Origin of the sequence: Streptomyces sp. RG80 (assembly GCF_040446465.1) — a bacterium.
GTDB lineage: Bacteria > Actinomycetota > Actinomycetes > Streptomycetales > Streptomycetaceae > Streptomyces.
Window position 1 is genome coordinate 676639 of sequence record NZ_JBEAAJ010000004.1, and the last position, 55921, is coordinate 732559.

53 protein-coding genes (1 of these 53 cut by a window edge) are annotated in these 55921 nt (G+C 70.9%); 29 read left to right on the forward strand and 24 right to left on the reverse strand.

What is annotated here, in order from left to right; genetic code table 11:
* Both ABKA17_RS17225 and ABKA17_RS17230 read right to left on the reverse strand, forming a co-directional pair.
* On the reverse strand, nucleotides 1-96 hold the start of the coding sequence (locus tag ABKA17_RS17225; protein ID WP_353692922.1) for a threonine/serine exporter family protein. It extends 1569 nt beyond the left edge of the window; the window shows 96 of its 1665 coding nt (coding positions 1-96); its start codon is at nucleotides 94-96; its stop codon lies beyond the left edge, outside the window.
* Between the two features lie 110 nt (nucleotides 97-206).
* A complete protein-coding gene (locus ABKA17_RS17230) occupies nucleotides 207-698 on the reverse strand; it encodes an inorganic diphosphatase (RefSeq protein ID WP_046260371.1) in 492 nt (163 codons plus the stop codon).
* A gap of 211 nt (nucleotides 699-909) precedes the next feature.
* Between ABKA17_RS17230 and dacB the strand changes: the two genes are divergently transcribed.
* From dacB to folE, 6 genes are all read left to right on the forward strand, one after another.
* A complete protein-coding gene (gene dacB, locus ABKA17_RS17235) occupies nucleotides 910-2355 on the forward strand; it encodes a D-alanyl-D-alanine carboxypeptidase/D-alanyl-D-alanine endopeptidase (RefSeq protein ID WP_353692923.1) in 1446 nt (481 codons plus the stop codon).
* Between the two features lie 131 nt (nucleotides 2356-2486).
* On the forward strand, nucleotides 2487-3611 hold the full coding sequence (locus ABKA17_RS17240; protein ID WP_353692924.1) for an Rv3626c family coenzyme F420 biosynthesis-associated protein: 1125 nt from the start codon (nucleotides 2487-2489) through the stop codon (nucleotides 3609-3611).
* A 214-nt stretch (nucleotides 3612-3825) separates the two neighbouring features.
* The gene (tilS, locus tag ABKA17_RS17245; protein ID WP_353692925.1) at nucleotides 3826-4851 is read left to right on the forward strand and encodes a tRNA lysidine(34) synthetase TilS; all 1026 of its coding nucleotides are present in this window, start codon (nucleotides 3826-3828) and stop codon (nucleotides 4849-4851) included.
* 71 nt (nucleotides 4852-4922) lie between these two features.
* Nucleotides 4923-5483 (forward strand): hypoxanthine phosphoribosyltransferase, encoded by a 561-nt coding sequence (hpt, locus tag ABKA17_RS17250; protein ID WP_353693021.1) that lies wholly within the window; start codon nucleotides 4923-4925, stop codon nucleotides 5481-5483.
* A 195-nt stretch (nucleotides 5484-5678) separates the two neighbouring features.
* Nucleotides 5679-7718: an ATP-dependent zinc metalloprotease FtsH gene (gene ftsH / locus ABKA17_RS17255; RefSeq protein ID WP_353692926.1), complete on the forward strand. Its 2040-nt coding sequence runs from the start codon at nucleotides 5679-5681 to the stop codon at nucleotides 7716-7718.
* 119 nt (nucleotides 7719-7837) lie between these two features.
* Nucleotides 7838-8443, forward strand: coding sequence for a GTP cyclohydrolase I FolE (folE, locus tag ABKA17_RS17260; RefSeq protein ID WP_353692927.1), 606 nt, complete (start codon nucleotides 7838-7840; stop codon nucleotides 8441-8443).
* Between the two features lie 30 nt (nucleotides 8444-8473).
* Here the strand turns inward: folE and ABKA17_RS17265 are convergent, their stop codons facing one another.
* The 6 genes from ABKA17_RS17265 to ABKA17_RS17290 all read right to left on the reverse strand — a co-directional run bounded on the left by ABKA17_RS17265 (nucleotide 8474) and on the right by ABKA17_RS17290 (nucleotide 13799).
* On the reverse strand, nucleotides 8474-8959 hold the full coding sequence (locus ABKA17_RS17265) for a DUF3180 domain-containing protein (RefSeq protein WP_353692928.1): 486 nt from the start codon (nucleotides 8957-8959) through the stop codon (nucleotides 8474-8476).
* Nucleotides 8960-9016: 57 nt separating this feature from the next.
* Nucleotides 9017-9628: a 2-amino-4-hydroxy-6-hydroxymethyldihydropteridine diphosphokinase gene (gene folK, locus ABKA17_RS17270; protein WP_353692929.1), complete on the reverse strand. Its 612-nt coding sequence runs from the start codon at nucleotides 9626-9628 to the stop codon at nucleotides 9017-9019.
* A complete protein-coding gene (gene folB / locus ABKA17_RS17275) occupies nucleotides 9625-9984 on the reverse strand; it encodes a dihydroneopterin aldolase (RefSeq protein WP_353692930.1) in 360 nt (119 codons plus the stop codon). Before folB ends, folK begins: the two co-directional genes overlap by 4 nt.
* Before the next feature lie 284 nt (nucleotides 9985-10268).
* Entirely contained in the window at nucleotides 10269-10772 is a 504-nt protein-coding gene (locus ABKA17_RS17280) for a nuclear transport factor 2 family protein (RefSeq protein WP_353692931.1), read from the reverse strand.
* Complete coding sequence (folP, locus tag ABKA17_RS17285; protein WP_353692932.1) at nucleotides 10769-11764, reverse strand: dihydropteroate synthase; 996 nt, start codon at nucleotides 11762-11764, stop codon at nucleotides 10769-10771. The genes ABKA17_RS17280 and folP overlap by 4 nt, the downstream gene beginning before the upstream one ends.
* A gap of 223 nt (nucleotides 11765-11987) precedes the next feature.
* Complete coding sequence (locus ABKA17_RS17290; protein WP_353692933.1) at nucleotides 11988-13799, reverse strand: phosphatidylglycerol lysyltransferase domain-containing protein; 1812 nt, start codon at nucleotides 13797-13799, stop codon at nucleotides 11988-11990.
* 233 nt (nucleotides 13800-14032) lie between these two features.
* Between ABKA17_RS17290 and ABKA17_RS17295 the strand changes: the two genes are divergently transcribed.
* Together ABKA17_RS17295 and ABKA17_RS17300 are read left to right on the forward strand one after the other, a co-directional pair.
* Complete coding sequence (locus ABKA17_RS17295) at nucleotides 14033-15160, forward strand: alpha/beta hydrolase (RefSeq protein WP_353692934.1); 1128 nt, start codon at nucleotides 14033-14035, stop codon at nucleotides 15158-15160.
* Between the two features lie 182 nt (nucleotides 15161-15342).
* On the forward strand, nucleotides 15343-16836 hold the full coding sequence (locus tag ABKA17_RS17300; RefSeq protein WP_353692935.1) for a hypothetical protein: 1494 nt from the start codon (nucleotides 15343-15345) through the stop codon (nucleotides 16834-16836).
* A gap of 139 nt (nucleotides 16837-16975) precedes the next feature.
* Here ABKA17_RS17300 and ABKA17_RS17305 read toward each other — a convergent pair whose 3' ends face one another.
* Nucleotides 16976-18310: a PH domain-containing protein gene (locus tag ABKA17_RS17305; protein ID WP_353692936.1), complete on the reverse strand. Its 1335-nt coding sequence runs from the start codon at nucleotides 18308-18310 to the stop codon at nucleotides 16976-16978.
* Complete coding sequence (locus ABKA17_RS17310; RefSeq protein WP_353692937.1) at nucleotides 18307-18810, reverse strand: PH domain-containing protein; 504 nt, start codon at nucleotides 18808-18810, stop codon at nucleotides 18307-18309. The genes ABKA17_RS17305 and ABKA17_RS17310 overlap by 4 nt, the downstream gene beginning before the upstream one ends.
* 31 nt (nucleotides 18811-18841) lie before the next feature.
* Here ABKA17_RS17310 and ABKA17_RS17315 point away from each other — a divergent pair, with 31 nt between their 5' ends.
* Complete coding sequence (locus ABKA17_RS17315) at nucleotides 18842-19993, forward strand: NADH-quinone oxidoreductase subunit D (RefSeq protein ID WP_353692938.1); 1152 nt, start codon at nucleotides 18842-18844, stop codon at nucleotides 19991-19993.
* On the opposite strand, the gene ABKA17_RS17320 is transcribed toward ABKA17_RS17315, so the two are convergent.
* Nucleotides 19958-21052, reverse strand: a complete 1095-nt coding sequence (locus tag ABKA17_RS17320; RefSeq protein ID WP_353692939.1) for an SAM-dependent methyltransferase — start codon at nucleotides 21050-21052, stop codon at nucleotides 19958-19960. The two genes, ABKA17_RS17315 and ABKA17_RS17320, sit on opposite strands and share 36 nt — an antisense overlap.
* Nucleotides 21053-21170: 118 nt before the next feature.
* Between ABKA17_RS17320 and ABKA17_RS17325 the strand changes: the two genes are divergently transcribed.
* The 3 genes from ABKA17_RS17325 to ABKA17_RS17335 all read left to right on the forward strand — a co-directional run bounded on the left by ABKA17_RS17325 (nucleotide 21171) and on the right by ABKA17_RS17335 (nucleotide 23835).
* Complete coding sequence (locus ABKA17_RS17325; RefSeq protein ID WP_353692940.1) at nucleotides 21171-22373, forward strand: sensor histidine kinase; 1203 nt, start codon at nucleotides 21171-21173, stop codon at nucleotides 22371-22373.
* A gap of 87 nt (nucleotides 22374-22460) precedes the next feature.
* A complete protein-coding gene (locus ABKA17_RS17330) occupies nucleotides 22461-23132 on the forward strand; it encodes a response regulator transcription factor (RefSeq protein WP_353692941.1) in 672 nt (223 codons plus the stop codon).
* Between the two features lie 70 nt (nucleotides 23133-23202).
* The gene (locus tag ABKA17_RS17335; RefSeq protein ID WP_353692942.1) at nucleotides 23203-23835 is read left to right on the forward strand and encodes an AAA family ATPase; all 633 of its coding nucleotides are present in this window, start codon (nucleotides 23203-23205) and stop codon (nucleotides 23833-23835) included.
* Between the two features lie 33 nt (nucleotides 23836-23868).
* Here the strand turns inward: ABKA17_RS17335 and ABKA17_RS17340 are convergent, their stop codons facing one another.
* Nucleotides 23869-24972 carry a DUF5937 family protein gene (locus ABKA17_RS17340; protein WP_353692943.1) on the reverse strand — a complete coding sequence of 368 codons (1104 nt, stop codon included), beginning with the start codon at nucleotides 24970-24972 and terminating at the stop codon, nucleotides 23869-23871.
* 183 nt (nucleotides 24973-25155) lie between these two features.
* Here ABKA17_RS17340 and ABKA17_RS17345 point away from each other — a divergent pair, with 183 nt between their 5' ends.
* Nucleotides 25156-25359, forward strand: coding sequence for a hypothetical protein (locus ABKA17_RS17345; RefSeq protein ID WP_353692944.1), 204 nt, complete (start codon nucleotides 25156-25158; stop codon nucleotides 25357-25359).
* A 29-nt stretch (nucleotides 25360-25388) separates the two neighbouring features.
* On the opposite strand, the gene ABKA17_RS17350 is transcribed toward ABKA17_RS17345, so the two are convergent.
* Entirely contained in the window at nucleotides 25389-26552 is a 1164-nt protein-coding gene (locus tag ABKA17_RS17350) for a threonine aldolase family protein (protein WP_353692945.1), read from the reverse strand.
* A gap of 173 nt (nucleotides 26553-26725) precedes the next feature.
* Here ABKA17_RS17350 and ABKA17_RS17355 point away from each other — a divergent pair, with 173 nt between their 5' ends.
* The 10 genes from ABKA17_RS17355 to ABKA17_RS17400 all read left to right on the forward strand — a co-directional run bounded on the left by ABKA17_RS17355 (nucleotide 26726) and on the right by ABKA17_RS17400 (nucleotide 35137).
* The gene (locus ABKA17_RS17355; RefSeq protein ID WP_353692946.1) at nucleotides 26726-27664 is read left to right on the forward strand and encodes a Rossmann-like and DUF2520 domain-containing protein; all 939 of its coding nucleotides are present in this window, start codon (nucleotides 26726-26728) and stop codon (nucleotides 27662-27664) included.
* Nucleotides 27661-28662, forward strand: a complete 1002-nt coding sequence (gene panC / locus ABKA17_RS17360; RefSeq protein WP_353692947.1) for a pantoate--beta-alanine ligase — start codon at nucleotides 27661-27663, stop codon at nucleotides 28660-28662. Before ABKA17_RS17355 ends, panC begins: the two co-directional genes overlap by 4 nt.
* A complete protein-coding gene (locus ABKA17_RS17365; protein ID WP_353692948.1) occupies nucleotides 28659-30374 on the forward strand; it encodes an L-aspartate oxidase in 1716 nt (571 codons plus the stop codon). The genes panC and ABKA17_RS17365 overlap by 4 nt, the downstream gene beginning before the upstream one ends.
* A 5-nt stretch (nucleotides 30375-30379) precedes the next feature.
* Nucleotides 30380-31357, forward strand: coding sequence for a carboxylating nicotinate-nucleotide diphosphorylase (nadC, locus tag ABKA17_RS17370; RefSeq protein ID WP_353692949.1), 978 nt, complete (start codon nucleotides 30380-30382; stop codon nucleotides 31355-31357).
* 5 nt (nucleotides 31358-31362) lie between these two features.
* Entirely contained in the window at nucleotides 31363-32160 is a 798-nt protein-coding gene (locus ABKA17_RS17375) for a type III pantothenate kinase (protein WP_353692950.1), read from the forward strand.
* Nucleotides 32161-32534: 374 nt separating this feature from the next.
* On the forward strand, nucleotides 32535-33206 hold the full coding sequence (locus tag ABKA17_RS17380) for a serine/threonine-protein kinase (RefSeq protein WP_353693022.1): 672 nt from the start codon (nucleotides 32535-32537) through the stop codon (nucleotides 33204-33206).
* 55 nt (nucleotides 33207-33261) lie between these two features.
* On the forward strand, nucleotides 33262-33441 hold the full coding sequence (locus ABKA17_RS17385) for a hypothetical protein (RefSeq protein ID WP_353692951.1): 180 nt from the start codon (nucleotides 33262-33264) through the stop codon (nucleotides 33439-33441).
* Between the two features lie 145 nt (nucleotides 33442-33586).
* Nucleotides 33587-34018 carry a BlaI/MecI/CopY family transcriptional regulator gene (locus ABKA17_RS17390; protein ID WP_502994258.1) on the forward strand — a complete coding sequence of 144 codons (432 nt, stop codon included), beginning with the start codon at nucleotides 33587-33589 and terminating at the stop codon, nucleotides 34016-34018.
* Between the two features lie 9 nt (nucleotides 34019-34027).
* Nucleotides 34028-34576: an amino-acid N-acetyltransferase gene (locus ABKA17_RS17395; RefSeq protein WP_353692953.1), complete on the forward strand. Its 549-nt coding sequence runs from the start codon at nucleotides 34028-34030 to the stop codon at nucleotides 34574-34576.
* A 225-nt stretch (nucleotides 34577-34801) separates the two neighbouring features.
* Nucleotides 34802-35137, forward strand: a complete 336-nt coding sequence (locus ABKA17_RS17400; protein WP_171147385.1) for an Lsr2 dimerization domain-containing protein — start codon at nucleotides 34802-34804, stop codon at nucleotides 35135-35137.
* 9 nt (nucleotides 35138-35146) lie between these two features.
* On the opposite strand, the gene ABKA17_RS17405 is transcribed toward ABKA17_RS17400, so the two are convergent.
* Nucleotides 35147-35836 carry an SCO3374 family protein gene (locus tag ABKA17_RS17405; protein WP_353692954.1) on the reverse strand — a complete coding sequence of 230 codons (690 nt, stop codon included), beginning with the start codon at nucleotides 35834-35836 and terminating at the stop codon, nucleotides 35147-35149.
* Nucleotides 35837-36266: 430 nt separating this feature from the next.
* Here ABKA17_RS17405 and ABKA17_RS17410 point away from each other — a divergent pair, with 430 nt between their 5' ends.
* Nucleotides 36267-38792: an ATP-dependent Clp protease ATP-binding subunit gene (locus ABKA17_RS17410; protein ID WP_353692955.1), complete on the forward strand. Its 2526-nt coding sequence runs from the start codon at nucleotides 36267-36269 to the stop codon at nucleotides 38790-38792.
* A 69-nt stretch (nucleotides 38793-38861) separates the two neighbouring features.
* Here ABKA17_RS17410 and ABKA17_RS17415 read toward each other — a convergent pair whose 3' ends face one another.
* Entirely contained in the window at nucleotides 38862-41891 is a 3030-nt protein-coding gene (locus ABKA17_RS17415; RefSeq protein ID WP_353692956.1) for an NACHT domain-containing protein, read from the reverse strand.
* Between the two features lie 60 nt (nucleotides 41892-41951).
* Nucleotides 41952-42548: an HAD family acid phosphatase gene (locus ABKA17_RS17420; RefSeq protein WP_353692957.1), complete on the reverse strand. Its 597-nt coding sequence runs from the start codon at nucleotides 42546-42548 to the stop codon at nucleotides 41952-41954.
* Between the two features lie 450 nt (nucleotides 42549-42998).
* Between ABKA17_RS17420 and ABKA17_RS17425 the strand changes: the two genes are divergently transcribed.
* Nucleotides 42999-43553 (forward strand): M23 family metallopeptidase, encoded by a 555-nt coding sequence (locus ABKA17_RS17425; RefSeq protein WP_353692958.1) that lies wholly within the window; start codon nucleotides 42999-43001, stop codon nucleotides 43551-43553.
* Here ABKA17_RS17425 and ABKA17_RS17430 read toward each other — a convergent pair.
* Nucleotides 43550-44149 carry a TetR/AcrR family transcriptional regulator gene (locus tag ABKA17_RS17430; RefSeq protein ID WP_353692959.1) on the reverse strand — a complete coding sequence of 200 codons (600 nt, stop codon included), beginning with the start codon at nucleotides 44147-44149 and terminating at the stop codon, nucleotides 43550-43552. The two genes, ABKA17_RS17425 and ABKA17_RS17430, sit on opposite strands and share 4 nt — an antisense overlap.
* A gap of 120 nt (nucleotides 44150-44269) precedes the next feature.
* On the opposite strand from ABKA17_RS17430, the gene ABKA17_RS17435 reads away from it, so the two are divergent.
* From ABKA17_RS17435 to ABKA17_RS17445, 3 genes are all read left to right on the forward strand, one after another.
* Nucleotides 44270-45856: an MDR family MFS transporter gene (locus ABKA17_RS17435; protein ID WP_353692960.1), complete on the forward strand. Its 1587-nt coding sequence runs from the start codon at nucleotides 44270-44272 to the stop codon at nucleotides 45854-45856.
* Nucleotides 45857-45959: 103 nt separating this feature from the next.
* Entirely contained in the window at nucleotides 45960-46379 is a 420-nt protein-coding gene (locus ABKA17_RS17440; protein ID WP_353692961.1) for a helix-turn-helix transcriptional regulator, read from the forward strand.
* 55 nt (nucleotides 46380-46434) lie between these two features.
* A complete protein-coding gene (locus ABKA17_RS17445) occupies nucleotides 46435-46866 on the forward strand; it encodes a VOC family protein (RefSeq protein ID WP_353692962.1) in 432 nt (143 codons plus the stop codon).
* A 318-nt stretch (nucleotides 46867-47184) separates the two neighbouring features.
* Here the strand turns inward: ABKA17_RS17445 and cseC are convergent, their stop codons facing one another.
* The 5 genes from cseC to ABKA17_RS17470 form a co-directional block, all read right to left on the reverse strand.
* The gene (cseC, locus tag ABKA17_RS17450; protein WP_353692963.1) at nucleotides 47185-48528 is read right to left on the reverse strand and encodes a two-component system sensor histidine kinase CseC; all 1344 of its coding nucleotides are present in this window, start codon (nucleotides 48526-48528) and stop codon (nucleotides 47185-47187) included.
* Nucleotides 48529-48539: 11 nt separating this feature from the next.
* Nucleotides 48540-49244 carry a two-component system response regulator CseB gene (cseB, locus tag ABKA17_RS17455; RefSeq protein WP_353692964.1) on the reverse strand — a complete coding sequence of 235 codons (705 nt, stop codon included), beginning with the start codon at nucleotides 49242-49244 and terminating at the stop codon, nucleotides 48540-48542.
* A gap of 151 nt (nucleotides 49245-49395) precedes the next feature.
* The gene (locus tag ABKA17_RS17460; RefSeq protein ID WP_502994259.1) at nucleotides 49396-50124 is read right to left on the reverse strand and encodes a hypothetical protein; all 729 of its coding nucleotides are present in this window, start codon (nucleotides 50122-50124) and stop codon (nucleotides 49396-49398) included.
* The gene (locus tag ABKA17_RS17465) at nucleotides 50109-50651 is read right to left on the reverse strand and encodes a SigE family RNA polymerase sigma factor (protein ID WP_353692965.1); all 543 of its coding nucleotides are present in this window, start codon (nucleotides 50649-50651) and stop codon (nucleotides 50109-50111) included. The genes ABKA17_RS17460 and ABKA17_RS17465 overlap by 16 nt, the downstream gene beginning before the upstream one ends.
* Before the next feature lie 236 nt (nucleotides 50652-50887).
* Nucleotides 50888-51835: an HhH-GPD family protein gene (locus ABKA17_RS17470; protein ID WP_353692966.1), complete on the reverse strand. Its 948-nt coding sequence runs from the start codon at nucleotides 51833-51835 to the stop codon at nucleotides 50888-50890.
* Between the two features lie 418 nt (nucleotides 51836-52253).
* Here ABKA17_RS17470 and ABKA17_RS17475 point away from each other — a divergent pair, with 418 nt between their 5' ends.
* On the forward strand, nucleotides 52254-53096 hold the full coding sequence (locus ABKA17_RS17475; RefSeq protein WP_353692967.1) for a hypothetical protein: 843 nt from the start codon (nucleotides 52254-52256) through the stop codon (nucleotides 53094-53096).
* A 58-nt stretch (nucleotides 53097-53154) separates the two neighbouring features.
* Here the strand turns inward: ABKA17_RS17475 and disA are convergent, their stop codons facing one another.
* A complete protein-coding gene (gene disA, locus ABKA17_RS17480; RefSeq protein WP_353692968.1) occupies nucleotides 53155-54279 on the reverse strand; it encodes a DNA integrity scanning diadenylate cyclase DisA in 1125 nt (374 codons plus the stop codon).
* A gap of 81 nt (nucleotides 54280-54360) precedes the next feature.
* Complete coding sequence (gene radA, locus ABKA17_RS17485; RefSeq protein WP_353692969.1) at nucleotides 54361-55770, reverse strand: DNA repair protein RadA; 1410 nt, start codon at nucleotides 55768-55770, stop codon at nucleotides 54361-54363.
* Nucleotides 55771-55921: the final 151 nt, after the last annotated feature.

A 55921-nucleotide genomic window follows, 5' to 3' on the forward strand; every position in this document is an offset into this window, starting at 1 on the left:
GAGCCCCTGCGGGATCGCGAACTCGGACGTGATCTCCGGGTCGTAGACACTCCTCGCCTCGTCCGACTGCGGCTTGCGGTCCTCCGCTTCCGTCACTCCCAGCTCCCGTGTACGCACCTCCGGTTCGCACCAGTATGCGCACAGACACACCACGGGCCGCACGCGTGTGCGTGCGGCCCGTGGGAAGTCAGCGGACGACCGGAGGCTCAGTGGCCGCCGGACTCCTTGAAGCGCTTGTACGAACGCTCGATCTCGACCTCGGCGTCGACACGGCCGACCCAGTTGGCGCCCTCGACGGACTTGCCGGGCTCCAGGTCCTTGTAGACCTCGAAGAAGTGCTGGATCTCCAGGCGGTCGAACTCCGAAACGTGGTGGATGTCACGCAGGTGCTCCTGGCGCGGGTCCGTCGCCGGGACGCACAGCAGCTTGTCGTCGCCGCCGGCCTCGTCCGTCATACGGAACATGCCGATCGCGCGGCACTTGATGAGGCAGCCTGGGAAGGTCGGCTCGTCAAGAATGACCAGCGCGTCCAGCGGGTCGCCGTCCTCGCCGAGGGTGTTCTCGACGAATCCGTAGTCGGTCGGGTAGGCGGTCGAAGTGAAGAGTCGACGGTCCAGGCGGATCCGACCGGTCTCGTGGTCCACCTCGTACTTGTTCCGCGAACCCTTCGGAATCTCGATCGTGACGTCGAACTCCACCGGTGGCTCCTCCATGATCAACACATAGTTCTGGTGGTTAAGTGTCCCTCACGCAGGTGTGTGATCGCGAAAGGGGCTGGTGGTCGTGCCTGAACTGAGGCCTTGGCGGGCCGCGAGACCGCATGTGACGCGGGTCGCGAACGCCGTACGCCCCCGTCTGGCACGGGCCGCGACGGCCGCGAGGCCGCGGGTCACGCGACTCGGCCGAACCATGTCGGCGCAGGTCACAGGCCCGAGGACCTGGCAGTTCACGGCCGGTGCCGCCACTGCCGGACTGGCACTGACCGCCGTCGTGGTGACCGCCGCCGGCCCCTGGGACTCCTCCGGCCAGCGTACGGCCGAGCGGGACCGGGCAGCCGCCCTGGACCACACGGGTGGCGCAGATCACGGTCGCGATTCCGGTACGACGGAGGCGGGGCCCAAGCCCGCTCCCAGCGCCGCCTCCGTCCTCATCGGCCTCGGCGGCGCCGGCAACACCGTGAAGTCGGCGCCGACCGGACCGGCCCTCGCCGACGTCCTGGGCCCGCTCCTGAAGGACACCGCGCTCGGCAGCAGCCGCACCGCCGCGGTCGTCGACGTGGCGACCGGCAAGCGCCTGTACGGCAGCGGTGTCGGCGTGGCCCAGACACCCGCCTCCACCACCAAGATCGCCACCGCGGTCGCCGCTCTCTCCGCGATGGGCGCCGACCACCGCCTCACCACCCGCGCGGCCCTGGAACCCGACACCAACGAACTCGTCCTCGTCGGCGGCGGCGACCCCACGCTGACGGCCCGCAAGGACGCCGACGGCTCCGCGAGCCTGCGCGACCTGGCCGCCGAGACGGCCAGGACCCTGAAGAAGGACGGCGTACGGCAGGTCACCCTCTCCTACGACAAGACCCTGTACGCCGGCTCCGAGCTGCACCCGATCGGCGTGGACGAGAACCTCGCCCCGGTCAGCGCCCTCATGGTCGACGAGGGGCGCACCAACGACACCACCAGCGGCACCGCGATCCGCGTGGAGAACCCGGCCGAGGACGCGGCCCGCAAGTTCGCCGGCTTCCTGGAGGACCAGGGGATCAGAACGACGTCCCCGGGGCCGTCCAAGGCCACCGCCCGCGCGAAGACCCTCGCCGAGGTGACCTCCCCGCCGCTGTCCGCCCTGGTCGAGCGCATGCTGACCAACAGCGACAACGACCTCGCGGAGGCCCTGGCCCGCCAGACCGCCGTGGCGACGAAGGTACGCCCCGACTTCGCGGGCGGCGGCACGGCGATCCGGGCGCAGCTGAAGAAGCTCCAACTCCCCGTATCCGGCGTCTCCTTCAAGGACGGCAGCGGCCTCAACCGCGAGGACAAGCTGACCGCGAACCTGCTCACGGCCCTGCTGGTGAAGGCGGGCGACCCGGACCACCCCGAACTCCGTCCCGTCCTCACCGGCCTCCCGGTCGCCGGCTTCACCGGCACCCTGACCACCCGCTACGCCGACGGCGCGGCCGGCATCGTACGAGCGAAGACCGGCACGCTGAGCGGCGTGAACACCCTGGCGGGAACCGTGGTCGACCAGGACGGCAGGCTGCTGGCCTTCGCGTTCCTCGCGTCGAACACGCCGGGCAAGGACGCGGCACAGACGGCCCTGGACCGGACGGCCACGGCGCTGGCGGCGTGCGGCTGCCGTTGACCGGGGGCGCCGACACCGCCGTAGCGGCACCACTGCGAGCACAGCGGCCTCGGGCGACCCCACAGCGCACGGCAGCCGCAACCGGCCTCAGTGGCCTGCCCCAAGCGGGGACGCTCACGTACGGTTGACGCATGACGAGCATCGGTGGTGCCGAGATGGTCGACTGGAATCTCGCGGTGGCGACCGCGACCCGGCTCGTGAGGCCGGGCCCGGAAGTGAGCCGCGACGAGGCCAGGGCCGTCGTCGCCGAGCTCCGCCGGCACGCCAAGGCCTCGGAGGAACACGTCCGCGGCTTCACCCGAATGGGGACCGAGGACACCCACGACACCCCGGTCCTCGTCGTCGACCGCGCCGGCTGGGTCAGGGCGAACGTCGCGGGCTTCCGGGAGCTCCTCAAGCCGCTGCTCGAGAAGATGCAGGAACGGCGTGGCGCCACTCCCGGCGGCGCGGTCCTCGGCGCCGTGGGCGGCAAGGTGACCGGCGTCGAACTCGGGATGCTGCTGTCCTTCCTGGCCTCCCGCGTCCTCGGCCAGTACGAGACCTTCGCCCCGGCCACCCGCGACCTGCCCGCCGGTGCGAGCGGCGGCGGCCGGCTGCTCCTCGTCGCGCCGAACATCGTGCACGTGGAGCGCGAACTCGACGTACAGCCCCACGACTTCCGCCTGTGGGTGACCCTGCACGAGGAGACGCACCGCACGCAGTTCACCGCCGTGCCCTGGCTGCGGGACCACCTGGAGGGCGAAATCCAGTCGTTCCTGGGGGAGACCGAGGTCGACCCCATGACCGTCCTGGAACGCATCCGGGAAGCCGCCCAGTCCCTCGCCGGCGGGCGTCCCGAGGGCGAGGAGGACGACGGCGGGCGCTCGCTCGTCGAGATCGTGCAGACGCCCGCCCAGCGGGAGATCCTCGGCCGCCTCACCGCCGTGATGTCCCTCCTGGAGGGCCACGCCGACTTCGTGATGGACGGAGTGGGTCCGGAAGTCGTACCGACCGTCCAGGAGATCCGCGAGAAGTTCCAGCAGCGACGGGCCAAGGGCGCCTCCCGGCTGGACATGGCCCTGCGCAAGCTGCTCGGTCTGGACGCCAAACTCAGGCAGTACCGCGACGGCGAACGCTTCGTACGGGCCGTCGTCAACGAGGTCGGCATGGACGGCTTCAACCGCGTGTGGACCTCCCCCAACACCCTCCCGACGAAGGCGGAGATCGCCAAACCGGCGGACTGGGTCGCGCGGGTGCACCGCAAGGCCGAGTCGTGAAGTCCGGGCACCGAGTCGTGAGCCCCGCGGAAAGGTCGTGAAAGAAAACCGGCCGTCGGCAGGCGAACGCCCCTTCAATCACCCGTCCGAGGGACCGTGAGCCCTGGGTAGGCGTGCAATGCTCGGGGAACGGCCCGGTTCTGTCACCATCTACACACTCTGAGTGACCGAACTTCGGGCTCACCCCCCGAAAACTTCATGAAGGGAACCGGACATGGGTCCCCATCCTGCGGTCGCGGCGATACGCCTGGCGGTCCGCCGCGTCCTCCACGACATCCTCAACGACCATCAGACCTCCTCCGAGCAGACCCCGCACGAGCGGCCGCCGTCTCCGCTCGTGCTCGTCGCGTGCTCCGGCGGGGCCGACTCCATGGCCCTCGCCTCCGCCCTCGCCTTCGAGGCCCCCAAGCTCGGCATCCGCGCGGGCGGCGTCACCGTCGACCACGGCCTGCAGCCCGGCTCCGACCTGCGCGCCGACGAAGTCGCCCTGCGCCTGCGCGAACTCGGCCTCGATCCCGTCGAGTCCGTCGCCGTCACCGTCGGCCGCGAAGGCGGCCCCGAGGCAGCCGCCCGCGACGCCCGCTACGCCGCCCTCGACGCCGCCGCCCTCCGCCACGGCGCCACCGCGGTCCTGCTCGGCCACACCCGCGACGACCAGGCCGAGACCGTCCTGCTCGGCCTCGCCCGCGGCTCCGGCACCCGCTCCCTGTCCGGAATGGCCGCGGTCTCGGGGGCCGACGGCCGTTACCGCCGCCCCTTCCTCCAACTCGACCGGCAGACCGCCCGCAAGGCCTGCATGGTCCAGTCGCTGCCGGTCTGGGACGACCCGCACAACGCCGACCCGGCGTACACCCGCTCCCGGCTGCGCCACGAGGGCCTGCCCGCCCTGGAGAAGGCCCTCGGAAAAGGCGTCGTCGAGGCACTCGCCCGTACGGCCCAGCTCTCCCGCGACGACGCCGACGCCCTCGACGCCTGGGCCGGCCAGGCCGCGACCGCCGTCCGCGACGCGGCCGGCCTCCTGGAGTGCGCCAAGCTCTACGCCCTGCCGCCCGCCGTGCGCCGCCGCGTCCTGCGCCGCGCCGCCATCGAGGCCGGCGCCCCCGCGGGCTCGCTGTTCGCCCGGCACATCGAGGAAGTCGACCGGCTGATCACCGGCTGGCGCGGCCAGGGAGCCATCAATCTCCCCGGCAAGGTCGTCGCCCAGCGTCAGGGTGGCAGACTGGTGATTCGGCAAGGCTGAATCCTTACGCCCCTGATCGGGGTCGGGACGCCCCTCGACGGGGTGGACAGCCGGTGGGACGACCGAAAGTGATGCGGGTGGACGCGAAAGACATGGGCACCGACCTCAAAGAGGTGCTCATCACCAAGGAAGAGATCGACGCCAAGCTCGCCGAGCTGGCCGCGAAGATCGACGCGGAGTACGCGGGCAAGGACCTGCTCATCGTCGGCGTCCTCAAGGGCGCGGTGATGGTCATGGCCGACCTCGCGCGGGCGCTGTCCACCCCCGTCACCATGGACTGGATGGCCGTGTCGTCGTACGGCGCGGGCACCCAGTCCTCCGGTGTCGTCCGGATCCTCAAGGACCTCGACACCGACATCAAGGGCAGGCACGTCCTGATCGTCGAGGACATCATCGACTCCGGCCTGACCCTGTCCTGGCTGCTGTCGAACCTCGGCTCGCGCGAGCCGGAGTCGCTCAAGGTGTGCACCCTGCTGCGCAAGCCGGACGCCGCCAAGGTCGCCATCGACGTCGAGTGGGTCGGCTTCGACATCCCCAACGAGTTCGTCGTGGGCTACGGCCTCGACTACGCCGAGAAGTACCGCAACCTCCCGTTCGTCGGTACGCTCGCGCCCCACGTCTACGGCGGCTGACCCGAAGGGCCCAGCCCCGTAGGAAGATCGGGAACCCCGGCGGGCACCGCGCCGTTGGAGCATGCAGACGGGTTCGTCAGCCGTCCGGGCGGCCGCCCTGTGCGGCTTCGGGCGACAAAGCTGGGGTACCGTCAGAAGAACTGTCTTATCAAACTCACTATGGCAGGAGGGACGGGGCGACATCGCTCCGTATGGATGGACGTGAAGCGATACTTCCGTGGGCCGGTCATGTGGATCGTGCTGGCCGTCCTTGCCGTGGTCGTGTTGATGCAGGTCGTCGGCTCGTCCGGCGGCTACAAGACGGTGGACACCGGCCAGGTCGTCCAGGCGATCAATGAGAACAAGGTCGAACAGGCAAAGCTGACCACCGGCGACGAGCAGACCATCAAGGTCCAGCTCAAGGACGGTGAAAAGGTCGAGGGCAGCTCGAAGATCCAGGCGAGCTACATCGGCGACCAGGGCGTCGACATCGCCAACACCCTGCAGGGCAAGTTCCAGCAGAAGCAGATCCCGGACGGGTACACCGTCTCGCCGACGAAGCAGAACGCCTTCGTCGGGATCCTGCTCTCCCTGCTCCCCTTCGTCCTCATCGTGGTCGTTTTCCTGTTCCTGATGAACCAGATGCAGGGCGGCGGCTCCCGAGTCATGAACTTCGGGAAGTCCAAGGCCAAGCTCATCACCAAGGACACCCCCAAGACGACGTTCGCCGACGTCGCGGGATCCGACGAGGCCGTCGAGGAACTCCACGAGATCAAGGAGTTCCTCCAGGAGCCGGCGAAGTTCCAGGCCGTCGGCGCCAAGATCCCCAAGGGCGTACTGCTGTACGGCCCTCCCGGCACCGGCAAGACCCTGCTCGCGCGTGCCGTCGCGGGCGAGGCCGGCGTGCCGTTCTACTCGATCTCCGGTTCCGACTTCGTCGAGATGTTCGTCGGTGTCGGTGCCTCCCGAGTCCGTGATCTCTTCGAGCAGGCCAAGGCGAACGCCCCGGCGATCGTCTTCGTCGACGAGATCGACGCGGTCGGCCGCCATCGCGGCGCCGGCCTCGGCGGTGGTCACGACGAGCGCGAGCAGACCCTGAACCAGCTGCTCGTCGAGATGGACGGCTTCGACGTGAAGGGCGGCGTCATCCTGATCGCCGCCACGAACCGGCCCGACATCCTCGACCCGGCCCTTCTGCGCCCCGGCCGCTTCGACCGCCAGATCGCGGTCGACCGTCCGGACATGCAGGGCCGTCTGGAGATCCTCAAGGTTCACCAGAAGGGCAAGCCGGTCGCACCGGACGTCGACCTGTCGGCAGTCGCCCGCCGTACGCCGGGCTTCACCGGCGCGGACCTGTCGAACGTGCTGAACGAAGCGGCGCTCCTCACGGCGCGCAGCGACAAGAAGCTGATCGACAACCACATGCTCGACGAGGCCATCGACCGCGTCGTGGCGGGCCCGCAGAAGCGGACCCGGATCATGTCGGACAAGGAAAAGAAGATCACCGCGTACCACGAGGGCGGACACGCCCTGGTCGCGGCGGCCTCCCCCAACTCCGACCCCGTCCACAAGATCACCATCCTGAGCCGCGGCCGTGCGCTGGGCTACACGATGGTGCTCCCGGACGAGGACAAGTACTCGACCACGCGCAACGAGATGCTCGACCAGCTCGCCTACATGCTGGGCGGTCGCGCGGCCGAGGAACTGGTCTTCCACGACCCGACCACGGGCGCCGCGAACGACATCGAGAAGGCCACGGCGACGGCCCGCGCGATGGTCACGCAGTACGGCATGACCGAGCGCCTCGGTGCCATCAAGTTCGGTGGCGACAACACCGAGCCGTTCCTGGGCCGTGAGATGTCGCACCCGCGTGACTACTCGGAAGAGGTCGCCGCGCTGGTCGACGAAGAAGTCAAGAAGCTGATCGAGAACGCGCACAACGAGGCCTGGGAGATCCTGGTCGAGAACCGCGACGTCCTCGACCAGCTGGTGCTCCAGCTGCTGGAGAAGGAGACGCTGAACAAGGAGCAGATCGCCGAGATCTTCGCTCCCATCGTCAAGCGTCCCCCGCGGCCGGCCTGGACCGGCTCCTCCCGCCGCACGCCGTCCACCCGTCCGCCGGTGCTCTCCCCCAAGGAGCTCGCACTGACGAACGGCGCCAACGGTGCCACCCCGGCGATCTCCACCGCCAAGTCCACGGCGGCGGACTCCGCCCCGGTGGCCGAGCCGGTCACCGAGGACCGCCCGGAGAGCTGACACCCCGGCCCCGGTGACCCCACCAGGCCCGGAATGGATGCCGCGCCCCCCAGGATCTAGCCTGGGGGGCGCGGCGCTTTTCGGCCGCCGCGGCAGGGACACCCAGGAACGAGGCAGAAATGACCGACCCCGTGACGCTGGACGGCGAGGGCACGATCGGCGAGTTCGACGAGAAGCGCGCCGAGAACGCCGTACGCGAGCTGCTCATAGCAGTCGGGGAGGACCCTGACCGAGAGGGGCTCCGGGAGACGCCGGGGCGGGTGGCCCGGGCGTACAAGGAGATCTTCGCGGGGTTGTGGCAGAAGCCCGAGGATGTGCTGACCACGACGTTCGACCTGGGTCACGACGAGATGGTGCTGGTCAAGGACATCGAGGTGTACTCGACCTGTGAGCACCATCTGGTGCCGTTCCGGGGCGTCGCTCACGTGGGTTACATCCCGGCCACCACCGGCAAGATCACCGGTCTGTCCAAGCTGGCGCGGCTCGTGGACGTCTACGCCCGCCGGCCGCAGGTGCAGGAACGACTCACCACGCAGATAGCGGACTCCCTGATGGAGATCCTGGAGCCGCGCGGTGTGATCGTGGTCGTCGAGTGCGAGCACATGTGCATGTCGATGCGCGGTATCCGCAAGCCCGGCGCGAAGACCCTGACGTCCGCGGTCCGGGGGCAGTTGCGGGACGCGGCCACGCGCAACGAGGCGATGAGCCTCATCATGGCGCGCTGACGCGCACGGTGCCGTGGGGCTCGGCCGGCGTCACGCTGCCGACGCCGCCCCCGTGTTGCGGTCGTCGTCCTCGGGGAGCTTGCAGACGCGCTCCAGGAAGATGGCGGCCACTATGACCGCGATGCCCGCCAGCACCGAGAAGCCCGCGTAGATGGCCTGGTCGCGGCGGGCGGGGATGTCGAGGGACTCCAGGAGGAAGACGCCCGTGCCGCCGTACATGCCGGCGACGAGGGCGGCGACCAGGGCGCTGGCCTGGCCGAAGACGACCGCGCGGGCCGCCATCAGGGGGTCGACGCCCTTGGCGTCGGGGCGGCGCTCACGCTGGGCCTTGAGCCGGGAGCGGATCGAGAGCGCCGTGGCCACGAGGACCACGGCGATCAGGGCCAGGACGATGGGGGCGGCCAGGGGGACGCTGGGCAGGGTCCCGATCGAGTTCCACAGACGGGCGCCCGCCCAGGACAGGACGGCGGCGACGACGAATACGCCGGCCAGCAGCCTGATGCGCAGCTCTCTCACGGTGCCCCTTCAGCTCCCCCGGATACCCACGGACAGTGGTTGCTTTGACCTTAACGACTATTCGGGCAGCCGGAGTTCCAGGTCGGCGCGGGGTTCCACGCCGATTCGGGTGACGGCGGTCAGCAGGCCGGAGACCGAACCGCGGCCGGGAAGCTGTGCCTGGGGCTCGACGTCGTGCCAGGGCGCCAGGACGAAGGCGCGTTCGTGGGCGCGCGGGTGGGGGAGGGTGAGCGTCGGGTCGTCGGAGACGACGTCGGCGTACGCCACGATGTCGACGTCGAGCGTGCGCGCGCCCCAGCGCTCGTCCCGGACGCGGTGGAAGGCCTCCTCGACCGCGTGCGCCCGCTCCAGGAGCGAGGACGGCGGGAGGGTGGTCTTCACCAGGACGACCGCGTTGAAGTACGACGGCTGGCTGCCGGGCTCGACGCCCCAGGGCTCCGTCTCGTACACGGGGGAGACGGCCTTCACCCGGACGCCCGGGGTGTCCTCCAGGGCGTCGATGGCGCCCTGGAGGGTCTCCAGGCGGTTGCCGAGGTTGGAGCCGAGGGCGATCACGGCCCGTTTCGGGTTGTGGAGGGTGGTGTCGGCGGCGTCGACCTGCTGCACGACGGAGGCGGGCACCGGCTGTACGGTCGGGTCGCTCTGCCCCTCGGTGAACGAGGTAGTCATACTCGGCTCCGGGTGATGGTGATCGTCACGTCGTCGAAAGGGACCGTGATCGGTGCGTCCGGTTTGTGGACGCAGACCTCCACCTCCTGGACCCCTTCGTGCTTCAGACAGGCCTGCGCGATGCGCTCGGCGAGCGTTTCGATGAGGTTCACGGGCTCGCCCTCGACGACGGCCACGACCTCCTCCGCCACGATGCCGTAGTGCGCGGTCTTGGACAGGTCGTCGTCGGCGGCGGCCGGCCGGGTGTCCAGTCCCAGGACGAGGTCCACGATGAAGGTCTGGCCCTCCTCGCGTTCCTTGGGGAACACACCGTGGTGCCCGCGGGCCTTGAGGCCGCGCAGCGCGACACGATCCACGCGAATCACTCCTGCAATCGTCGGTAACGGCCGGTTCGTACCGGGTGCGGGCGGCACACCGGCCTCGAACGAATCTACCTGCGGGCACTGACAGGGCCGGGCCGCGGGGGCGGGGGCCATGGCCGGGGCCAGGAGGTTTCATCGTGTGTTTCCCCTGGGGAACCCGGTGGCTCACGGGTTGGTAGCCGCCCCTACCCCGAGGTCCGTGATTCCAACCACTTCTTGGTCCTTGTGGGGGCCGGCGGTGTGCCGGGGACGGGTGACCTGTGGGTGCGCCTACCCCGTCAGGACGGTGTGTCGTCCGGTTCGGCCTCGTCGTTTTCGGCCATGACGGGAGAGGCGTGGTGGGACCAGAGCTTCCAGCCGGCCGGGGTGCGGCGAAACACGTTGGTGGCGACGACCAGCTGGCCGACGAGCGGGCCGAGCTCCTCGCCGCCCTCGGGGGCGGGGCCGCCGCTGAGGATGTTCTCGGTGCAGGTCACGAGGGCGGTGTCGCCGGTGACGGAGACGTGCACGTCGGTGAGGAAGAACTGGATGTAGTCGGTGTTCGCCATGATCAGCGCGTACGACCTGAGGACCTCGCCGCGCCCGGTCAGCACCGGCCAGCCGGGGTGCACGCAGGAGATCACGCCGGTGTCCGCGGGGTCGTGGTACTCCTCGTCGACGCCCAGGTCGGCCGGGGTGAGCCAGAGCGAGGAGAGCTCTTCGAAGTCGCCGCGCTCCATCGCCTCGTAGTAGGTGGTGTTGGCGGCTTCCACCTGCTCGACGTCGGTGTGGGGGGCGCTCACCGGGCGCCTTCGGGGGAGCCGGCGGGGGGCGTGTGCGTGGGGGTGTGTGCCGGGGGCTCGGTGGTCGCGCCGGGCGCGTCGCTGGTCGTGTGCGCCCCGCTCGGCTGGTTCGGGCTCGGCGCGTGGTCCGGTCCGCGCGCTCCTTCCACGGCGCGCGCGACCCGTACCGCGTCGGCCGTCGCGCGTACCTCGTGCACGCGCACCGCCCAGGCGCCGGCCTGTGCGGCGAGGGCGGAGACGGCGGCTGTCGCGGCGTCGCGCTCGCGGGCGGGGGGCGGGGTGGCCTCCGGGCCGGCGAGGACGCGGCCGAGGAAGCGTTTGCGGGAGGCGGCGACGAGGAGCGGGTGGCCCAGGGCGAGCAGACGGTCGAGGTGGGCGAGGAGGACGAGGTCGTGCTCGGCGTCCTTGGAGAAGCCGAGACCGGGGTCGACGACGACGCGGTCGGGTGCGATGCCGCCGGCGAGGACGGCCTCCACGCGCGCGTGGAGTTCGTCGACGACCTCCGCGACGACGTCGGCGTAGACGCCCTTGACGTTGCCCCCCGCCAGGAAGCCGCGCCAGTGCATGACGACGAAGGGGGCGCCGGAGTCGGCGACGACCGGGATCATCGCGGGGTCGGCGAGGCCGCCGCTGACGTCGTTGACGAGGGCGGCGCCGGCGGCGAGGGCCTGCTCGGCGACCGTGGCGCGCATGGTGTCGACGGAGATGGTGACGCCCTCGGAGGCGAGGCCGCGGACGACCGGGATGACGCGCCTGAGCTCCTCGTCCTCGTCCACGCGGCTGGCGCCGGGGCGGGTGGACTCGCCGCCGACGTCGACGAGGTCGGCGCCCTCCTCGACCAGGGCGAGGCCGTGCTTGACGGCGGCCGTCGTGTCGAACCATCGGCCGCCGTCGGAGAAGGAGTCGGGGGTGACGTTGACGACTCCCATGACCGCGCAGCGGTCCCATTCGGGAAGGCCGGCGACGCGCCCGCGTCCGCTCTGCTTGCTCATACGTTCAGCCTAGGCCCAGGGAAGGGGCGGGCGACCGCTCGGTCCCGTGCGCGGGGCCGGGTCAGGGCGGGGCCTGGCGATCGGGCGCCGGCGTCGGCTCGGCCCCCGGAACGCCGCGGCCCGAGTGGAATCCCCTCGGGCTGGAGGAGGGGAGGAGGTTTCCACTCGGGCCTGTCCCATGGTCCGCGCCGGTGCGGGCTCGGCCCTCGGCGCGGGGCCGGTGTCATGCCGCGCGGACGTCTCTCTCCGGGAGGGCATGGGCACACGCGCGTGCGGCGGTCCGGCGGCGGCGCAGGAAACGGGGCAGAGGGAGGGCGAGGTTGACGAAGCCCTCGGCCTGCATGGCGGCGAAGCCGATCCGGGGCAGGTCGCCGGAGGCGCGGTAGACGACGAAGCGGGGCTCCCAGCGGGGCTGGAACTTGGCGTTGAACTTGTACAGGGACTCGATCTGGAACCAGCGGGAGAGGAAGACCAGCAGCCCGCGCCAGGCGCGCAGGACCGGGCCCGCGCCGATCTTCTCGCCGCGCGCCAGGGCGGCGCGGAACATGGCGAAGTTCAGCGACACGCGCGCGATGCCGAGCTTCGGTGCCGCCTGGAGGGAGGCCACGATGAGCAGTTCGTTCATGCCGGGGTCGGCCGAGCGGTCGCGGCGCATCAAATCCAGGGAGACACCGTCGGTGCCCCACGGGACGAAGTGCAGGATCGCCTTCAGGTCGCCGTACTCGCCCGGTACCTCGTCGGCCTTGTGGGCGGTCGCGATCAGGCAGTCGCCGTCGGCGAGGTCGCCGATGCGGCCGAGCGCCATGGAGAAGCCGCGTTCGGTGTCGGTGCCGCGCCAGTCCTCGGCGGCGCGGCGGATGCGCTCCAGTTCTGTCTCACCGAGGTCACGGACGCGTCGTACGCGCGTCTCGTAACCGGCGCGTTCGATGCGCTTGACCATCTGGCGCACGTTGCGCATCGCGCGCCCGGCGAGGGAGAAATCCGCGACGTCCACCACCGCCTCGTCGCCCAGTTCGAGGGCGTCCAGGCCGGTCTCGCGGGTCCACACCTCGCCGCCGGTCTCCGAGCAGCCCATGACGGCGGGCGTCCAGGAGTGGGCCTGGGCCTCGTCCATGAAGCGCTCGATGGCGCCCGGCCAGGCCTCGACGTCGCCGATGGGATCGCCGCTGGCGAGCATCACGCCGGAGACGACGCGGTAGGTCACCGCGGCCTTGCCGCTGGGGGAGAACACGACGGCTTTGTCGCGGCGGAGCGCGAAGTGGCCGAGGGAGTCGCGGCCGCCGTGCTTGTCCAGCAGGGCCCTGAGGCGAACCTCGTCGTCCGCTGTGAGGTGCGCGGCGGGGTGTTCGGGGCGGAAGGCCAGGTAGATCGTCGTGATGGCCGTGAGCAGGCCCAGGGCGCCGAGGGAGAAGGCGACCGTCCAGGAGGTGTTGCCCTGGTAGTCCACCGGGCCCTCGAAGCCGAAGAGGCCGTACAGGACGTGCGTGATGCGGTCGGCCAGGCTCGGGTCGCCGACCAGCGTCTTCGGGTGGACGCTGACGATGATCAGACCGAGGAAGAGGGAACCGGCGCCCATGAGGACGAAGTTGGCGAGGGCGCGCCAGCGGCTGCGCGGGTCCGGCAGGGCCGCGAACTGGTCGCGGTGGACCAGCAGCGGCGCGAGCAGGGCCAGCGAGATGAGCACGCCCAGCGGGGAGTGGCGGTAGGTCAACTGTGCGACCGCGCCGACCGGCAGCAGGACCACGGCGGCCCGCCAGGCCCGGCGCTTGCGGCGCCTGAGGCCGTGGGCGAGCAGGAGCAGCAGCACGCCCGCGCTCAGCGAGAGCGCCGCGGCGAACGGGCCGAGCGCCCCGGGCAGCACCTCGGCCAGGGTGTGCATACGGCTGTGCCGGAAGCGCGGAAAGACGCCCGCGGCGATGTCCAGCAGGCCCACGACCGCGCAGGCTCTGGCGACGAGGACGGGGACGGCCTCGGGGCGCGGGCCACGCAGCGCGTGCCGTGCCCACCGCGGTCGGTTCGGAACCCCGCCCGACATTTCCTCATCTGTCCTGACAGACATCGCATCCCGTTGTTCTGCGAGAGACCTTGGATCCGGGCCCGTATCGGGCGTCCGGCGACATTGCGCCCTCTAGGACGGTGTCTTCGGGGGAGAGGTTCACTCCTCTTCCCAAAGCCGGTTCAAAGGCCGGGAAAAGGGCCGGACAAGCCCTCGCGAAGATCCGCGGGAGGTCAGCCGGCACGGGGAGAAAGCGCAGGCGGAAACCAACCATGGGTCTCACGGGCAACAACGTGCTGGTGCTGGCGGTCGGGTCGGCGGTGCTGCTGTTCGGCGGCACGGTGTGGCTGTGGCCACGGTTGTCCCGGCGCACCTGGCGGGCCGTCGGCGGACGCGTGGGGCTGTTGCTCGCGACCCAGCTGACGCTGTTCGTGGCGGTCGGGCTCGCCGCCAACCAGGCCTTCGGGTTCTACGCCAGCTGGGCCGACCTGTTCGGGCAGGAGGACGAGCCGGGGGTGGTCGTCGACCACACGGCGAACGGCGGCTCGGGCGGCCCGCTCCAGGTGACGGACGTCCGGCGGGTCAGGGAGGCGGGCAGCGCGCGGCCGCAGAGCGGCGGGCAGATCCAGAAGGTCGCCATAGTCGGCCGTACGACGCACCTCGCCACGTCCGCCTTCGTCTACCTGCCGCCGGAGTACTTCCAGAAGCGGTACCGCGCGCGGACGTTTCCCGCGGCCGTCGTCCTCACCGGATATCCGGGCACCGCGCAGGCGCTGGTCGACAAACTCCACTACCCGGGTACGGCGCTGGACCTCGCCAAGGACGGCCGTATGCAGCCGATGATCCTGGTGATGCTGCGGCCCACCGTGGCACCGCCGCGGGACACGGAGTGCGTCGACGTTCCGGGCGGGCCCCAGGCGGAGTCGTTCTTCGCCAAGGATCTGCCCGACGCCGTACTCGCGCACTACAGGGTGGGGAAGAAGCCGGGCAGCTGGGGAATCATCGGCGATTCCACGGGCGGTTACTGCGCGCTGAAGCTCGCCATGCACCACCCCGAGGTGTACGCCGCGGGCGCGGGTCTGTCGCCGTACTACAACGCGCCGCTCGACCCCACCACCGGCGATCTCTTCCACGGTGACAAGGAGCTGCGCAATCGCGCGAACCTGTTCTGGTGTCTCAAGCACCGGCCCGCGCCCGACACCTCACTGCTCGTCAGCAGCAGCAAGATCGGCGAGGCGAACTACAAGGACACGCTGAGGTTCATAGACCGGGTCAAGGCGACGAATCTGACGCGCGTCTCGTCGATCATCCTCGAAAGCGGTGGGCACAACTTCAACACCTGGCGGCGGGAGATTCCGGCGACGCTTCAGTGGATCAGCGGGCGATTGAGCGACCGTTGAGAAGACCGTCGAGAAGCGGCTGCCGAGAACGGCGCGCGACGGAAAACGATCTTGCAAAGCGCGGCCCTCTTGTCGAATTGGGTGGCGGGTCTGATTCCTGATGTCGTGTGAAGGCTGCGGGATGGCTGTGTTTTTACGGGCCGGGGCACCACGATTCGCCTACGCGCGGTAAGTTTCTGGCCATGCCACGTGGACGTCATCGCCATTCCCCGCCCTTGCACAGGCTGCTGCCCCCGTCGGCGATCGCAGGCGTCTCCGTCGTCTGCGCCTTCGGCCCCTGGGCGTTCTCGCAGCCGGCCGTGCTGCGCGTCGTCGCCGCGGCGGCCGCCGCGACGGCGGTCGTCGGTGCGGCCGTCATGCGCCGCTGGGACACGCTCGCGGGCAAGCAGGTCGCCGACCTCATACGCGCGCGTGCGAGCGACGAGTGGCGGTTCGAGGAACGGGTCGCCGAGCTGGAGACCGACCTTGAGGAGTCGCGCGAACTGCGCGCCAAGCTGGAGCAGCGGCTGCGCGCGAAGCGCACCGAACTGGCGGGCCTGCGCAACGAGCACGCGGCCCTGCTGCGCCGGTACGCCACGGCGGAGACCGAGCGGGCGAGCGCCCTGGAGGGCCGCCGACTGCTCGAGATAGAGACCACGGCACCGGCGCGCGCGTTGCCGCCCGTGCCGGCCGACGTCGCGGAGGAGGCCGGGGCTGTGGCTGCCTCGGCCGAGGACGAAGCGGCGGAGAACGCGGAAAGCGCCGAGCGCGTGGAGTCTGTGGCGAGCGCGGAGACTTCGGGGGCGTCGGGGACCGAGGCGGTCGCCGAGAGCGCCGAGGCCGCCGACGACGAGCCGGAGACGCCCGCGATCTTCTCGCCGGAGGGCTCGAAGCTGTTCCTGCGGGCCAAGGCGGCGCTGTCGCGGTTCGACGGCGCGGAGGGCGGTGCGAAGGACGACGCGCCCGAGGCTGACGACGCGCCCGAGGCTTCGGTCGAGGACGACTCGGTCGAGAGTGATTCCTCCACTGGCGAGGCTCCCGAGGACGAGGCTCCCGGGGACGAGGGTCCTGAGGGCTCGTCGAAGGGCGGCTCGGTCAGGAACGGTTCGTCCAAGGGCGACGGTTCCCCCAAGGGCGACGGCTTCCCGGGCGGTGGCGGCGGTCTGAAGGGGGACGTTCCCGCGAAGGACGTTCCCGCGCAGGCCGGTCCCGTCGCCGCCGACGTGATCGCCTCCCGCGACTCCGGTGACCGGGTGGAGGCCACGCAGGAGGACGAGGCACAGGGGCAGCCCGTGGCGGTCGACGGGCATGAGCGCGCGGCCGCCGTCACCCCGCAGACCCAGCCGGTCCGGTCGGACCAGTCCGCCCAGTCCTCCGGGCACTTCGTCGCCCCGACCGCGGTGGCCGTGGTGCCGGCCGCGCCCGTGCGGCGCGTGGCTGTCGAGGGCGGCTTCGACTTCTTCGGCACGCAGAAGGCGTCCGCCGCGCTGGAGGCGGTGCAGAACGAGGACCTCGCCGACGTGGTCGGCCAGGAGGCGCTCGCTCTTCACAAGGCCGAGTCCGAGGCGGAGTTCAAGCCGGCGGACGAGCAGTCCCGGGGCATCGGCCAGGTCATCGACCTGACGGCGCACGACGAGACCGAGCAGATCGATGTGCAGGGACTGCGGAGCCCGGGGCTGCGGAGCGCGGTTTCCTGAACGAGGCGTTGACGTGAAACCGCGCGGACTCCTGAGGGGCCGCGCGGTTTTCCGTTGTCGGTGCGTCGGTGCGTCGGTGCGTCGGTGCGTCGGTGCGTCGGTGAGTTCCGGGGAGGGCGCCGGAGGGGGAGACGTCCGGTCAGGCCATCCACCGGTCCGGTCGGGCGTCGCGCCGTCCGGTCCGTGATCTCTCCGCCTGTGCCCGCAGCAGCTCCGCGGCCTCCTCGGCGTCCCGCAGACGGGCTGTGACGGTCTTGTTGGCCCCGGTGTCCACATGGACGTCGGCGAGCCGCCAGACGCGCTTCCAGGGCCCCTGGGAGAGCCGCACGCTCTGGACCTTGGCGTGCGGGACGAGCGCGAGGCTGCGGCGCAGCAGGCCTTCCCGGGTCGCGAACACCGCGTCGGTGACCGCGAGTCCGTACCCCCGCCACCACACGGGTACGCAGCGTCGGGCGCGGCGCGGGGGCCGGGACAGCGCCGACAGCGGCGGCACCGTCACCCCGGGCAGTACGCGCGCGATGATCGCCTCGGCGACCGCGCGCGGTGCGACCGGCACCAGCACGGAGTTGGACGACCCGGCCACGTCCAGCTCGACCCGCACCCAGCCGCGCCGCCGCCACAGCAGCGGCTCCACGATCCGCACGGTCTGCACCCGCCCCGGCGGCACCGTCTCGTGGGTACGGTCCAGGAGCCCGTGATCGATCCGCAGCCCGTCGGGCGACTCGCCCACGGTCCAGTCGTACTCGCCGACGAACCGCCCCACACTGCTCGCGCCGGCCGCGCCGAGCAGCGGTACGCCGGTCGCGAGGACCGTCCACAGGCTGTGGGTGGCGAACCACAGCAGCGGCGGTACGACGAGGGCGGCGGCCAGCGCCCCCCAGGTGGCGCCGGTCAGCACGAGGGCGATCGCGAGGTCGCGCGGGGGCGTGCGCAATAGCTCGCGCGCCGGAGCCTCGCCGACTTCGTGCGCCGTCTCGGGCGCGAACCCGGCGGCGCGCGCGAGGAGTTCCGCGCGCAGCGCACGCGCCTCGCGCTCCCCCAGGAAGGCCAGCTCGTCCTTCTTGTCGGTGCCTATGACGTCGAGTTTCAGCTTCGCGACGCCCGCCACGCGCGCGAGGAGCGGCTGGGTGACGTCGATCGCCTGGATGCGTTCCAGCCGAATGTGCGCGGTGCGCCGGAACAGCAGGCCGGTACGGATGCGCAGTTCGGAATCGGTGACCGCGAAGTGCGTGGCCCACCAGGTGAGGAAGCCGTAGAGGGCGGCGGCCGGGACCAGCACGGCGAGCGCGATCAGCAGGGTCGTGGTGGTCAGCCGGGTCAGCTGCCGCTGTGCCTGGTCGGGGTCGTGCACCGCCCACCCGATGAGCACGGCGACGGGCGCCCACGCCCGCCTGAGCGGTGTCACGGGATGCAGCCGCCGCTCGGTCACGGGCGGCTTGGGCCGTACGTCGTCGTGGACTCCCGGCGCCGTCACAGGCCCGCCGATCGGGCCTCGCCGAGCTCGGTCAGCCGGTCGCGCAGCCGTTCCGCCTCGGCCGGGTCCAGCCCCGGGATGGTGGCGTCGGTCGCCGCCGCGGCGGTGTGCAACTGCACGCTGGACAGCCCGAAGTGCCGTTCCACGGGCCCGGAGGTGACCTCGACCAGCTGCATCCGCCCGTACGGCACGACGGTCTCCTCGCGCCACAGCACGCCCCGGCTGATCAGCAGGTCGTCGGCGCGCTCGGCGTACCGCCAGGAGGCCCAGTTGCGGCCCAGCATCACCCAGCCCCACGCCATGACGGCGAGCGGCGGCAGCGCGAACGCGGCCCAGACGGGGCCGGCGAACAGGTACAGCAGCACCCCGACCGCCACGGCCAGCAGTCCCAGCCACACCACCAGCAACAGCCGTCGCATTCGCAGCAGCCCCGGAGGCAGGCCGATCCACACCGGCTCGCCCCCCGTCGTCTCCGTGTCCTGCTCGTTCCCCGTCTCCATACGGCCAGCGTACGTAGGAGAGACTGTGTCCATGACTCCCACGACGGAGACCACGGTCGGTATCGGCGGCGCCGCGGAGAGCACCGACATGGTGCTCAACATCGGGCCCCAGCACCCGTCGACGCACGGTGTGCTGCGCCTCAGGCTCGTCCTGGACGGCGAGCGGATCCAGCACGCGGAGCCGGTGATCGGCTATATGCACCGGGGCGCGGAGAAGCTCTTCGAAGCGCGTGACTACCGCCAGATCGTCATGCTCGCCAACCGCCACGACTGGCTGTCGGCCTTCTCCAACGAGCTGGGCGTGGTCCTCGCCGTGGAGCGCATGCTCGGCATGGAGGTCCCCACGCGCGCGGTGTGGACGCGCACGCTGCTCGCGGAGCTCAACCGGGTGCTCAACCACCTGATGTTCCTGGGCTCGTACCCCCTGGAACTCGGCGGCATCACCCCGGTCTTCTACGCGTTCCGGGAGCGTGAGGTGCTCCAGAACGTCATGGAGGAGGTCTCCGGCGGACGTATGCACTACATGTTCAACCGCGTCGGCGGCCTCAAGGAGGACCTGCCGGCCGGCTGGGCCTCACGCGCGCGTGCCGCTGTCGCCGCCGTGCGCTCGCGGATGGACGTCTACGACGACCTGGTGCTCGGCAACGAGATCTTCCGGGGGCGCACGCGGGGCGTGGGCGTTCTCGCGCCGGAGGCCGTGCACGCGTACGGCGTGAGCGGGCCCATCGCGCGCGCCTCCGGTGTCGACTTCGACCTGCGCCGCGACGAGCCCTACCTCGCCTACGGGGAGCTCCAGGGCACCCTGAAGGTCGCGACCCGCGTGGACGGCGACTGCCTCGCCCGCTTCGAGGTCCTCCTGGAGCAGACCCACAACGCCCTCGACCTCGCCGACGCCTGCCTCGACCGGCTCGCCGAGCTGGAGCCGGGCCCGATCAACCAGCGGCTCCCCAAGGTCCTGAAGGCGCCCGAGGGACACACCTACGCGTGGACCGAGAACCCGCTCGGCATCAACGGCTACTACCTCGTCAGCAAGGGCGAGAAGACCCCGTACCGGCTCAAGCTCCGCTCGGCCTCGTACAACAACATCCAGGCGCTGGTGGAACTGCTCCCGGGCACGCTGGTCGCGGACATGGTGGCGATCCTCGGGTCACTGTTCTTCGTGGTCGGGGACATCGACAAGTAGCTCCCCGAGGGGTGACTCCGGTGCGTCCGGGATGCCGACCGGCTGGAACAGCCAGCCGAAGTCGCCGAGGCCGCCGGGGGCGGTGAGTTCGGCCGCCTCGCCGGCGCTCGCCAGGGCGCGTACATAGGCCGCGGGGTGCGTGGACGCCAGTGCGAGCGGGGGGCGTGCGCCTGTGAGGCCCAGGGCGTGCAGGGCGGCGCGCTGTTTGAGCACGCGCCCCTCGCGCCGGGTGCGCGCGGTCTCGGTGTGCGCTCGGGGAGCGTTTTCGGCGTGCGAGGCATGCGCGGCGCACGCGTCCAGTGCGACGTGCGCCGTGATGTCGCACGAGCCGTCCGGCACGGGCGTCGTCTCGCGCCCCGCGCGAAAACCGGTGAGCGTCCCGAACAGAGGGCGCGTGTCCACGGTGTGCGCGTAGTCGACCGCGACCGCGAGCCCCCGCCCGACCGTCGCGAGCGCGCCGGCCCATGCCTCGTCCCGGGGCAGCCCCACCTCCGCCCGCAACCCCTCCTCGGCCGGCAGCGGCCACCACCGCGCGAGCCAGTTCGCCTCGGCGCCCGAGAACGGCTCCCCGAGCCGCTCGGTCCCGTCCTCCCGTACGAGCACCCGCCGGGCCACGCCTGTGGAGTCCGTCTCGGCGACCTCGACCGGCACGTTGTCCAGCCACTCGTTGGCGAAGAGGAGCCCGGTGATGCCGTGCGGGGGTTCGGCCGACCACTCGATCCGGTGGTCGAGGCCGGGCGGGCGGGCGGCGAGCTCGACGGCGTACGCGCGCGTGCGGGCGGCCAGGTCGGCGGGGAGCGCGGCGAGTACGCCGGTGACCAGTTCGCCCCGGCCGGCGGCCATGTCGACGAAGTCGAGCCTCTCGGGCCGGCCGAGGGCCTCGTCGACCCGGCTCAGCAGTCGGGCCACGGCCTCGGCGAACAACGGTGACGCGTGCACCGAGGTGCGGAAGTGACCGGCCGGTCCCTCGGGCCTGCGGTAGAAGCCCTCAGGGCCGTACAGGGCGGTCTCCGTGGCCGCCCGCCAGCCACGCCACACGCCCGCCGTCTCGTCCGTCACGGCGCCAGACTAGGCGTACAGAGGAACGGAGCCTCCACCTTGGGGAGTACGCGGGCCGGGCATGGATCGGTCCTCCGGTTGACCCCTGCACGCTTCACGCTTCCCTACGCTGGGTTACGTGCAGCGCCTCTATGACTTCCTCCGCAGGCACCCGACATGGGTCGACGGCTTCTGGGCCGTCTTCCTGTTCGGGATCTCGGTGGTGACCGAAGTCGCCGAGAAGGCGGACCGGGGCACCGACGCGCCGATGGCGGTCCTCCCGGTGATCGTCCTGCTGTGCCTGGTGATCGCGCTGCGCCGGCGCATGCCGGAGAAGATGCTGGTCCTGGCCATCGGGGTCGGGGTGGCGCAGCTCGTGCTGGACGTGGCGACGCTGCCCGCCGACTTCGCGCTGCTGGTCGTCGTCTACACGGTGGCCGCGACCGGCGCCCGCTGGTCCTCCCGCCTCGCGCTCGTGGTGAGCCTGGGCGCGGCGTGCGTGGCGCAGTTGCGGTGGTGGAACGAGAACGCGAGCGCCCTGAACAACGTCGGGGTCGTCGTCTTCCAGACGGTGCCGTTCGCGCTGGCCTGGGTGCTCGGCGACTCGATGCGCACCCGCCGCGCGTACTTCGCGCAGCTCGAGGAGCGCGCGAGCCGGCTCGAGAAGGAGCGCGAGGCGCAGGCGAAGGTCGCGGTGGCCGCCGAACGCGCCCGTATCGCGCGCGAGCTCCACGACGTGGTCGCGCACAACGTCTCGGTGATGGTGGTGCAGGCCGACGGCGCCGCCTACGTCCTCGACACCGCGCCCGACCAGGCGAAGAAGGCCCTGGAGACGATCTCCTCAACCGGCCGCCAGGCCCTCGCCGAGATGCGCCGCCTGCTGGGCGTGCTGCGCACCGGCGAGCACCAGGAGGTCGGCGAGTACGTCCCGCAGCCCGACGTCGATCAGATCGACGACCTCGTCGAGCAGTGCCGCACCTCCGGCCTGCCCGTCGACTTCAAGGTCGAGGGCACCCCGCGCCCGCTGCCCAGCGGTGTCGAGCTCACGGCGTACCGCATCGTGCAGGAGGCGCTCACCAACACCCGCAAGCACGGTGGGCCGAACGCGGGCGCCAGCGTGCGCCTGGTGTACTTCGACGACGGGCTCGGCCTGCTCGTCGAGGACGACGGCAAGGGCGCCCCGCACGAGCTGTACGAGGAGGGCGGCACCGACGGACAGGGCCACGGCCTGATCGGCATGCGCGAGCGGGTCGGCATGGTCGGCGGCACCCTGGACGCGGGGCCCCGTCCCGGCGGAGGGTTCCGTATCAGTGCGCTGCTCCCGCTCAAACCCGCGCATTGACGCCGACGCACGCCCCTCGTTGACACCTGTAACACCCCCCCCCGCCGAAGCAAGCCGAAGCAACCAGAAGAGACGGAAGAGGCCCCGATGACGATCCGCGTGATGCTCGTCGACGACCAGGTGCTGCTGCGCACCGGATTCCGGATGGTGCTCGCCGCCCAGCCGGACATGGAGGTCGTCGCCGAGGCGGGCGACGGCGTCGAGGCCCTCCAGGTGCTGCGCGCGACCGCCGTGGACGTGGTCCTGATGGATGTGCGCATGCCGAAGCTGGACGGGGTGGAGACGACCCGCCGCATCTGCCAGGAGGCCAACCCGCCGAAGGTGCTGATCCTGACCACCTTCGACCTCGACGAGTACGCCTTCTCCGGGCTCAAGGCGGGCGCGTCCGGCTTCATGCTCAAGGACGTGCCGCCCGGCGAACTCCTCACCGCCATCCGCTCGGTGCACAGCGGCGACGCGGTGGTGGCCCCCTCGACCACGCGCCGCCTCCTCGACCGGTTCGCGCCGATGCTGCCGAGCGCCGGCAAGGAACCCCAGCACAAGGAGCTGGAGCGGCTGACCGACCGCGAGCGCGAGGTCATGATGCTGGTCGCCCAGGGCCTGTCCAACGGCGAGATCGCCGCCCGGCTCGTCCTGTCCGAGGCGACCGTGAAGACGCACGTGGGCCGCATCCTGACCAAGCTCGGCCTCCGGGACCGGGTGCAGGTGGTGGTCCTGGCGTACGAGACGGGTCTGGTGCGGGCGGGCGGGCACGGCTGAGGACGGGGCGTACCTCCCCGCGCGCCGCGAGCGTGACGTCCGCGTAACCGGCGCCCACTAGGGTCTGCGCATGCTCCTCTGGATCAACGGCCCCTTCGGCGGCGGCAAGACACAGACGGCATACGAGATCCAGCGGCGCCTGCCCGGCAGCGTCGTCTGCGACCCCGAGCACGCCGGCTTCGGCCTGCGCCGCATGCTGCCGCCCGAACTGCGTGGTGACTTCCAGGACTTGAGATCCTGGCGGGAGGGCGTCGTCGAGGTCCTCGACCTCGCCCTCACCAAGCACGACGGCGTGGTCGTCGTCCCCATGACGGTCACCGACTCCGGCTACTTCGCCGAGACCGTGGGCCGGCTGCGCGAACTCGGCCACGACGTACGCCACTTCACGCTCCTGGCCCAGCGCGAGACCGTCCTCAAGAGACTGCGGGAGCGGGGTTTTGGGCACCTCCTTCAGTACGTCGGCGGGAAGAACGCCGGTCTGGGACGCGAGACCTGGGCCGTGCGGCAGCTCGACCACTGTCTGGAGCGGCTGAGCGAGCCGGAGTTCGCCGAGCATCTGTGGACGGACCACTCGACGGTGCCGAAGACGGCCGACCGCATCGCCGTCCTGGCCGGCCTGACGCTCAGGCCGAACCGGGAGGGCGCCCTGCGCACGCGGCTGCGGCAGGTACGGATCGGGGTACGGCACATCCGGTTCGACTGAGCCGGGTGCTCAGCGTTCGACTGAGCCGCGTGCTCAGCGCAGGATGCCTTCCAGGAAGTCGCTGCCCAGCCGGGCCACCACCGCGATGTCCAGCTGATGCTGCACATACCGGCCGCGGCGACGCGTGGTGACCAGGCCCGCCTTCTTCAGCACGCTCAGGTGCCGGGATATCTCGGGGGCCGTCATGCCGTGCGCCTGCGCCAGCTCGCTCGTGGTCCAGGCGCTGCGGGCCAGGTGGCGGCAGATCCGCATCCGCACCGGATGGGACAGGGCCGTCATCCGCAGGGCGAGCTGCTCCACGGAGGGCGGAGCCGCGAGCTCGGGGGAGCCGACCGGATAGTGCAGCACCGGCTGCCAGCCGGGCCGGTACAGCACGGCCAGGTGCGGCCGGCCGAGGCTGGTGGGCACCAGCAGGAGCGCGCCGTCCCCGGTGCTCGTACGGCCCACGCTCAGCTTGTCGACGGTGATCTCCGCGGCGGCCTCGTCGAGCGTGACCGCAGGGGACGCGGCGGCCAGCATCTCGCCCAGGCCCTTGCGGCGCAGCAGCTCGGTCTTGTGCCGGGCGTCGGCGGCGAGCTGATGGCGCAGCCGGGACCAGGCCTCCGCGAAGAACGCCTCGTCGCAGTCCTCCAGGAACTGGCGCAGCCAGGCCCGGATCTTGGGCGGATCGGTGAGCAGCAGCTCGGTGAACCGCTCCTGGCGCGGTCCCCGCGCGGCGGCCAGTTCCAGGGCGCGCCGCCCCTGATCGGCGTCGACGAGCCAACCGCCCCCGACGCCGTAACAGGTCGCACAGCTGAACTCCAGTGCCGCGTTGACGAACTGCTCGTCCGTCAGCTTGTCCAGCAGGTCGAGTTCCTCGGTGAGTGTGGCTCCCGGCAGGGTGGTGCCGCCCGGGATGCCCGCGTACGGCAGGAACAGGTCCGCGAACGTCGTCGTCCACAGGAAGTCCGCGTCGCACATCCGGTCGGCCAGATGCGGGTCGAGGCCGGCCGTCACGCCCGTCACCCAGCCCTGAAGTCCCGGATGGTGTCCCGGCTCGGCCAGTGCGTGCAGCGCCATGCCGAGCTCGGCCAGGGGGGACGGCACGACGGCGACCCTCTCCGGCCGCAGCCCCGCGATGTCGATGCGCACGCTCATGACCTCATGGTGCACCCCGCCACTGACAACGCCGTCCTCGATTGACGGCGGCCGTCAATCGACGCGACTTCGCCCGCGAACCGGCGCAACCTGGGAGAACCGGGCAGCCGCGGAGCCCGACCCATCGACCGGCGATCCGTCGACCAGCGTCCCGTCGATCAACGTCCGAGAAGGCGACACGCCATGAGCCTCACCCAGCAGTACCTCCTGGACACCTACCGCGCCCAGCACCTCGGCGAGCCCGTCCCACCCGCGCCCGGCACCCACGACTGGCAGGTCGTACGCGAACTGCGCGACCGGCGACGGTTCCGCGCGGTCCTGGCGGGACGGCCGGTACACGGGCGGATACGGCGGCTGCTGGGCCGCCGGCCGCGCCCCTCCCACTGAGCCCTCGCGGCAGCCGCACCCACCGAGCCCTACGGCAGCCGGCTCACGAAATCCGCCACCGCCGCCTTCACGTCGTCGGCCGTCCACTCCAGGCCGGTCGCGCCGACGGTGACCTCGGTGAGGCCCAGGCCCGGCCCGCCGCGCTCCCAGTAGCCGGTGAACAGATACGTCCCCGTCTCCTCCGCCTGCCGCACCGCCGCCTCCATCAGCACCTCGGCGTCGTACGGCAGCCAGACCTGGAACTGGTGGGTGTGCGGCACCTCGGGGTGCACGCGCGCCCACGGCAGGCCGGCCGAGGCGAAGCCCTCGCGCAGCGCGGCGGCCACCACGCGCGCGTGCCGGACGTACTCCGGCAGCCTGGGCAGCTCCCGCTCCAGGCCGGCGAGCGCCGACAGCGCCATGGGGAACTGCTGGAAAGCCATGCCTCCGTAGCGGTGGCGCCAGGTCTTCGCCTCGTCCACCAGGGTCTTCGGGCCGGCCAGCGCCGCGCCGGCGAGGCCGTCGAGGGACTTGTAGAACGACACGTAGACGCTGTCCGCCAGGCCCGCGATCTCCGCCAGGGAGCGGTCGAAGTGGACGGTCGTCTCCCACAGGCGCGCGCCGTCGAAGTGCACCACCGCGTCGCGCTCGCGCGCCGCCTCCACGGTCTCGGTGAGCTCCTCCCAGGTCGGCAGGACGAATCCGGCGTCCCTGAGGGGCAGCTCGAGCATCAGCGTGCCGTAGGGCTCGTCGAAGTCGCGCACCTCGTCGGCGGTGAGCGGCCGCTGCTCGGCGGTCAGGCGAACCGGGCGCAATCCGCTGACCTGGGTGAGGGCCTGCCGCTCGTGGACCTCCGGGTGGGCCAGGGCGTGCAGGGCGACAGTCGGGTTGCCGGTACGGGCCGCCCAGCAGCGCAGGGCGACCTGCTGGGCCATCGTGCCGGTGGGGAAGAACGCGGCGGCCTCCTTGCCCAGCAGGGTCGCGACGTGCTCCTCCAGGGCCGCCACGACACCGTTGCCATAGATGTCCGCGGACTCCTCCACGTCGTACACGTCGGGCGCGGCCTGTGCCAGCGACGCGAGCCGTTCCCGGATCGTGCCGCTGAGCCCGCCGCGCCACAGGACGCGCCGAGCCGTCCGCGCGGCGTTCCGGCGCCGCTCCCGCAGCCGTTCTTCCGCCGACTGCTCTTCAACCTGCTCCGCAGCATCACTCATGCCCTGGATCATCCCGCGAGCCCCTCCCCGGAGGCACCCGCATTCCCGTTCACGTACGGCCCGTCGTAACCCACAGCCTGTGGACAACCGAACGCCCCTCGAACCAATCGCGTTAACATGACGAGAAATCGTCCGGTACCCGGAGCGGACTGGAACGGGAAGGCCGCCGTCGCGTGAGTACAAGCCAACTGCCAGACCCCAAGGACCGCCCCGCGCGGCTCACCGTCGGTGTCGTCGGCGCCGGACGGGTGGGCCCCGCGCTGGCCGCTTCCCTCCAGCTCGCCGGGCACCGCCCGGTCGCCGTCTCCGGGGTCTCCGACGCCTCCCGCAGGCGGGCCGCGCAGATGCTCCCCGACGTGCCGCTCGTACCGCCCGCCGAGGTGCTCCGGCACGCCGACCTGGTGCTGCTGACCGTCCCGGACGACACCCTGCCCGGCCTCGTGGAAGGCCTCGTCGAGACGGGGGCCGTACGCCCGGGACAGCTGCTGGTGCACACCTCCGGGCGGTACGGCGCGAAGGTCCTCGACCCCGCCCTGCGCGCGGGCGCGCTGCCGCTGGCCCTGCACCCCGCGATGACCTTCACCGGCACCCCGGTGGACGTCCAGCGGCTCGCCGGCTGCTCGTTCGGGGTCACCGCGCCCGACGAGCTGCGGATGGCCGCCGAGGCCCTCGTCATCGAGATGGGCGGCGAGCCCGAGTGGATCGCCGAGGAGCGGCGCCCGCTCTACCACGCGGCCCTCGCGCTCGGCGCGAACCACCTCGTCACCCTGGTCGCCCAGTCCATGGAGCTGCTGCGCGAGGCGGGCGTCGAGGCCCCCGACCGGATGCTCGGCCCGCTGCTCGGCGCCGCCCTCGACAACGCCCTGCGCTCCGGCGACGCGGCCCTCACCGGTCCCGTCGCGCGCGGCGACGCGGGCACCGTCGCCGCGCACGTCACCGAGTTGCGCAAGCACGCGCCGCAGACCGTCGCCGGGTACCTGGCGATGGCCCGCGCCACCGCCGACCGGGCCCTCGCCCACGGGCTGCTCAAGCCCGAGCTGGCCGAGGACCTGCTGGGGGTACTCGCCAACGGGACCACCGGGACCCACGGCACCGAGGGAGACGCCGGATGACCACCACCCTGCTGCGCACCGCCGACGAGCTCCACGCGCGCGCACGCCACGGCCGCCGTGCCGTCGTGATGACCATGGGCGCCCTGCACGAGGGCCACGCCACCCTGATCCGCACCGCGCGCGAGATCGCAGGACCCGAGGGCGAGGTCGTCGTCACCGTCTTCGTGAACCCCCTCCAGTTCGGCGCGGGCGAGGATCTCGACCGCTACCCGCGCACCCTCGACGCCGACATCAAGATCGCCGAGGCGGCGGGCGCGGACGCCGTGTTCGCGCCGTCCGTCGACGAGGTCTACCCGGGCGGCGAACCCCAGGTCCGGATCAGCGCGGGCCCCATGGGGGAGCGCCTGGAGGGCTCCTCGCGCCCCGGGCACTTCGACGGCATGCTCACCGTCGTCGCCAAGCTGCTGCACCTCACCCGCCCCGACGTCGCCCTGTACGGGCAGAAGGACGCCCAGCAGCTCGCCCTGATCCGGCGCATGGCGCGGGACCTGAACTTCGGCGTCGAGATCATCGGCGTACCGACCGTCCGCGAGGACGACGGACTGGCCCTGTCCAGCCGCAACCGCTACCTGTCGCCCAAGGAGCGGCGCACCGCGCTCGCCCTGTCCCAGGCGCTGTTCGCGGGCCGCGACCGGCACGCGGCGCAGGAGGCCCTCCGCGCGCGGGCGCGTGAGGTGCCCGCCACGCACGCGCGTGCCGAGGCGCTCAGCGCCATAGGGGAGTCCCGCGCGGCCGCCGACGCGCACGCCGTCGCCAAGGCCCTCCCGGGCGCCCCCTCCGCCGTCCGCGCGGCCGCCCGTCTGGTCCTCGACGACGCCGCCCGCATGGACCCGCCGATCGCCCTGGACTACCTCGCGCTCGTCGACCCGTCCGACTTCTCGGAGATCGACGACGACTTCACCGGCGAGGCCGTCCTGGCCGTCGCCGCCCGGGTCGGTACGACCCGGTTGATCGACAACCTCCCTCTCACCTTCGGAACCCTCGGAGCCGCCTCGTGACCAGCACAGGCATACGACTGCACGCGCCCGCGCCCGGGTGGTCCATCGCCGCGGACGTCGTGGTCGTCGGCTCCGGCGTCGCCGGCCTCACCGCGGCCCTGCGCTGCGAGGCCGCGGGCCTCAGGACCGTGGTCGTCACCAAGGCCCGCCTCGACGACGGCTCCACCCGCTGGGCCCAGGGCGGCATCGCCGCGGCCCTCGGCGAGGGCGACACCCCCGAACAGCACCTGGACGACACCCTGGTCGCGGGCGCGGGGCTCTGCGACGAGGAGGCGGTACGGATCCTGGTCACCGAGGGCCCCGACGCCGTACGCCGGCTCATCGAGACCGGCGCGCACTTCGACGAGTCCGAGGAAGGCCGCCTGGAACTCACCCGCGAGGGCGGCCACCACCGCCGCCGTATCGCGCACGCCGGCGGTGACGCGACCGGCGCGGAGATCTCCCGGGCGCTCGTCGAGGCGGTACGCGCGCGTGGCCTGCGCACGATCGAGAACGCGCTCGTCCTGGACCTGCTCACCGACGCCGGCGGCCGGACGGCGGGCGTCTCGCTGCACGTCATGGGCGAGGGCCAGCACGACGGCGTGGGCGCCGTGCACGCCCCCGCGGTCGTCCTCGCGACCGGCGGCATGGGCCAGGTCTTCTCCGCGACCACCAACCCGTCCGTCTCCACGGGCGACGGCGTGGCACTCGCCCTGCGCGCGGGCGCCGAGGTCTCCGACCTGGAGTTCGTGCAGTTCCACCCCACCGTGCTCTTCCTCGGCCCGGACGCCGAGGGCCAGCAGCCCCTGGTCTCCGAGGCGGTACGCGGCGAGGGCGCCCACCTGGTCGACGCCGGCGGCGTGCGCTTCATGGTCGGACAGCACGAGCTGGCCGAGCTCGCGCCCCGGGACATCGTCGCCAAGGGCATCATGCGCCGTATGCAGGAGCAGGACGCCGAGAACATGTTCCTCGACGGCCGGCACTTCGGCGCCGACATGTGGGAGCACCGCTTCCCGACGATCCTCGCCGCCTGCCGCGCCCACGGCATCGACCCGGTCACCGAGCCCATCCCGATCGCCCCGGCCGCCCACTACGCCTCCGGCGGCGTACGCACCGACTCCCGGGGCCGTACGACCGTCCCGGGCCTGTACGCGTGCGGCGAGGTCGCCTGCACCGGCGTGCACGGCGCCAACCGGCTCGCCTCCAACTCCCTCCTGGAGGGCCTGGTCTACGCCGAGCGCATCGCGGCGGACATCACGGCCGCCCACGCGGCGAACGGCCTCCACGCGCGCGTGCCCGAACCGTTCGAGCACCCCCAGACGCCCGCGCACCCCCTGCTCGCCCCCGAGGCCCGGTTCGCCATCCAGCGGATCATGACCGACGGCGCGGGAGTGCTGCGCTCCGCCGAGTCCCTGGCCAAGGCCGCCGACCAGCTCCAGCGGCTGCACAGCGACGCCCGCGACGCCCTCGTCGAGAACGGCAAGACGGCCGAGCCCGGCGTCGACACCTGGGAGGCCACCAACCTGATGTGCGTGGCCCGCGTCCTGGTCGCCGCCGCCCGGCAGCGCGAGGAGACGCGCGGCTGCCACTGGCGCGAGGACCGGCCCGACCGGGACGACCCGACGTGGCGCCGCCACATCGTCGTACGGCTGAATCCGGACCGGACACTCGCCGTACACACCACCGATACCGCAGACTTCCCCCCGACCCGGCAGCCCCTTCAGGAGCAGTGACAGACGTGAGCACCCCCGACCTTCCCCTCGCTGAGACCGGCGGCTGCGGCGACGGCTGTGCCTGTGGCGCAGACGGCGGCGAGGAGTACCTGGAGTGCGGGCTCGACCCCGCGCTCGCCCAGCTCCTGGCCGACGCGGGGCTCGACCCCATCGAGGTCGAGGACATCGCCAACGTGGCCATCCAGGAGGACCTCGACCACGGCGTGGACGTGACGACGGTCGCGACCATCCCCGAGGACGCCGTCGCCACCGCCGACTTCGTCGCGCGCGAGGCGGGCGTCGTGGCCGGCCTCAGGGTCGCCGAGGCGGTCGTCTCGGTGGTCTGCGAGGACGAGTTCGAGGTCGAGCGGCACGTCGAGGACGGCGACCGGGTGGAGGCAGGGCAGAAGCTCCTGTCGGTCACCACGCGCACCCGTGACCTGCTCACCGCCGAGCGCAGCGCCCTCAACCTGCTGTGCCGGCTGTCCGGCATCGCCACCGCCACGCGCGCGTGGGCGGACGTACTGGAGGGCACCAAGGCACGCGTGCGTGACACGCGGAAGACCACGCCCGGCCTCAGGTCGCTGGAGAAGTTCGCGGTGCGCTGCGGCGGCGGCGTCAACCACCGCATGTCGCTGTCCGACGCGGCGCTGGTGAAGGACAACCACGTGGTCGCGGCCGGTGGCGTCGCCCAGGCCTTCAAGGCCGTACGGGAGACCTTCCCGGACGTGCCGATCGAGGTCGAGGTCGACACCCTGGAGCAGCTGCGCGAGGTCGTGGACGCGGGCGCGGACCTGATCCTGCTGGACAACTTCACGCCCGGCGAGTGCGAGGAGGCCGTGGCGCTCGTGCAGGGGCGAGCCGCGCTGGAGGCCTCGGGACGGCTGACGCTGGAGAACGCGCGCGCGTACGCCGAGACCGGCGTGGACTACCTCGCCGTCGGGGCGCTCACCCACTCCTCGCCGATCCTGGACATCGGTCTCGACCTGCGTGAGGCGGAGTAGTCGCCATGCTCCTCACCATCGACGTGGGCAACACGCACACCGTCCTCGGCCTGTTCGACGGCGAGGAGATCGTCGAGCACTGGCGCATCTCCACGGACGCCCGCCGCACGGCCGACGAGCTGGCGGTCCTGCTGCAGGGCCTCATGGGCATGCACCCGCTGCTCGGTGACGAGCTGGGCGACGGCATCGACGGCATCGCGATCTGCGCGACGGTCCCCTCGGTGCTGCACGAACTGCGCGAGGTGACGCGGCGGTACTACGGCGACGTGCCCGCGGTGCTGGTCGAGCCGGGCGTGAAGACGGGCGTGCCGATCCTGACCGACAACCCCAAGGAGGTCGGCGCGGACCGCATCATCAACGCGGTCGCGGCGGTCGAGCTGTACGGCGGCCCGGCGATCGTCGTCGACTTCGGCACGGCGACGACCTTCGACGCGGTGTCCGCGCGCGGGGAGTACGTCGGCGGGGTCATCGCGCCCGGTATCGAGATCTCCGTGGAGGCGCTCGGCGTGCGGGGCGCGCAGCTGCGGAAGATCGAGGTGGCCCGGCCGCGCAGTGTGATCGGCAAGAACACGGTCGAGGCGATGCAGTCGGGCATCATCTACGGCTTCGCCGGACAGGTCGACGGGGTCGTCAACCGGATGGCCCGCGAACTCGCGGAGGACCCCGAGGACGTCACCGTCATCGCCACCGGCGGCCTGGCCCCGATGGTCCTGGGCGAGGCCTCGGTGATCGACGAGCACGAGCCGTGGCTGACGCTGGTGGGCCTGCGACTGGTGTACGAGCGGAACGTGTCGCGGATGTGAGGTGCGGCGCGCGCGGCGAGGCGTAAGCCGGAAAGCGGCAGCGGAGAGGCCGTGCGGCGGGACGGCGCCGCAAACTCTCCGCGGCAAGGCGGTGGTGACGCGGCGCGGTACGGCGGCAGCGGAAATGCGGTTAGCCGGAAATGCCGCGAGACGGCAAGGCGGAAACGCGGCAAGGCGGAAGCCGAGAGCAGCAGTGTGGCGAGGCGGAAGCCGAGAGCCGCAGTGGTGATGCAGCGATGCGGTGGCGAAGGCGCGGAACGCGGGCGCGTCCGCCCGGGTGGCTCCGCTCGCGCCACACCCGCCCCCTATGACGAGTTTGTCTGATTAGCGCGTACTGTCGCCGCATGCCCACGCCATACGGATCCCGCGGCGGCATGGCGTTCGGTGTGGAGGAGCTGCGTGTGCTCCGCCGCGCTCTCGCCCTTGCCCTTCACCCCCGAACCGCCTCGGCCGAGGACGTTCAGGACTGTCTCCGCCTAGCCGACTCCCTCGACGAGGCGATGCGCGAGGGCGCCCGGCTGCGTGCCTTCCTGGTGGCCGACCTCGCCCGGTACCGCGCCGCCCTGCCCGGCACCGCCGCCGGCTACCTCACCCTCCTGGAGGAGGCGCTGAGCGCCGGGTACCGCCCGGAGGTCGACGACCTCGCCGCCCTCAGAGCCCTGCGCGGCAGTCCCGTCGCGGCCGCGCTGCTGGACCGCTGCCTCGTCCTCGCCGAGCAGGGCGTACGGGCCCGGCTGGCGCGCGGAGCGGCCCGGAGGTCCATCCCGGCCGCCCCGGCCGTGCCGGCGTCCCGGACCCGCCTCCTGGCCCTTCCCGGAGGCCTTTCCGAGGTCACCGGGCGTGCCGGTGCGGGAGTCGCCGGGGAGGACGCCGGTGAGAAGCCCCAGGCTCCGCAGAAGAGGCCCGCGCAGAAACCGGCCACCCCGAAGCCGGCCCCCGCGTCGCCGCAGCCCACGCGCCCCATCCCCACCCCCGGCGAGGTCTTCCCCCGCCGCAAGCCGGCCCCGCCGCCCCCGAACCCGCCGCAGCAGCTCGCCGCGGGCTGACCCGAACCCCGGCCCCGCCCCCTGTCCCCGCCCACCCCGTGGCTACCCTGGACGCATGGACTACGTCTCCGCGCTCGTGCCCCCGGTCGTCATGGCCGTGTTCTTCATCGGCGTGATCAGGGTGATCGTGAAGACCCAGGGCGGGGCCAACAAGACCAAGGAGGACGCGGTCGTCGACGCCGCCCTCGCGCGCGTGGAGGGCGCCAAGCAGGCCTCCGCGCGCGGCGACGCCTGAACCTCCCGGCCCCCGCACCCTCACCGGCGTACGACTCCCGTTTTCCGAGTCGTACGCCCTTTTTGTTCCTGTTTGACGGTGAAGCGCACGTCCGGCACGCGAATACCGGGTTCTCCCACTATTGTGCTGAGCTGTGCCTCGCCCATTGGGAGAACTCGAAGACGCGGTCATGACGCGGGTGTGGAAGTGGAACCGCCCGGTGACCGTTCGAGAAGTCCTGGAAGACCTTCAGCAGGAACGGTCCATCGCCTACACCACGGTGATGACCGTTTTGGACAATCTCCATCAGAAGGGCTGGGTGCGACGGGAGGCCGAAGGACGGGCCTATCGATATGAGGCCGTCTCCACCCGGGCCGCCTACGCCGCCGCCCTGATGAACGACGCCTGGTCGCAGAGTGACAACCCCGCGGCCGCTCTCGTCGCGTTCTTCGGCATGATGAGCGAGGAACAGCGACTCTCCCTGCGGGACGCCGTACGCATCGTCCAAGGACCGGAAACCGTCGAAGCCGCCGCGGATACCACTCGCGAAACCGGCGGCGAGAACCCCGGCTCGGCGCCGGAGGGCGACGGGCGATAGCGTCCGCACATGTCAGCAGAGAGCTCGTCCGCTCAGCGTCCCGAAGTCAGCGCAAAAGCCATCACGGTCCGGCGGGCCCGCACCAGCGATGTCCCGGCCGTGCGCAGTCTCCTCGACGAGTACGTCCGCGCTCGCATCCTGCTCGACAAAGCCACCGTGACGCTTTACGAGGACATCCAGGAGTTCTGGGTCGCCGAACGCGACGACAACGGCGAGGTCGTCGGCTGCGGCGCACTGCATGTGATGTGGGAAGACCTCGCCGAAGTGCGCACTCTCGCCGTGAAGCAGGGTCTGAAGGGCGCCGGTGTCGGTCATCGGGTGCTGGAGAAGTTGCTGCACACCGCGCGTTGGCTCGGTGTTCGGAAGGTTTTCTGTCTGACCTTCGAAGTGGACTTCTTCAGCAAGCACGGCTTCGTCGAGATCGGCGAGACTCCTGTTGACACCGATGTCTACGCGGAGCTACTGCGTTCCTATGACGAGGGTGTCGCGGAGTTCCTCGGTCTCGAACGAGTGAAACCGAACACCTTGGGCAACAGCCGGATGCTTCTGCATCTGTGATCGTCATGCCCTATTCCACAGGACGGCCCTGCCCAGGTTCCCTATGTCCGAAACGCGCATGTTTCCGGACCGGAGACGGTCGGTCTGTCTCTCCCAGGGGTTTGTGTTTTTCCATCAAAAGCGGTTTGCTTTCCGACGTAACGCAGTACTGCATATAACAGGGGGCGGCGAAACGGCGGACGCCGCAGACCCCAGTCCCTTCAGTTATCGATGAAAGGAAATCCGGTGGCACAGAAGGTTCAGGTCCTTCTTGTCGACGACCTCGACGGCGGCGAGGCGGACGAGACCGTGACGTTCGCGCTGGACGGCAAGACGTACGAGATCGATCTCACGACTGCCAATGCGGACAAGCTCCGTGGCCTTCTCGACCCTTACGTGAAGGGCGGTCGTCGTACCGGAGGCCGCGCTGCGGGCGGTCGCGGAAAGGCGCGCGCCACTTCCGGCGGCAGCCAGGACACCGCGCAGATCCGCGCGTGGGCGAAGGAGAACGGTCTCGAGGTCAATGACCGCGGCCGTGTTCCCGCGTCCATTCGCGAGGCTTACGAGAAGGCCAACGCCTGAGCGCGACCCTTATGGACAGACGGGCGGCTGAGCGCACGCGCGCAACCGCAGGCGGTGACACCACGTCGCCACCGTGTCCAGCAGCCTTACGAGATCGGGGGCGTCCCCACCGCCCCCCAAGGCCGACAGCGTCGGCAGCGAGACCTCGGTCTCGCGCCCCGGCACGGGGGGTCGCAGCCAGACGGCGGCCCCCCGAGGCGCACCGGAGCGACCCGCAAGAGTCGGTCGCGATCCGGTAGGACCCGGCTCGGCGAGACCTCGCGCGCCGGTCGCCCCGGGCAGGAGAGCACGTCGTACGACGTCGGTGGGCGCCCCCGGGCCGGGGGGCGGCGGCGCGTCCATGAGCCCGCCCTCGCCGAGCGTCCGCAGATCGAGCGCCAGCGCGCCCCACTCCAGCCAGTCCAGCACTCCGGGCACCTCCTCCGCGCTGCCCGCCGCCAGCAGCAGCCGCATCCGGTCGCCCTGTACCGCCACCGGAGAGCCCGGCGCCAGGTGGCGCAGCCCGGCCCCGCCCGCCTCCAGCGGCACGTCCAGGACGTCGTAGCACGGGCCGACGCAAAGCCGTAGGGGAGATCCTGGGCCTGCGGGCACCGTCGGCCACCCCAGTTCGTTCTCGTACCACCGGCGGACCTGATCGCTCGATTCGAGCGGCCGGCGGGGGAAGGGGACCGTGGTGACCGGGGGGACTGTGCCAACCATGCCAAGTGCAACCGCCGAAAGGGCGCCCGAGTTACGCTGGGTGTTCCCATGATTGCGCAGAGTGCTGGAAGAGGGGGCGTTCGGGGGTGTGGCGAGGCGCAAGGTTGTTCGCCCGTAGCGGAGGGAACCGGTGCGCGCGGCATGGAGTGTCAGTCCCAGCGGGTAAGACATCCCTAGTGGGAGGGGGCGACACGCAGGACAGGACGTCTCACGTTCGCCATCGGCGTACTGGAGGTAGGGGTAACTGCCTGGCCTGCGGGAACATCGTCTCGCACCATCAGGTTGGAGCAGATGTCGGCGTTCGGGGTCAGGAGGCCATCGACGGTGTCGGCAGTTGGAATGAGCGGTCCCCGCTTGCGGGACTAAGCTGCGGAAGGACAGGGAGGGGAAGTTCCCCCCACTGCCTGACCGCTCTGAGGAGCGATTAACGATGTTCGAGAGGTTCACCGACCGCGCGCGGCGGGTTGTCGTCCTGGCTCAGGAAGAAGCCCGGATGCTCAACCACAACTACATCGGCACCGAGCACATCCTCCTGGGCCTGATCCACGAGGGTGAGGGTGTCGCCGCCAAGGCCCTTGAGAGCCTCGGGATTTCGCTCGAGGCGGTCCGCCAGCAGGTGGAGGAGATCATCGGCCAGGGCCAGCAGGCCCCGTCCGGGCACATCCCCTTCACCCCCCGTGCCAAGAAGGTCCTGGAGCTGTCGCTCCGCGAGGCCCTTCAGCTCGGCCACAACTACATCGGCACGGAGCACATCCTGCTCGGCCTGATCCGTGAGGGCGAGGGCGTCGCCGCCCAGGTCCTGGTCAAGCTCGGTGCCGATCTCAACCGGGTGCGGCAGCAGGTCATCCAGCTGCTCTCCGGCTACCAGGGCAAGGAGACCGCCACCGCCGGCGGGCCTGCCGAGGGCACCCCCTCGACGTCCCTGGTCCTCGACCAGTTCGGCCGGAACCTCACCCAGGCCGCTCGTGAGTCCAAGCTCGACCCGGTCATCGGGCGCGAGAAGGAGATCGAGCGGGTCATGCAGGTGCTGTCCCGCCGTACCAAGAACAACCCGGTCCTGATCGGTGAGCCCGGCGTCGGCAAGACCGCCGTCGTCGAAGGTCTCGCCCAGGCCATCGTCAAGGGCGAGGTGCCCGAGACCCTCAAGGACAAGCACCTCTACACCCTCGACCTCGGCGCGCTGGTCGCCGGCTCCCGCTACCGCGGTGACTTCGAGGAGCGCCTGAAGAAGGTGCTCAAGGAGATCCGCACCCGCGGCGACATCATCCTGTTCATCGACGAGCTGCACACGCTGGTCGGTGCGGGTGCCGCCGAGGGCGCCATCGACGCCGCTTCGATCCTGAAGCCGATGCTGGCCCGCGGTGAGCTCCAGACCATCGGTGCCACCACGCTGGACGAGTACCGCAAGCACCTGGAGAAGGACGCGGCCCTCGAGCGCCGCTTCCAGCCCATCCAGGTCGCCGAGCCGTCCCTGCCGCACACGATCGAGATCCTCAAGGGTCTGCGTGACCGGTACGAGGCTCACCACCGTGTCTCCATCACGGACGAGGCACTGGTCCAGGCCGCGACGCTGGCCGACCGTTACATCTCGGACCGCTTCCTGCCCGACAAGGCGATCGACCTGATCGACGAGGCGGGTTCCCGGATGCGCATCCGCCGGATGACGGCTCCGCCGGACCTCCGCGAGTTCGACGAGAAGATCGCCGACGTCCGCCGGGACAAGGAGTCCGCGATCGACTCGCAGGACTTCGAGAAGGCCGCGTCCCTGCGCGACAAGGAGAAGCAGCTCCTCGCCGCGAAGGCCAAGCGGGAGAAGGAGTGGAAGGCCGGCGACATGGACGTCGTCGCCGAGGTCGACGGCGAGCTGATCGCCGAGGTCCTCGCGACCGCCACCGGCATCCCGGTCTTCAAGCTGACCGAGGAGGAGTCCTCGCGTCTGCTGCGCATGGAGGACGAGCTCCACAAGCGGGTCATCGGCCAGGTCGACGCCGTCAAGGCGCTGTCGAAGGCGATCCGTCGTACGCGCGCGGGTCTGAAGGACCCGAAGCGTCCCGGTGGTTCGTTCATCTTCGCCGGCCCGTCCGGTGTCGGTAAGACGGAACTCTCCAAGGCTCTGGCGGAGTTCCTCTTCGGCGACGAGGACGCGCTGATCTCCCTCGACATGTCGGAGTTCAGCGAGAAGCACACGGTCTCGCGTCTCTTCGGTTCGCCTCCCGGATACGTGGGCTACGAAGAGGGCGGCCAGCTGACCGAGAAGGTCCGCCGCAAGCCGTTCTCCGTCGTCCTCTTCGACGAGGTCGAGAAGGCCCACCCGGACATCTTCAACTCGCTGCTGCAGATCCTGGAGGACGGTCGTCTGACCGACTCCCAGGGCCGGGTCGTGGACTTCAAGAACACGGTCATCATCATGACGACCAACCTCGGCACCCGGGACATCTCCAAGGGCTTCAACCTGGGCTTCGCGGCCTCGGGTGACAAGAAGACCAACTACGAGCGCATGAAGAACAAGGTCTCGGACGAGCTCAAGCAGCACTTCCGGCCCGAGTTCCTCAACCGCGTCGACGACGTGGTCGTCTTCCCGCAGCTGACCCAGGACGACATCCTCAAGATCGTCGACCTGATGGTGGGCAAGGTCGACGAGCGCCTCAAGGACCGGGACATGGGCATCGAGCTCTCCCAGTCCGCCAAGGAGCTGCTGTCCAAGAAGGGTTACGACCCGGTGCTGGGTGCGCGTCCGCTGCGTCGCACCATCCAGCGCGAGGTCGAGGACACGCTGTCGGAGAAGATCCTCTTCGGCGAGCTGCGTCCCGGTCACATCGTGGTCGTCGACACGGAGGGCGAGGGCGAGACCCAGACCTTCACCTTCCGCGGCGAGGAGAAGTCGGCTCTGCCGGACGTCCCGCCGATCGAGCAGGCGGCCGGTGGAGCGGGGCCGAATCTGAGCAAGGACGCGTAGCCCTTCGGGGATTGCGCGGAAGAGGGGCCGCCCTGGGACTTCGGTTCTGGGGCGGTCCCTTTTTGGTGTTCAGTTCAGCTCGATCTCGGCGCCCGGGAAGAACGCGGCGAAACGGGAGGACTCTCTGGGGTCGACCTGGAGGGTCACCGTGCGCAGGCCTGGTAGGCGGGGCGCCAGGGCGGACAGGTCCTCGTCGCCGTATATCCAGGTGATTCGCAGGGTCTCGATGCCGGGTAGTTCGGGCATGATCGCGAACGAGTGAGGAAAGTCCCGGACAAGCGCCGCGTTCAGATGGAGTCGGTGCAGCTCGGGCAATTCGGTGACCGCCATCCAGTCCGTGTCCGTCAGTTCAGCGGTCAGGGAGCCGAGGCTGAGCGAGCGGAGGCCGGACCAGTGCTGCAGTCCGCGCAGACCTGTGGTGTCGGTGGTGTTCCTGCCCAGGAAGAGAGTCTCCAGCGGTGCGTCGACCGGCAGGCTCTCGGTGAGATCGATGCCGGGCAGCTCCTGTGTCAGGGAGAGGCGGCGGAGGGACCGGAGCGAGCGGAGCCCGGCGACGTCGGCGACCTGATTGCAGCTGAGACGGACGAGTGGCAGCTCGGAGAGCCGGTCCAGCCGCGTGGCCGGGCACTCCGTGAGCCACACCTCGCGTAGGGAGCGGAACGGCAGCAGGACACCCGCATCGACGAGGTGGGGATTGTTCTGCAGCTCGATACCCGTCACGGCCTCCGGACGCGGCACAGCGGCCGACAACTGCTCGATCCGGTGGGGGCCCCGAAAGGACAGGCCGTGCCAAGGGCGCATGGTGGCGATGGCCGCGCGCTCCTCGGCCGACTCGCAGTTGAGGAAGAGGTCCGTCCGATCCAGATGGTCCAGGACCTCAGTGGCGTATTCCACGGTGTCGAACCGATGCCAGGTCCCCACGAGCTGGCGCCGCACGTCGAGGTCGCGGTGGTCCCGGAACCGGCGCAGCACCGCCAACGCTCCCTCAGGCTCGTCCCGGCCGAGAACCGAAGCGGTGACGACGACGTTCCTGGCCTGTTCGGGGGTGAGATCCGCCGGACCCGGCAACAACTCCAGGACCAGCGGGCCGCCCGCCGCCGCCAGTGTCTTCGCGTCCTCCGTCGACCACGGTGGGATCAGCTCGACCGCCTGCGAGTCGACCTCCAGTCGCACATCCGGAGCCAGGGCTGTCGCATGCTCAAGGCAGGCCAGTGCCAGCAGGGTCAGTCGGGAAGTCCCGCGGGACAGCAACTGCCGTAGCAGGAAGGCCCGTTCCCGCGGCCGCGCATGCGCCACCGACAGCCGGATCACGTCCTCCCACTGGGTGTCGTCCGCATGGCTGAGCAGGACGTCCAGGTGGCCCTCCTCCACCGCGTACCGCGCCCCCAGGTAGTCCTGAAACGTACGGTGGACGAAGTCCACGACGGCCTCGGCCGGTTGGCGCAGCAGGCCGCTGCGCAGGAGCAGGGTCCGCAGTACCGCCCCCGCGTCCCCCGGCACCGCGATCGACGGCAGGCATCGCTCCACGATCCCCTCGGCCGTCTCGACGTCCATCTCCGTGCGGCCGCTCAGGACCAGCGCGTAGGCCAAGCGCTGGAGCACCTCCAGCTGGGCCTCCTCGCCGAGCTCCGTCCCGTCGAAGGTGCCCATGCCGCGCTCCCGGTCCCGTCGGGAGAGCAGCATCGTCAGGGCCGCGTCGTACAACTCCTTGCGGCCCGTGGGGAGGTAGCCGCGGCGTTCCCGGTGCAGGGCGCAGATCAGGCCGCACATGAGGGGGTTGGTGGCGAGGCGGGCGAGGTCGCGTTTGGTGCGGAGGGAGTCCAGGAGCGGGCTCTCGAACTCCGGTGCCTGCGCCGCCGTGTGCCAGCGTCGTACGAACGTGGTCACCTCGGTGCGGCGCATCGGGGCCAGGGACAGTTCGCGGAACCCCTCGGAGGCCAGCCAGTCCGCGCGTACCGCGGTGGGGCGGGAGGTGAGGAGCCAGTGGTTGCCCGGGAAGGCCTGGATGAGGGACTGGAGCCAGTCGCGGGTGCGGTTGCGGTCGGCCGACGGGATCTCGTCCAGGCCGTCGACGAGGACCAGGCCCCGGCCGGCTGCCAGAACGCGTTCCGCCCAGCCCTCCGGCGGGCTGAGCGGGCAGCTCACCGCCTTCAGGAAGTCCGCGGGTGCGGGCAGGGCACCGGCGCGGACCAGTGTGCGCAGCGGGAGGACGTACGGAATGCGGGCCCCCTCACGTGCCGCCGTCACCGCCAGCCACTGCACCAGCGTCGTCTTGCCCGAGCCCGCGTCGCCGCGCAGCAGGACCCTGTCGTGGGTCAGCAGAGCGTCCTCGGCGGGGAGTTGGACGGTCACCGGGCCGCCGGGGCGTTCCTCCGGCAGGGCTCGCTCATCGGCTGTCGTCGCCTCCAGGCTCAGATACGCCACTTCGAGAGGCCAGCGGTCGGGGGAGTCGCGCAGGTCGATGCCGTAGATGGTGATGTGGTTGTGGTGGCCGGCGATGTGTGTGAGGTAGCGGCGTTCGAAGGTGCGGTCCGGGGCGCCGGGGCGGGGCGTGCGGGCCGTCAACTCGTCGATCTTCGCGATCAGTTCGGTCTGGCGGCGGGTCTGTTCGACGAGCGTCCGCGCCACGAACGTGGACCGGCGGGTGAAGAAGTCCAGGATGTGGAGGCAGGCCCACTCGGTGGCGGAGTCGAGGAAATAGCCGGCGTCGGTGGAGAGGCCGACGGGTGGGGGTGCCTGGTCGCGGAGTTCCCGGGCGAGGTCGCGATGGCCCAGGCGTACGGCTTGGACGTCGTCCATGTCGAGGTCGCCGAGGGCGAGGAGGCGGGCGGTCAGGGCGTCGACGACCGAGGGTTCCTCGTCGGCCGGGAAGGGCGGTTCGCCCGGGGAGTCCGTCGCCGCGCCGACCAGCCGTCGGGCCAGCGCGCGGACCTCCTTCTCGCCCAGCGTGCGCTTCTCGCCCCGGAAGGAGACCAGGGCGGTCAGACGTACGGGCTTGTCGACCAGGCCCGCTCCCGGGGCGTCCGGCACGAAGAGTTTCCGTACGAGGGAGGCCACCAGGCCGGACGCGAGCTTGCTGCCGAGTACCGCCGGATCCATCCGCCCCACCCCCGTGATCGCGCGAACGAGGGTGAGGCTACCCGGAGTTGAGGGGGAGAATCAGGACAGCTGGCCGTCGTAGTCCGGCAGCTTGTACGTCTTCTCGGCGTGGCCGCCCGACAGGTCGGTGGCGCTGTTGCCGATGTTCGCGATGATCGTGTAGCCCTTGTTCTCGATGGCGACGCGCTGGGCCGTCTTGTAGGCGGCGACGTCCTTGAAGAGGTCGACGAAGCTGCGGACGTAGAGGCCGGAGACCTCGTAGCCGACGTGCTCGAGGTTGTAGTCGGTGAACGAGTAGATGATGCCCGGGCGGGCCGTGACGAAGAACAGGGATACGCCGTGGTCCTGGGCGTACTCGGCCACGTCCAGGACCGGCTGGTTGGCCGGCTGGGGATAGGCGAAGCCGAAGTCGGTCTCCAGGGTGGTGTTGTCGATGTCGAGGACGATGGCCTGCTTCTCGCCCGGCTTGGCCGCGGCGATCCGCTGCTTCAGGTACGGCAGCGCCTGGTTCATCACCGCCTGGCAGTCCTGCTGCCAGGTGGTGTAGTCGACGTCTTCGGTGGTCGCGGCGTCGGCCGGGGCGGCCAGTGACACGAGGGCCGCCGTGGATACGGCGGTGACGGCGAGGCGGCGCACCAAGGGGCGTCGGTTCGTCATGGGTGGGGGTCCTCTCACGTCATTAACACTGCCGTTGTCGGGTGCATGCTCGTTGGCGTGGGTGGCGCGAGGGGAACCGTAGGGTTACTGGGGGGTAAGTGCCAAGAGGTGTGCGTCACATGAATTCGGAATCGGGGATGCGGAGATCCTGGGCGCCGGTGACATGACGCACAGGCGATTTGTCCGTTACTAGGGCTAATAGTGGAAAGTGCTACCCGGGCAAAAGGGACGTTTCTCACGCAATCTCGGAGCCGGTTCTGCCGTCTTGGGTTGATTCATTCCAGATGGGGCCTCTGTCAAGAACCGGGAAGTTTTCCGATGAAGTACTAGCTTCCGTCGTAGATAGGTGGTTTGGGGCTTTCGGGCGCTCGGGGTTACCAAGGGATGCCCCATCCGGCAGCCGTCTGTGCGCCGGGTGGTTTTCGATGTCCCCGTCCCCATGAGGTTCCGATGTCCCAGCGCGTCCCGTCCCGCTCTTCCCGTACGTCCCTGCTCCGCTCCCGTGTGGCCGTGGTGGCCGCCGGCCTGGGGGTCTCGGCCGTGCTGGGGACCGGAGTCGCGGCCGCCGCCGGCACGAGCGGCGCCGCCTCCTGGATCGACCCGGTGAAGAAGTACAAGCTCAGCGCGAGCTTCGCGCAGGCCGGTGCCATGTGGCAGTCCACCCACAGCGGTCAGGACTTCGCCGTGTCCAGCGGCACCAAGGTCTTCGCCGCGCACGGCGGAACCGTCGTCAAGGCCGGCGGCAACGGTGCCGGTGACGGGTCGGCGTACGGCAATGCCATCGTCATCAAGCACGGCGGCAAGACCTACTCGCAGTACGCCCACCTCTCGCGCATCGACGTGAAGGTCGGCCAGGTCGTCAAGACCGGTCAGCGCATCGCCCTGTCCGGCAACACCGGCAACTCCAGCGGTCCGCACCTGCACTTCGAGATCCGTACGACCGCCAACTACGGGTCCGCCATCGACCCGGTCGCCTTCCTGCGCTCCAAGGGCGTGACCGTCTAAGCGGTGCCGGTCGCTCCCCGGTGGGCCTGCGCCACCAGGTCCAACGCCACTTCCAGGGCCGCCTTGCGCTTGTCCTCGGCCTCGCCGGGGAGGTCCTGGAGGAGGAACATCCCGGCGTGCAGGGTGAAGATCGCGCTGGTGTAGCGGACCTGGTCGACCATCCGCGCCGCTGGGTCGATCATGATGTCCCGCAGGCCCTGCATGCGCTCCTTGAAGGTCTCGCCGACCCGGAGCTCCCGAACCGTCGCCTGGTTCTCCTGCATGAAGCGGAACAGGGGGGCGGCGTCGGCGAGGATGTCGCTGTAGCGCCGTACGATCTCCTGCTTCGTCTCCAGCGTGTGGGGCTGGCGGCGGCCCCACTCGATCAGGTCGAGGATGGGCTGGGTCAGATCGTCGAAGATGCTGACCAGGATCTCTTCCTTGGTCTTGAAGTGGTAGTAGAGCGCCGCCTTGGTCACGTCCAGCGCCTCGGCGATCTCGCGCAAAGACGTCTTCTCGTAGCCCTGCTCGGCGAAGAGGTCGAGGGCCACGTCCTGGATGCGCTGGCGGGTGTTCCCGCGCCGTCGCTGCTTGGTGCCGTCCATGGTGCCGCCCATCCTCCGTGAAGCCCTTGGCTTTGAATAAAACTTACTTGACGCCCGGCTAGTTACGGGGCTACCTTCCCCAGTGTAGTTAACTTGCCGGGCGGCAAGTAAGTGGCTGGGGGAGTGGGAATCATGGCGGACACGCAGGCAGCGGCCGTACCGGAGGCCGACAAGCAACCCAGGAGCGTGCGGGTCGTCCTGCTCGCCCTGATGATCACGATGATGCTGGCGATGCTCGACAACATGATCATCGGCACCGCGATGCCGACGATCGTGGGCGAGCTGGGCGGGCTCGAACACCTCTCGTGGGTCGTGACGGCGTACACGCTGGCCACCGCGGCCTCCACCCCGCTGTGGGGGAAGCTCGGTGACATGTACGGGCGCAAGGGCGTCTTCATGTCGTCGATCGTGCTCTTCCTCATCGGGTCGGCACTGAGCGGCATGGCCCAGGACATGGCGCAGCTCATCGGGTTCCGGGCCGTGCAGGGACTCGGCGCCGGTGGTCTGATGGTCGGCGTCATGGCGATCATCGGCGACCTCATCCCGCCGCGGGAGCGCGGCAAGTACCAGGGCATGATGGCCGGCGTCATGGCGCTCGCGATGATCGGCGGACCGCTGGTCGGCGGCACCATCACCGACCACTGGGGCTGGCGCTGGGCCTTCTACATCAACCTGCCGCTCGGTGTCGTCGCGCTCGCCGCGATCAGCGCCGTGCTGCACCTGCCGAAGAAGCGGGCCAAGGCACGCATCGACTACCTCGGCGCCGGGCTGCTGACCGTCGGCATCACCGCGATCGTCCTGGTCACCACGTGGGGCGGTACCGAGTACGCCTGGACCTCCGCGCGGATCATGGAGCTCATCGGCATCGGCGTGGCCGCGCTGATCGGGTTCGTGTTCTGGCAGACCAAGGCCGCCGAGCCGGTGGTGCCGCTGCACATCTTCCGCAGCCGCAACTTCACGCTGATGTCCCTCATCGGCTTCATCACCGGGTTCGTGATGTTCGGCGCGACACTGTTCCTGCCGCTGTACCAGCAGTCCGTGCAGGGCGCGTCCGCGACCAACTCCGGGCTGCTGCTCCTGCCGATGCTCGGCGCGATGCTCGTGACCTCGATGGTGGCGGGACGGGTGACCACCAACACCGGCCGGTACTACGTCTTCCCCGTCCTCGGCAGCGCCCTCATGATCGTCGGGCTGTACCTGCTGTCGACGATGGACACCGGCACCTCGCGCGTCACCTCCGGTGTCTTCATGGCCGTCGTCGGGCTCGGCATGGGCTGCCTGATGCAGATCACCATGTTGGTCGCGCAGAACAGCGTCGAGATGAAGGACATGGGCGTCGCGTCCTCGTCCACGACCCTCTTCCGCACCCTCGGCTCCTCCTTCGGTGTCGCGATCATGGGCGCGCTGTTCAACAGCCGGGTCCAGGACGTCATGACCGAGCGGGCCGGGGCGATCGGGTCCAAGGTGACCGAGCAGTCCGCGCAGCTGGACGCGGCGAGCCTGGCGAAGCTGCCGGAGGCCGCCCGCGAGGCGTACCAGCACGCGGTGTCGGCCGGCACCCACTCCGCGTTCCTGCTGGGAGCCGTCGTGGCGGTGCTGGCGCTGGTCGCGGCGGTGTTCGTGAAGGAGGTTCCGCTCAAGGGGGCGGGGCCGAAGACCGACGAGGAGAAGGCGGCGGAGCAGGCCTCGGCCCCGATGGCGGTCGCCGAGGCCGTCTGACCCCACCCGCCCTTCTCGAACGAACCGAAGGCCCTCCGGCGGTGTCCGCCCCGGAGGGCCTTCGCCGTACCTCCTGTCGGTGCCGCGTGTCACCATCGGTCCCATGGACAGGACCCGGCAGCTGCGCCTGGCCAAGGACGCCATGGACCGTGACTGGGCCGACCCGGAGCTCGACCTGGGGGCGGTGGCCGCGCACGCCGGGTACTCGCGCTACCACTTCCTGCGGGCCTTCAAGGAGACCTACGGCGAGACGCCCGGCCAGTATCTGACCCACCGGCGCATCGAGCGGGCCGAGGAGTATCTGCGCGGCGCCGACCTGTCGGTGACCGAGATCTGCCATCTGGTGGGGTTCAGCAGCCTCGGCACCTTCTCCGCCCGCTTCAAGACACGGACCGGGCTGACGCCGAGCGAGTACCGGGCGAAGCATGTGGGGCGCGGGGCCTCGCTGATCCCCGGGTGCTACGCGCTCTTCTGGGCCGGCGGCTTCCCGCGCAAGGACCGCAACTCCGAAGAAGCGCCCTGACGCCGGCCCTGCCTACCGTGGCGTTGCGAGCCCCCGACGACAGGAGAGCAGAGCCATGATCAAGGGCCTGGGCATCACCACGGTATGGACCTTCGACCAGCAGCGCACCAAGGCCTTCTTCACCGAGAAACTCGACTTCGAGGTGCGGGACGACATCTCCATGGGCGACATGCGCTGGGTCACCGTCGGCGCCAAGGACCAGCCGGGTGTGGAGCTGGCGCTGATGAGCCTGGACGGGCCCGGGCTCGACCCCGAGTCGTCCGAGGCGCTGAAGAAGCTGGTGGGAAAGGGCGTCATCGGGGCGGGGGCCTTCCGTACCGATGACTGCCGGGGGGACTACGAGACCTTCCGGGCCCGCGGGGTGGAGTTCATCCAGGAGCCGAAGGAGCGGCCGTACGGCGTCGAGGCGATCTTCCGTGACGACAACGGCAACTGGTACTCGCTGACCGAACGGAGCGAGGAGCTGGACTTCTCGAAGCCGTTCTGAACGGCGGATGTATTCGGTTGCCGCGGCGGGGAGGGCTACGGCTTCGGCTGCCGCGGCGGGGACGGCCACGGCATCGCCTCCGTGGGGAACGGCACGGCTACGGCTTCGGTGCCCCGGCAGCACGGCTACGGCCCGGCCGCCTCCGTCGGGAACGGCCACGGCGTCGGTCGCATCCGTAGGCAACGGCTACGGGCCGGGACTTCGGCCGCCCCCGTCGGAAACAGCTGCGGCATCGGCTGCCGCGTCGGGAACGGCGCCGCGGCAACCGTCGCCCCGTCGGGAACGGCGCCGCAGCGTCCGCCGCCCCGTCGGAAACGGCTACGGCATCATCGGGTAGCTTCCCGTGTTCGTCGGTGCGTGTTCCGGTAGCCACAGCACGGCTACCGCGCCCTCCGCCGGTATGCCGTCGGGGGCGCCCGCGGGGCGGATGTTGCGGAAGGTGAGGCGTGCGCCCAGCACTCTCGCCTGGCCGGCCGCGATGGTCAGGCCGAGCCCGTGGCCGTGGCCCGCCCGGTCGCTGCTGCCGGTGCGGAAGCGGCTCGGTCCCTCGGCGAGCAGGTCCTCGGGGAACCCGGGGCCATGGTCACGGACCCGGATGACGCGGCCCTCGACGGTGACCTCGATGGGCGGCTTGCCGTGCCGGGCGGCGTTGGCGAGCAGGTTGAACAGCACCCGCTCCAGGCGCCGCGGGTCGGTCGTGACCATCGACTCGTGCACCACCCGGACCGCGATCTCCGGGTCCTTCGCCGCCACCCGCCGGGAGATGAACTCGCCGAGCAGGATGTCCTGGAGCTCCGCCCGCTCGGACGCGCTGTCGAGACGGGCCACCTCCAGGACGTCCTCGACGAGCGTGCGCATGGCCTTCGCCCGGTCCAGGACCAGCTCGGTCGGCCGGCCCGGCGGCAGCAGCTCGGCCGCGGTCAGCAGCCCCGTCACCGGCGTCCGCAGCTCGTGCGCGATGTCCGCGGTGACCCGCCGCTCCGCCTCCAGACGCTGCTCCAACGCGTCCCGCATGGCGTCCACGGCGCTCGCGAGGTCGTCGGTCTCGTCCCGTACGACCCCGCCGATCGCGTCCCGCACCCGCACATCGGTCTGACCGCCGGCCACCTCGTTGGCGGCGGCCGCGGCCTTGCGCAGCCGGCTCGACAGCCGGCCGCCGATGAGCACGCCGAGCGCGCTGCCGCCCAGGACGACCGCGATGGAGCCGATGACCAGCGCCTGGTCGAGGTCCTTGAGGATGTCGGTGCTGCGGTCGGTGAACCCGGTGTGCAGGGACAGGACCTTTCCGTCGGACACCGGCACGGCGGCCCAGATGTCCGGCACACCGCGCGGCCCTTCCGTGACGTACGTCGCCCGGCGCCCCTGCTCGACCATGTCCCGCAGTGGCGGCGGCAGCGCCGAGTCGCCCTTCTTGACGCCGGGGAAGTTCGCCCGCCCGGTCTTCTCGTAGTTGTTCTGGGCGATCTGGATGCGCTCGTCCGCGAGGTCGCGGGCGTTGTCCAGCATCGAGACCCGGGCCGCGTTGTGCACGACCAGGCTCAGCGCGATCGCGACCAGCGCGCCGACCAGCGCGATGGCCGCGCTGAGCTTCCACCTGATGCCCGTACGAAGGCCCGTACGCTCCAGTCGCGCCGGGACCAGGCGCCGCAGTGTCCCCCGCATGTCCGCCCCGCTCAGGCTTTCAACTTGTAGCCGAAACCGCGGACCGTCTCGATCCGGTCCTGGCCGATCTTGGTGCGCAGTCGCTGCACATGGACGTCGACGACCCGGGTGTCACCGCCCCAGCCGTAGTCCCACACCCGCTCCAGGAGCTTGTCGCGGGACAGGACGGTGCCCGGCGCGGAGGAGAACTCCAGGAGCAGCCGCATCTCGGTCGGGGTGAGCGCCACCGGCTCCCCGGCCCGGCGCACCTCCATGCCCTCGGTGTCGATCTCCAGCTCGCCGAAGGTCAGCACGCCGCCGTCGGTCGCCGCGGCGGAGTCCTCGCCCCGGTCGCCGCCGCCCGCGTGCCCGAAGCGGCGCAGTACCGCGCGGATACGGGCGACCAGCACGGCACCGTCGAACGGCTTGGTGACGTAGTCGTCGGCGCCCGCCTCCAGGCCCAGCACCACGTCGATGGAGTCCGCGCGCGCCGACAGCATGATCACCGGCACGGTCGACTCGTCCCGGATGCGCCGGCACAGGCTGACGCCGTCCAGCCCGGGGACCATGACGTCCAGCAGGGCGATGTCGGGGCGGTTCGCGCGGAACGCCTCCAGGCCCGACAGTCCGTCGGGCATGGCGGTGACCGCGAAGCCGTCCCGCTCCAGGGCGAGCTGGGTGGCCTCGCGGATGACGTCGTCGTCCTCGACGAACAGAACGTGGGTCTGGTCTGCCATCCCGCTGCTCTCTGTCCTCGTGTCGCTGTCGGTTACGGATATCGGGTCGGTGCCGATGAGGGGTCTCGGGTTGTCGCTGTGGGGTCTCGGGTTGCCGATGAGGGTCTCAGGTTGCTGTCGACAGGTGATCGGATCGAGGGCCCCGATCGGTTCACTCCGTCGAAGGGACCGGCGAGGGTGCCTGCGAAGGGACCGCCGACGGCTCGGGACCGAGGTCGCCGAGCTCGTTGTGCATGAACCGCCATTTGACGAAGCGGCCCGCCGTCCACCGGTAGGTGATCACGTCCTCGCCGGACGGGCTCGACACCGAGTCCCCCTTCTCGTACACCTGTTTGCTCACGACCAGATTGCCGCCGCTGTCTATCTCCGCGTACACCGGGGACTCCTCGGCGCTGAACACATTCTCGTACGCACCACGCGTCTCGCGATACACATACGAGCCGACACCGACGCCGTCGCCGCAGGTCAGCACGTTGACCACGACGTCGTCCGTGGAACCTCCGGTGAGGTCGCCGTGGGCCACGTCGACCGGGTACTCGTCCGCGACGCAGGGCTTGAGGTCGTCCTTGACCTCCGCCGAGACCATCGGGTCGTCCTGGACCAGCTTGGCCGCCTCCGCGTGGGTCAGCGAGGCCGAGCGGGTGTCGGAGGGCACGCCCGAAGGAGCGACGACGGGGGCCTCGGAGGGTGCGGTGCCCGCCGCCATGTCGCTGCCGGCCGAGGAATCGGCGAAGGCCGGGCCCTCGTCACGGGCCCCGGTGCCACCGGTGGCGCAGGCGGAGACGAAAAGGGCGAGGGCGGCGAGTACGGCCAACGCCGTCATCGCCGCCTGTAGGGTGCCCCGGCCCCGTGAGGGCGCGTCGGTCAGGCCGCCGTGCAACGCTCCCGCTCCTCACGCTCCAGCGCGCGTGCGTCCAGATCGCGGCTCTCCAGCTCCTCACGGAGCCGGGCGAGGGCCCGGTGCAGCGTGCTCTTGACCGTTCCGGCCGACATGCCGAGGGCGGCGGCCGTCTCCTCCGTGGACATCTGCTCCCAGTGTCGCAGCACGACGACACTGCGCTGCTTCGGGGCGAGCACCTTCATGACGTCCATCAGCAGGGCGCGGTCCGCGTGCTGGTCGGTGGCGTCGTCCACCGAGGCGTCCGGGAGCTGCTCGGTCGGCACCTCCTCCAGCTTGCGGGCCCGCCACCACTCGGTCCGGGTGTTGATCATGACCCGGCGCAGGTAGGCGTCCGCGAGCCGCTTGTCGGCGATGCCGTCCCAGCGGTGGTACGTCCGGGCCAGCGCCGTCTGGAGCAGGTCCTGGGCGTCGACCGGGTCCGGGACCAGGCGACGGGCGCTGCGCAGCAACGCGTCCTGCCGGGTACGCACGTACTCCTCGAACTCGAGCACCTCGCCCTGCGCCATGATCGACCGCCTCCATCCCCGTTTCCGACCCGCCCGCTGCCGGTTTTTCATTGCCTGTGTGCCGCGGTCCTGCGGTACGCCAATGAAGCTACGGAGCAGTTGTCACGGGGCTGTGCGGAGCAGCGCGCGGCCAGCACTCGGCTGTCCGTCGGTTGTGTAACGGAAGCAGGAAAGGGGTAAACCGGCGCACCGATTAGCGCCGGTTCAGGGTGATTTGGCAGTGTGATGCGCCGTCGTTACGTCAACGGCAGCCGATACAAACCACCGGGAAGGGGCTCGACCAGTCCGTCCGCGACCAGTCCGTCGAGCGCCCGCGCCCGCTGCACCGGCTCGTGCCACACCCGGTCGAGCGCGGCCTGCGGCACGGGCGCGTGGGCCTCGCGCAGGACGGCGAGGAGCTTGCCGCGGACCTGGCGGTCGGTCCCGGCGTACGTCTGTCCGCGCCGCGGCGGACCGTCGTGCTCCGGCTTGCCCGCGAGCCGCCAGGCGCACTGGGCGGCGATCGGGCAGCGGTGGCAGGACTCGTTCTTCGCGGTGCACACCAGCGCGCCGAGCTCCATGGAGGCGGCGGCCCAACGGGCGGCCGTCGACTCCTCCTCGGGCAACAGGGCGCGCGCCAGCTTGCGTTCGGCGGCGGTGGTGGCGTTCGGCGGGTACTGCACACCGGCGACGGCCCGCGCGAAGACCCGGCGGACGTTGGTGTCGAGGACGGCGTGCCGCTGCCCGTACGCGAAGGAGGCGACCGCCGCGGCCGTGTACTCCCCGATGCCGGGCAGCGCCAGCAGCTGGGCGTGGTCGGTCGGTACGTCGCCGCCGTGCCGTTCGGTTATCGCCACGGCCGCCCCGTGCAGCCGCAGCGCACGGCGTGGGTAGCCGAGCCGGCCCCACGCGCGCACGGCCTCGCCGGGGGCCTCGGCCGCGAGGTCGGCGGGGCGTGGCCAGCGGGCCAGCCACTGCTCGTACACCGGCAGGACCCGGCTGACCGGCGTCTGCTGCAACATGAACTCACTGACCATCACCCCCCAGGGACCGGCCTCCGGGCGCCGCCACGGCAGATCGCGGGCGTGCTCGTCGAACCAGTCGATGACGGGGGCGTGGAGGTGCTCTCCGCCGGGGGATCCGTCGAGGGATCCGGAGGGGGCGTCGGAGGGGCTGTTGTACGGGGGCTTCGTGGGCGCAGTCATGGCCTTCCGATCCTGCCATGCGCGAGAGGGGGCGCGGGGGAAGCGCCACCCCTCAGGGGTACGGCGGGGGGCGGTGTGCGGGGAGTGCGAAGGACCGCCGTCCCGGTCGTGGCCAGAGGTGCAAGGGCCGCGTTCGCGAACGCGTGGGGTGGGTCGTGGCGGGTCGCCGCTCGTCCATGTCCTGATCGTGCGCTGTACCCACGTAGGGGTGTCGTGTGCGAACGGGGCGTCTCCAAGTGCGCGGTCACCGAGGGTAGGTGGCGGGAAGGAAACCGTCACGGTCCGCGATCTTCAGGTGTCCGGCCCGACGGAGGGCGGGGCGGCGAGGGCCGTCTCCGGAATGATGATCCGGAAAAGTTGTCGCGCGCGGCGGCGGGTACGGGCGGCGAAGGCGCCGATCTCTCGTACAGTTTGCGCCGTGGGATCTCTGCGCAATCCGGTCGGGCCGCTTCCCTCCTCCATCTACTGGCGACGGAGGGCTGTCATGCTGTCCGTGCTGGCCGTGTTGGCCTTGCTGATCGCCTGGATCGTCTCCACGGGCGGCGGTGGTGGCAAGAACGGCGCCGACGGGACGAACGACAAGAATCCCTCGCCCTCGACCATCACGCCGGGACCGACCGGTTCGGGGCCGGCGATCAGTCAAGCGCCGGGCGGGCGCGACGAGTCGACGGAGGGCGGGGACTCCAGCGGGTCGGGTTCCGGCTCCGGCTCGGGCACCGACGACGGGTCCGGTTCAGGCTCCGGCTCCGATGACGGGTCGAGCTCCGGATCCGGTGCGGGCGGGTCGGACGGCGCGGCCGGTGGTGGCACCGGCAGCGGGGTCGGCAAGGACGACACGGTTCCCGCGGGCTCGACACTGCCCAACTGCACCGCCGGTGCCGTGAAGTTGACGGTGCGCAGCCTGCACAACGGCTACGGCCCCGGCGAGACGCCGACGCTCCTGCTGACCGCGGAGAACTCCTCCGGGAGCGACTGCAAGGTCGATCTCGGCCCGAAGAGCGCGGTGTTGACGGTCACTCAGGCCGCGGAGGACGACGAGTACTGGTCCTCCGCCGACTGCCCGAAGACCGCCGGGAACCTGGTGTTCCGGGTCGCCGCGGGGAGCAGCATCACCTACACCGTGAAGTGGGACCGCAAGCCGAGCGCGCCGGAGTGCGCGACGCCGGCGGCGGGGTCGGCCGGGGCCGGGACGTATCTGGTGGAGCTGGCGGCGCCGGGGTACGCGAAGGTGCAGACGTCGTTCGTGCTGGAGAGCGACTGAGGGGGAGCCGCACAGCGATACGGCCCCGCCCCCCTTCGGGGCGCTCCACCCCGCCCGCTCAGACGTACCGTTCCAGGATCGAGCTCTCCGCCAGTCGCGACAGGCCCTCTCGTACGCTCCGTGCGCGCGCCTCGCCGACCCCGTCCACCGTCTGAAGGTCGTCCACACTGGCGGCGAGGAGCTTCTGCAGACCGCCGAAGTGCTCCACCAGGCGGTCGATGATCGCGCCGGGGAGACGGGGGACCTTCGCCAGCAGACGGAAGCCCCGCGGAGAGACCGCCGAGTCCAGCGCCTCGGGGGAGCCGGTGTAGCCCAACGCCCGTGCCACCGTCGACAGTTCGAGGAGCTCGGCGTGGGTGAGGGCGTTCAGTTCGTACAGCGCCTCGTCCACCGTGCGGGAGCGCTTGGCCGTGGGTTCGGGGACGTAGTCCCGGACGACCAGCTCGCGCTCGGGCTCGACGCCGGCGATCAGTTCGTCGAGCTGGAGCGCCAGGAGGCGGCCGTCCGTGCCGAGTTCGACCACGTACTCCGCGATCTCGGTGGCGATACGGCGGACCATCTCGAGGCGCTGTGCCACCGCCGACACGTCCCGGACCGTCACCAGGTCCTCGATCTCCAGCGCGGACAGCGTGCCCGCGACCTCGTCGAGGCGGAGCTTGTACCGCTCCAGGGTGGCCAGGGCCTGGTTCGCGCGGGACAGGATCGCCGCCGAGTCCTCCAGGACGCGGCGCTGGCCGTCGACGTACAGGGCGATCAGGCGCATCGACTGGGAGACCGAGACGACCGGGAAGCCGACCTGCTTGCTCACGCGGTCCGCCGTACGGTGCCGGGTGCCCGTCTCCTCCGTCGGGATGGTCGGGTCGGGCACCAGCTGCACGCCCGCCCGCAGGATCTTCGATCCGTCGGTGGAGATCACGATGCCGCCGTCGAGCTTGCACAGCTCACGCAGGCGGGTGGCCGTGAACTCGACGTCCAGGACGAAACCGCCCGTGCACATCGGCTCGACGGTCTTGTCGAAGCCGAGCACGATGAGCCCGCCCGTGTTGCCGCGGAGAATCCGCTCGAGGCCGTCGCGCAGGGCCGTGCCGGGTGCCACGGCGCTCAGTGAGGCGCGCATCAGGCCATCGGCACCGGAGCTCCCACCGGACTTTCCGGGAGCTGCTGCCCGGTCGTTGGCTGCCACTGCTCTCCTCCGGTCGCGGGGTCTTGGGCGCTCCCGTTTCGCACATTCGGTTCGTACGGACGGGCGAGACCAGGGCAAAGTCTACCGGCGCTCCTCCTCGTCCCGTGGGGCCTCTCGCCGACGCGAGCGCGGAAGGACCCTCAGAGCGTCTCCTATGTCGGCGACTTCCAGGACCTTCATGCCCGGAGGGATCTTGCCCGGGTCGCCCGGCACGAGTGCGTGGGTGAAGCCCAGACGGTGTGCCTCGGACAGTCGGCGCTGGACGCCCGTAACCCGTCTGACCTCGCCCGCAAGGCCTACTTCGCCGATCGCGACGAGGTTCTTGGGCAGCGGGGTGTCGCTCGCGGCCGAGGCCAGGGCGAGGGCGATGGCGAGGTCCGCGGCCGGCTCGGAGAGCTTCACTCCGCCGACCGTCGCGGAGTAGATGTCCCGCTTGCCGAGTGCACTGATCCTGCCTCGCTGCTCCAGGACGGCGAGCATCATCGAGACCCGGGAGGTCTCCAGACCGGACGTCGTACGGCGGGGCGAGGGGATCTGGGAGTCGACGGTGAGGGCCTGGACCTCGGCCACCAGCGGGCGGCGGCCCTCCAGGGTGACCGTCAGACAGGTGCCGGGCACCGGTTCGTCACGACGCGTCAGAAAAAGTCCACTTGGGTCGGTGAGGCCCGTAATGCCCTCGTCGTGCAGTTCGAAGCAGCCGACCTCGTCCGTCGCCCCGTAGCGGTTCTTGACGCCACGGACCAGGCGCAGGCGCGCGTGCCGGTCGCCCTCGAAGGAGAGCACCACGTCCACGAGGTGCTCCAGCAGGCGCGGGCCCGCGATGGCGCCGTCCTTGGTGACATGGCCCACCAGGAGGGTCGACATGCCGCGGTCCTTGGAGGCCCGGATCAGCGCGCCCGCCACCTCCCGCACCTGGGCCATGCCGCCGGGGGCGCCGTCGATCTCGGGGGAGGCGATCGTCTGCACCGAGTCGAGGATCAGCAGGGACGGCTTCACCGCGTCCAAGTGGCCGAGGACGGCGGCCAGGTCGGTCTCGGCCGCGAGGTACAGATGGTCGTCGAGGGCCTTGATGCGGTCGGCGCGCAGCCGGACCTGGCTGGCGGACTCCTCGCCCGTGACGTACAGCGTGCGGTGCTCGTCGCTCGCCGACTTGGCCGCCACGTCCAGCAGGAGTGTGGACTTGCCGACGCCGGGCTCGCCCGCGAGCAGCACCACCGCGCCGGGTACGAGGCCGCCGCCGAGCACCCGGTCCAGTTCGGGCACGCCGGTGGAGCGGGCGGTGGCCTGGCGGCCGTCGACCTGGCCGATGGGCAGGGCGGAGGTGGTGACGCGGCCCGGGGCCGTCGTACGCACCGCGGGCGCGCCGTACTCCTCGACCGTGCCCCACGCCTGGCATTCGGGGCAGCGGCCGAGCCACTTCGCCGTCTGCCAGCCGCACTCCGTGCAGCGGAAGGCGGGTCGGTCCTTGGCGGTCTTCGTACGGGCAGCCATGCACGAACCGTAACGGGCGACACTGACAATGCCGGTCGACGGCCATGAGCGCCTGACATTAACCGGCCACCGACGTCAAGAACAGGCCACGGAATCCAGGGTTCCTGTCCCCTTATGAGGGATCGTTTCACCCGTACGGAGTAAAAGTGCT

Excerpts from the sequence above, each read along its gene's own strand:
- dacB (WP_353692923.1), top strand. The coding sequence starts at position 910 with ATGTCGGCGCAGGTCACAGGCCCGAGGACCTGGCAGTTCACGGCCGGT.
- ABKA17_RS17240 (WP_353692924.1), top strand. The coding sequence starts at position 2,487 with ATGACGAGCATCGGTGGTGCCGAGATGGTCGACTGGAATCTCGCGGTG.
- tilS (WP_353692925.1), top strand. The coding sequence starts at position 3,826 with ATGGGTCCCCATCCTGCGGTCGCGGCGATACGCCTGGCGGTCCGCCGC.
- hpt (WP_353693021.1), top strand. The coding sequence starts at position 4,923 with ATGCGGGTGGACGCGAAAGACATGGGCACCGACCTCAAAGAGGTGCTC.
- ftsH (WP_353692926.1), top strand. The coding sequence starts at position 5,679 with ATGGACGTGAAGCGATACTTCCGTGGGCCGGTCATGTGGATCGTGCTG.
- folE (WP_353692927.1), top strand. The coding sequence starts at position 7,838 with ATGACCGACCCCGTGACGCTGGACGGCGAGGGCACGATCGGCGAGTTC.
- folK (WP_353692929.1), bottom strand. The coding sequence starts at position 9,628 with ATGACTACCTCGTTCACCGAGGGGCAGAGCGACCCGACCGTACAGCCG.
- folP (WP_353692932.1), bottom strand. The coding sequence starts at position 11,764 with ATGAGCAAGCAGAGCGGACGCGGGCGCGTCGCCGGCCTTCCCGAATGG.
- ABKA17_RS17290 (WP_353692933.1), bottom strand. The coding sequence starts at position 13,799 with ATGTCGGGCGGGGTTCCGAACCGACCGCGGTGGGCACGGCACGCGCTG.
- ABKA17_RS17295 (WP_353692934.1), top strand. The coding sequence starts at position 14,033 with ATGGGTCTCACGGGCAACAACGTGCTGGTGCTGGCGGTCGGGTCGGCG.
- ABKA17_RS17300 (WP_353692935.1), top strand. The coding sequence starts at position 15,343 with ATGCCACGTGGACGTCATCGCCATTCCCCGCCCTTGCACAGGCTGCTG.
- ABKA17_RS17310 (WP_353692937.1), bottom strand. The coding sequence starts at position 18,810 with ATGGAGACGGGGAACGAGCAGGACACGGAGACGACGGGGGGCGAGCCG.
- ABKA17_RS17315 (WP_353692938.1), top strand. The coding sequence starts at position 18,842 with ATGACTCCCACGACGGAGACCACGGTCGGTATCGGCGGCGCCGCGGAG.
- ABKA17_RS17330 (WP_353692941.1), top strand. The coding sequence starts at position 22,461 with ATGACGATCCGCGTGATGCTCGTCGACGACCAGGTGCTGCTGCGCACC.
- ABKA17_RS17335 (WP_353692942.1), top strand. The coding sequence starts at position 23,203 with ATGCTCCTCTGGATCAACGGCCCCTTCGGCGGCGGCAAGACACAGACG.
- ABKA17_RS17340 (WP_353692943.1), bottom strand. The coding sequence starts at position 24,972 with ATGAGCGTGCGCATCGACATCGCGGGGCTGCGGCCGGAGAGGGTCGCC.
- ABKA17_RS17345 (WP_353692944.1), top strand. The coding sequence starts at position 25,156 with ATGAGCCTCACCCAGCAGTACCTCCTGGACACCTACCGCGCCCAGCAC.
- ABKA17_RS17350 (WP_353692945.1), bottom strand. The coding sequence starts at position 26,552 with ATGAGTGATGCTGCGGAGCAGGTTGAAGAGCAGTCGGCGGAAGAACGG.
- panC (WP_353692947.1), top strand. The coding sequence starts at position 27,661 with ATGACCACCACCCTGCTGCGCACCGCCGACGAGCTCCACGCGCGCGCA.
- ABKA17_RS17375 (WP_353692950.1), top strand. The coding sequence starts at position 31,363 with ATGCTCCTCACCATCGACGTGGGCAACACGCACACCGTCCTCGGCCTG.
- ABKA17_RS17380 (WP_353693022.1), top strand. The coding sequence starts at position 32,535 with ATGGCGTTCGGTGTGGAGGAGCTGCGTGTGCTCCGCCGCGCTCTCGCC.
- ABKA17_RS17385 (WP_353692951.1), top strand. The coding sequence starts at position 33,262 with ATGGACTACGTCTCCGCGCTCGTGCCCCCGGTCGTCATGGCCGTGTTC.
- ABKA17_RS17395 (WP_353692953.1), top strand. The coding sequence starts at position 34,028 with ATGTCAGCAGAGAGCTCGTCCGCTCAGCGTCCCGAAGTCAGCGCAAAA.
- ABKA17_RS17405 (WP_353692954.1), bottom strand. The coding sequence starts at position 35,836 with ATGGTTGGCACAGTCCCCCCGGTCACCACGGTCCCCTTCCCCCGCCGG.
- ABKA17_RS17410 (WP_353692955.1), top strand. The coding sequence starts at position 36,267 with ATGTTCGAGAGGTTCACCGACCGCGCGCGGCGGGTTGTCGTCCTGGCT.
- ABKA17_RS17415 (WP_353692956.1), bottom strand. The coding sequence starts at position 41,891 with ATGGATCCGGCGGTACTCGGCAGCAAGCTCGCGTCCGGCCTGGTGGCC.
- ABKA17_RS17420 (WP_353692957.1), bottom strand. The coding sequence starts at position 42,548 with ATGACGAACCGACGCCCCTTGGTGCGCCGCCTCGCCGTCACCGCCGTA.
- ABKA17_RS17425 (WP_353692958.1), top strand. The coding sequence starts at position 42,999 with ATGTCCCAGCGCGTCCCGTCCCGCTCTTCCCGTACGTCCCTGCTCCGC.
- ABKA17_RS17430 (WP_353692959.1), bottom strand. The coding sequence starts at position 44,149 with ATGGGCGGCACCATGGACGGCACCAAGCAGCGACGGCGCGGGAACACC.
- ABKA17_RS17435 (WP_353692960.1), top strand. The coding sequence starts at position 44,270 with ATGGCGGACACGCAGGCAGCGGCCGTACCGGAGGCCGACAAGCAACCC.
- ABKA17_RS17440 (WP_353692961.1), top strand. The coding sequence starts at position 45,960 with ATGGACAGGACCCGGCAGCTGCGCCTGGCCAAGGACGCCATGGACCGT.
- ABKA17_RS17445 (WP_353692962.1), top strand. The coding sequence starts at position 46,435 with ATGATCAAGGGCCTGGGCATCACCACGGTATGGACCTTCGACCAGCAG.
- cseC (WP_353692963.1), bottom strand. The coding sequence starts at position 48,528 with ATGCGGGGGACACTGCGGCGCCTGGTCCCGGCGCGACTGGAGCGTACG.
- cseB (WP_353692964.1), bottom strand. The coding sequence starts at position 49,244 with ATGGCAGACCAGACCCACGTTCTGTTCGTCGAGGACGACGACGTCATC.
- ABKA17_RS17465 (WP_353692965.1), bottom strand. The coding sequence starts at position 50,651 with ATGGCGCAGGGCGAGGTGCTCGAGTTCGAGGAGTACGTGCGTACCCGG.
- ABKA17_RS17470 (WP_353692966.1), bottom strand. The coding sequence starts at position 51,835 with ATGACTGCGCCCACGAAGCCCCCGTACAACAGCCCCTCCGACGCCCCC.
- radA (WP_353692969.1), bottom strand. The coding sequence starts at position 55,770 with ATGGCTGCCCGTACGAAGACCGCCAAGGACCGACCCGCCTTCCGCTGC.